51 protein-coding genes and 1 pseudogene (1 of these 52 cut by a window edge) are annotated in these 56,617 nt (G+C 65.6%); 23 read left to right on the plus strand and 29 right to left on the minus strand.

From position 1 onward, the window contains the following. A partial coding sequence (locus tag ACIP90_RS17210) for a GntR family transcriptional regulator (protein ID WP_400580782.1) occupies positions 1-535 on the plus strand: 535 nt, incomplete at its 5' end. 339 nt (positions 536-874) lie between these two features. On the opposite strand, the gene ACIP90_RS17215 is transcribed toward ACIP90_RS17210, so the two are convergent. Next, positions 875-1,099 carry a hypothetical protein gene (locus tag ACIP90_RS17215; protein WP_400580783.1) on the minus strand — a complete coding sequence of 75 codons (225 nt, stop codon included), beginning with the start codon at positions 1,097-1,099 and terminating at the stop codon, positions 875-877. Between the two features lie 666 nt (positions 1,100-1,765). Between ACIP90_RS17215 and ACIP90_RS17220 the strand changes: the two genes are divergently transcribed. From ACIP90_RS17220 to ACIP90_RS17235, 4 genes are all read left to right on the plus strand, one after another. Continuing rightward, positions 1,766-2,422 carry a GntR family transcriptional regulator gene (locus ACIP90_RS17220; protein ID WP_400580784.1) on the plus strand — a complete coding sequence of 219 codons (657 nt, stop codon included), beginning with the start codon at positions 1,766-1,768 and terminating at the stop codon, positions 2,420-2,422. A 53-nt stretch (positions 2,423-2,475) separates the two neighbouring features. Next, positions 2,476-5,442, plus strand: coding sequence for an FAD-binding and (Fe-S)-binding domain-containing protein (locus tag ACIP90_RS17225; RefSeq protein ID WP_400580785.1), 2,967 nt, complete (start codon positions 2,476-2,478; stop codon positions 5,440-5,442). A gap of 217 nt (positions 5,443-5,659) precedes the next feature. Further along, on the plus strand, positions 5,660-7,261 hold the full coding sequence (locus tag ACIP90_RS17230; RefSeq protein ID WP_400580786.1) for a serine hydrolase domain-containing protein: 1,602 nt from the start codon (positions 5,660-5,662) through the stop codon (positions 7,259-7,261). Positions 7,262-7,339: 78 nt separating this feature from the next. Beyond that, positions 7,340-7,666, plus strand: coding sequence for a DUF6457 domain-containing protein (locus ACIP90_RS17235; protein WP_400580787.1), 327 nt, complete (start codon positions 7,340-7,342; stop codon positions 7,664-7,666). 10 nt (positions 7,667-7,676) lie between these two features. Here the strand turns inward: ACIP90_RS17235 and ACIP90_RS17240 are convergent, their stop codons facing one another. After that, positions 7,677-8,813, minus strand: a complete 1,137-nt coding sequence (locus tag ACIP90_RS17240) for a hypothetical protein (RefSeq protein ID WP_400580788.1) — start codon at positions 8,811-8,813, stop codon at positions 7,677-7,679. 179 nt (positions 8,814-8,992) lie between these two features. Continuing rightward, positions 8,993-9,616, minus strand: a complete 624-nt coding sequence (locus ACIP90_RS17245; protein ID WP_400580789.1) for an Ig domain-containing protein — start codon at positions 9,614-9,616, stop codon at positions 8,993-8,995. Between the two features lie 267 nt (positions 9,617-9,883). Between ACIP90_RS17245 and ACIP90_RS17250 the strand changes: the two genes are divergently transcribed. Beyond that, positions 9,884-10,963 (plus strand): glycerophosphodiester phosphodiesterase family protein, encoded by a 1,080-nt coding sequence (locus ACIP90_RS17250; RefSeq protein ID WP_400580882.1) that lies wholly within the window; start codon positions 9,884-9,886, stop codon positions 10,961-10,963. Positions 10,964-11,051: 88 nt separating this feature from the next. On the opposite strand, the gene ACIP90_RS17255 is transcribed toward ACIP90_RS17250, so the two are convergent. The 5 genes and pseudogenes from ACIP90_RS17255 to ACIP90_RS17275 all read right to left on the minus strand — a co-directional run bounded on the left by ACIP90_RS17255 (position 11,052) and on the right by ACIP90_RS17275 (position 14,820). Beyond that, a complete protein-coding gene (locus ACIP90_RS17255) occupies positions 11,052-11,879 on the minus strand; it encodes a DUF2182 domain-containing protein (RefSeq protein ID WP_400580790.1) in 828 nt (275 codons plus the stop codon). Between the two features lie 130 nt (positions 11,880-12,009). Then, positions 12,010-12,174 (minus strand): annotated as a pseudogene (locus tag ACIP90_RS17260) (DUF1326 domain-containing protein); the annotation flags it as partial. 157 nt (positions 12,175-12,331) lie between these two features. After that, positions 12,332-12,676: a DUF6176 family protein gene (locus ACIP90_RS17265; RefSeq protein ID WP_400580791.1), complete on the minus strand. Its 345-nt coding sequence runs from the start codon at positions 12,674-12,676 to the stop codon at positions 12,332-12,334. 399 nt (positions 12,677-13,075) lie between these two features. Beyond that, a complete protein-coding gene (locus ACIP90_RS17270) occupies positions 13,076-13,534 on the minus strand; it encodes a hypothetical protein (RefSeq protein ID WP_400580792.1) in 459 nt (152 codons plus the stop codon). After that, complete coding sequence (locus ACIP90_RS17275) at positions 13,531-14,820, minus strand: serine/threonine-protein kinase (protein ID WP_400580793.1); 1,290 nt, start codon at positions 14,818-14,820, stop codon at positions 13,531-13,533. The genes ACIP90_RS17270 and ACIP90_RS17275 overlap by 4 nt, the downstream gene beginning before the upstream one ends. 135 nt (positions 14,821-14,955) lie before the next feature. Between ACIP90_RS17275 and ACIP90_RS17280 the strand changes: the two genes are divergently transcribed. Next, the gene (locus tag ACIP90_RS17280) at positions 14,956-15,642 is read left to right on the plus strand and encodes a haloacid dehalogenase type II (RefSeq protein WP_400580794.1); all 687 of its coding nucleotides are present in this window, start codon (positions 14,956-14,958) and stop codon (positions 15,640-15,642) included. A 97-nt stretch (positions 15,643-15,739) separates the two neighbouring features. Here ACIP90_RS17280 and ACIP90_RS17285 read toward each other — a convergent pair whose 3' ends face one another. Together ACIP90_RS17285 and ACIP90_RS17290 are read right to left on the minus strand one after the other, a co-directional pair. Next, the gene (locus tag ACIP90_RS17285; protein WP_400580795.1) at positions 15,740-16,837 is read right to left on the minus strand and encodes a TM2 domain-containing protein; all 1,098 of its coding nucleotides are present in this window, start codon (positions 16,835-16,837) and stop codon (positions 15,740-15,742) included. A gap of 390 nt (positions 16,838-17,227) precedes the next feature. After that, the gene (locus ACIP90_RS17290) at positions 17,228-17,563 is read right to left on the minus strand and encodes a cupin domain-containing protein (protein WP_400580796.1); all 336 of its coding nucleotides are present in this window, start codon (positions 17,561-17,563) and stop codon (positions 17,228-17,230) included. 211 nt (positions 17,564-17,774) lie between these two features. Here ACIP90_RS17290 and ACIP90_RS17295 point away from each other — a divergent pair, with 211 nt between their 5' ends. The 4 genes from ACIP90_RS17295 (at position 17,775) to ACIP90_RS17310 (ending at position 21,289) form a co-directional block, all read left to right on the plus strand. Beyond that, entirely contained in the window at positions 17,775-18,065 is a 291-nt protein-coding gene (locus ACIP90_RS17295) for a YegP family protein (RefSeq protein WP_400580797.1), read from the plus strand. 67 nt (positions 18,066-18,132) lie between these two features. Continuing rightward, positions 18,133-19,842 carry a RecQ family ATP-dependent DNA helicase gene (locus tag ACIP90_RS17300; RefSeq protein ID WP_400580798.1) on the plus strand — a complete coding sequence of 570 codons (1,710 nt, stop codon included), beginning with the start codon at positions 18,133-18,135 and terminating at the stop codon, positions 19,840-19,842. Positions 19,843-19,895: 53 nt separating this feature from the next. Next, the gene (locus tag ACIP90_RS17305) at positions 19,896-20,606 is read left to right on the plus strand and encodes a FadR/GntR family transcriptional regulator (RefSeq protein WP_400580799.1); all 711 of its coding nucleotides are present in this window, start codon (positions 19,896-19,898) and stop codon (positions 20,604-20,606) included. A 374-nt stretch (positions 20,607-20,980) separates the two neighbouring features. Beyond that, positions 20,981-21,289 carry an ArsR family transcriptional regulator gene (locus ACIP90_RS17310; RefSeq protein ID WP_400580800.1) on the plus strand — a complete coding sequence of 103 codons (309 nt, stop codon included), beginning with the start codon at positions 20,981-20,983 and terminating at the stop codon, positions 21,287-21,289. On the opposite strand, the gene ACIP90_RS17315 is transcribed toward ACIP90_RS17310, so the two are convergent. After that, positions 21,282-21,869 carry a dihydrofolate reductase family protein gene (locus tag ACIP90_RS17315; RefSeq protein ID WP_400580801.1) on the minus strand — a complete coding sequence of 196 codons (588 nt, stop codon included), beginning with the start codon at positions 21,867-21,869 and terminating at the stop codon, positions 21,282-21,284. The genes ACIP90_RS17310 and ACIP90_RS17315 overlap by 8 nt on opposite strands. 67 nt (positions 21,870-21,936) lie before the next feature. Next, entirely contained in the window at positions 21,937-22,854 is a 918-nt protein-coding gene (locus tag ACIP90_RS17320; RefSeq protein ID WP_400580802.1) for a proline iminopeptidase-family hydrolase, read from the minus strand. A gap of 143 nt (positions 22,855-22,997) precedes the next feature. Here ACIP90_RS17320 and ACIP90_RS17325 point away from each other — a divergent pair, with 143 nt between their 5' ends. Together ACIP90_RS17325 and ACIP90_RS17330 are read left to right on the plus strand one after the other, a co-directional pair. Then, positions 22,998-23,747: an ArsR/SmtB family transcription factor gene (locus ACIP90_RS17325; RefSeq protein WP_400580803.1), complete on the plus strand. Its 750-nt coding sequence runs from the start codon at positions 22,998-23,000 to the stop codon at positions 23,745-23,747. A 158-nt stretch (positions 23,748-23,905) separates the two neighbouring features. After that, positions 23,906-25,102: a TerC family protein gene (locus tag ACIP90_RS17330; RefSeq protein ID WP_400580804.1), complete on the plus strand. Its 1,197-nt coding sequence runs from the start codon at positions 23,906-23,908 to the stop codon at positions 25,100-25,102. 36 nt (positions 25,103-25,138) lie between these two features. Here ACIP90_RS17330 and ACIP90_RS17335 read toward each other — a convergent pair whose 3' ends face one another. The 7 genes from ACIP90_RS17335 to ACIP90_RS17365 form a co-directional block, all read right to left on the minus strand. Further along, positions 25,139-26,014 (minus strand): serine hydrolase domain-containing protein, encoded by an 876-nt coding sequence (locus ACIP90_RS17335; protein ID WP_400580805.1) that lies wholly within the window; start codon positions 26,012-26,014, stop codon positions 25,139-25,141. Positions 26,015-26,436: 422 nt separating this feature from the next. Beyond that, entirely contained in the window at positions 26,437-27,063 is a 627-nt protein-coding gene (gene eda / locus ACIP90_RS17340) for a bifunctional 4-hydroxy-2-oxoglutarate aldolase/2-dehydro-3-deoxy-phosphogluconate aldolase (protein ID WP_400580806.1), read from the minus strand. Next, positions 27,056-28,471 (minus strand): mannitol dehydrogenase family protein, encoded by a 1,416-nt coding sequence (locus ACIP90_RS17345; protein ID WP_400580883.1) that lies wholly within the window; start codon positions 28,469-28,471, stop codon positions 27,056-27,058. The genes eda and ACIP90_RS17345 overlap by 8 nt, the downstream gene beginning before the upstream one ends. Before the next feature lie 41 nt (positions 28,472-28,512). Continuing rightward, a complete protein-coding gene (locus ACIP90_RS17350; RefSeq protein ID WP_400580884.1) occupies positions 28,513-29,448 on the minus strand; it encodes a PfkB family carbohydrate kinase in 936 nt (311 codons plus the stop codon). Between the two features lie 44 nt (positions 29,449-29,492). Then, positions 29,493-30,704: a D-mannonate dehydratase ManD gene (gene manD, locus ACIP90_RS17355; RefSeq protein WP_400580807.1), complete on the minus strand. Its 1,212-nt coding sequence runs from the start codon at positions 30,702-30,704 to the stop codon at positions 29,493-29,495. Between the two features lie 64 nt (positions 30,705-30,768). After that, a complete protein-coding gene (locus ACIP90_RS17360; RefSeq protein WP_400580808.1) occupies positions 30,769-31,794 on the minus strand; it encodes an L-idonate 5-dehydrogenase in 1,026 nt (341 codons plus the stop codon). After that, positions 31,791-33,197: an MFS transporter gene (locus ACIP90_RS17365; protein ID WP_400580809.1), complete on the minus strand. Its 1,407-nt coding sequence runs from the start codon at positions 33,195-33,197 to the stop codon at positions 31,791-31,793. The genes ACIP90_RS17360 and ACIP90_RS17365 overlap by 4 nt, the downstream gene beginning before the upstream one ends. A gap of 178 nt (positions 33,198-33,375) precedes the next feature. Between ACIP90_RS17365 and ACIP90_RS17370 the strand changes: the two genes are divergently transcribed. Next, positions 33,376-34,107: a GntR family transcriptional regulator gene (locus ACIP90_RS17370; RefSeq protein WP_400580810.1), complete on the plus strand. Its 732-nt coding sequence runs from the start codon at positions 33,376-33,378 to the stop codon at positions 34,105-34,107. Between the two features lie 60 nt (positions 34,108-34,167). Here ACIP90_RS17370 and ACIP90_RS17375 read toward each other — a convergent pair whose 3' ends face one another. Beyond that, on the minus strand, positions 34,168-34,764 hold the full coding sequence (locus ACIP90_RS17375; RefSeq protein WP_400580811.1) for a YceI family protein: 597 nt from the start codon (positions 34,762-34,764) through the stop codon (positions 34,168-34,170). Positions 34,765-35,172: 408 nt separating this feature from the next. On the opposite strand from ACIP90_RS17375, the gene ACIP90_RS17380 reads away from it, so the two are divergent. Further along, entirely contained in the window at positions 35,173-36,297 is a 1,125-nt protein-coding gene (locus tag ACIP90_RS17380) for a DUF1524 domain-containing protein (protein ID WP_400580812.1), read from the plus strand. Positions 36,298-36,311: 14 nt separating this feature from the next. Here the strand turns inward: ACIP90_RS17380 and ACIP90_RS17385 are convergent, their stop codons facing one another. Both ACIP90_RS17385 and fdhA read right to left on the minus strand, forming a co-directional pair. Continuing rightward, positions 36,312-36,611, minus strand: a complete 300-nt coding sequence (locus tag ACIP90_RS17385; RefSeq protein WP_400580813.1) for a hypothetical protein — start codon at positions 36,609-36,611, stop codon at positions 36,312-36,314. Between the two features lie 209 nt (positions 36,612-36,820). Next, positions 36,821-38,032, minus strand: a complete 1,212-nt coding sequence (gene fdhA, locus ACIP90_RS17390) for a formaldehyde dehydrogenase, glutathione-independent (RefSeq protein ID WP_400580814.1) — start codon at positions 38,030-38,032, stop codon at positions 36,821-36,823. A 326-nt stretch (positions 38,033-38,358) separates the two neighbouring features. Between fdhA and ACIP90_RS17395 the strand changes: the two genes are divergently transcribed. Together ACIP90_RS17395 and ACIP90_RS17400 are read left to right on the plus strand one after the other, a co-directional pair. Then, positions 38,359-38,643, plus strand: a complete 285-nt coding sequence (locus tag ACIP90_RS17395; RefSeq protein ID WP_400580815.1) for a DUF1540 domain-containing protein — start codon at positions 38,359-38,361, stop codon at positions 38,641-38,643. 193 nt (positions 38,644-38,836) lie between these two features. Continuing rightward, entirely contained in the window at positions 38,837-42,517 is a 3,681-nt protein-coding gene (locus ACIP90_RS17400; RefSeq protein ID WP_400580816.1) for a TM0106 family RecB-like putative nuclease, read from the plus strand. A gap of 52 nt (positions 42,518-42,569) precedes the next feature. Here ACIP90_RS17400 and ACIP90_RS17405 read toward each other — a convergent pair whose 3' ends face one another. The 3 genes from ACIP90_RS17405 to ACIP90_RS17415 all read right to left on the minus strand — a co-directional run bounded on the left by ACIP90_RS17405 (position 42,570) and on the right by ACIP90_RS17415 (position 44,923). Further along, on the minus strand, positions 42,570-42,872 hold the full coding sequence (locus tag ACIP90_RS17405) for an acylphosphatase (RefSeq protein WP_400580817.1): 303 nt from the start codon (positions 42,870-42,872) through the stop codon (positions 42,570-42,572). 208 nt (positions 42,873-43,080) lie between these two features. Beyond that, complete coding sequence (locus ACIP90_RS17410; RefSeq protein ID WP_400580818.1) at positions 43,081-43,842, minus strand: hypothetical protein; 762 nt, start codon at positions 43,840-43,842, stop codon at positions 43,081-43,083. Positions 43,843-44,059: 217 nt separating this feature from the next. Beyond that, the gene (locus tag ACIP90_RS17415) at positions 44,060-44,923 is read right to left on the minus strand and encodes a glycosidase (RefSeq protein WP_400580819.1); all 864 of its coding nucleotides are present in this window, start codon (positions 44,921-44,923) and stop codon (positions 44,060-44,062) included. A gap of 266 nt (positions 44,924-45,189) precedes the next feature. On the opposite strand from ACIP90_RS17415, the gene ACIP90_RS17420 reads away from it, so the two are divergent. Then, positions 45,190-45,495: a hypothetical protein gene (locus tag ACIP90_RS17420; protein WP_400580820.1), complete on the plus strand. Its 306-nt coding sequence runs from the start codon at positions 45,190-45,192 to the stop codon at positions 45,493-45,495. 87 nt (positions 45,496-45,582) lie between these two features. Beyond that, positions 45,583-46,476 (plus strand): glucose 1-dehydrogenase, encoded by an 894-nt coding sequence (locus ACIP90_RS17425; protein WP_400580821.1) that lies wholly within the window; start codon positions 45,583-45,585, stop codon positions 46,474-46,476. 204 nt (positions 46,477-46,680) lie between these two features. On the opposite strand, the gene ACIP90_RS17430 is transcribed toward ACIP90_RS17425, so the two are convergent. Further along, positions 46,681-48,978, minus strand: a complete 2,298-nt coding sequence (locus ACIP90_RS17430; RefSeq protein WP_400580822.1) for an FdhF/YdeP family oxidoreductase — start codon at positions 48,976-48,978, stop codon at positions 46,681-46,683. 102 nt (positions 48,979-49,080) lie between these two features. Here ACIP90_RS17430 and ACIP90_RS17435 point away from each other — a divergent pair, with 102 nt between their 5' ends. Both ACIP90_RS17435 and ACIP90_RS17440 read left to right on the plus strand, forming a co-directional pair. After that, positions 49,081-49,275, plus strand: a complete 195-nt coding sequence (locus ACIP90_RS17435; protein ID WP_400580823.1) for a hypothetical protein — start codon at positions 49,081-49,083, stop codon at positions 49,273-49,275. 150 nt (positions 49,276-49,425) lie between these two features. Beyond that, positions 49,426-50,031 (plus strand): hypothetical protein, encoded by a 606-nt coding sequence (locus tag ACIP90_RS17440; RefSeq protein ID WP_400580824.1) that lies wholly within the window; start codon positions 49,426-49,428, stop codon positions 50,029-50,031. Positions 50,032-50,110: 79 nt separating this feature from the next. On the opposite strand, the gene ACIP90_RS17445 is transcribed toward ACIP90_RS17440, so the two are convergent. Together ACIP90_RS17445 and ACIP90_RS17450 are read right to left on the minus strand one after the other, a co-directional pair. Then, on the minus strand, positions 50,111-50,773 hold the full coding sequence (locus ACIP90_RS17445) for a hypothetical protein (protein ID WP_400580825.1): 663 nt from the start codon (positions 50,771-50,773) through the stop codon (positions 50,111-50,113). A gap of 264 nt (positions 50,774-51,037) precedes the next feature. After that, on the minus strand, positions 51,038-52,000 hold the full coding sequence (locus ACIP90_RS17450) for an adenosine deaminase (protein ID WP_400580885.1): 963 nt from the start codon (positions 51,998-52,000) through the stop codon (positions 51,038-51,040). A gap of 189 nt (positions 52,001-52,189) precedes the next feature. Between ACIP90_RS17450 and ACIP90_RS17455 the strand changes: the two genes are divergently transcribed. Both ACIP90_RS17455 and ACIP90_RS17460 read left to right on the plus strand, forming a co-directional pair. Further along, positions 52,190-54,823 (plus strand): ABC transporter, encoded by a 2,634-nt coding sequence (locus ACIP90_RS17455; protein WP_400580886.1) that lies wholly within the window; start codon positions 52,190-52,192, stop codon positions 54,821-54,823. Between the two features lie 260 nt (positions 54,824-55,083). Continuing rightward, positions 55,084-55,782 carry a transglycosylase family protein gene (locus ACIP90_RS17460; RefSeq protein ID WP_400580826.1) on the plus strand — a complete coding sequence of 233 codons (699 nt, stop codon included), beginning with the start codon at positions 55,084-55,086 and terminating at the stop codon, positions 55,780-55,782. Positions 55,783-56,091: 309 nt separating this feature from the next. On the opposite strand, the gene ACIP90_RS17465 is transcribed toward ACIP90_RS17460, so the two are convergent. Beyond that, positions 56,092-56,617, minus strand: the 3' portion of a protein-coding gene (locus tag ACIP90_RS17465; protein WP_400580887.1) for a hypothetical protein. Its footprint extends 2 nt past the window's final position; 526 of the gene's 528 nt are visible here — the last part of the coding sequence; its start codon straddles the right edge of the window (only 1 of its three bases is visible, at position 56,617); its stop codon occupies positions 56,092-56,094.

The following is a 56,617-nucleotide window of genomic DNA, read 5'->3' on the forward strand; positions in this document are numbered from 1 at the left end:
CCGGGGCCCGCTCCGGGAAGCGCTGCAGCGCCTGTGCCAGGAAGGGCTCCTGGTCAGCCACCGCAACCGTGGCGTCTTCGTCACGGAGCTTTCCATCGCCGACATCAGGGAAATCTATGAGGTCCGGGAATCCGTCGAGACAGCGGCTGCAAATACACTGCTCGACGGCAGCCACGAGCAGCTCCAAGACACCTGCGAAGTGCTGAAGGAAGTCATCAGGGACATGGCAAAGCAGGTTGCCGGGTCCGACTGGCAGGAACTTGCACGGCTGGACATGCAATTCCACACCTCCTTCGTCGCAGGCACGGGAAATACCCGGCTGATCCGGATTTACGAAACGCTGGCCGCCGAATCACGGATGTGCATCCTCAACCTGGAAGTCTCCTATCCGTGGGTAGACGTTCTGGTGGAGGAACACCAGAAGGTCTTGGATCTGCTGGAGGCAGGCGACAGGAAAGGCCTCCTCAAGGCCATCAAACGGCACATGCAAAAAGCCGTTGAGGACCTCACCGCCACCACACAGCAGGACAAATAGCGGCCCGGGGTTCGCGAACCCCGTAACTCTGCAGTGACCATGTCCGGCCCAGGCCGGGTCCCAGCGGCCGTTGCAACGCCCAGAATTCTTGAGGGGTTGCAACGGCCGCTTCCACGTTAAGCGGCGCCACCGGCTGCAAAAGGGAGAATTTACCCTAGCAATTGTCAACAATCGACGATAAAGTGGAGGGGGAACTTCACATCGAGTTCCGGATCACGCCCGGAAGCCTCCTGGGTCAGAGCAGGTCAGGGGCACCGGACGGCAGAAGCTTCTCAGATTTCCTCGTATCGCCTGACACCTGCACCATTGCATTCCGCCCCCAGGCACCCTTCTTCAGCCTCAACTCCTTGAAAGGTAGACAAAGTGCGACAGAGCAGTCACGCAGCCACGTGGAACACACTCGAGCAGGGCGACATCGTCGTCCTTAGCCAGCAGGGCGTCCCCCGCCATAAGGGCTTGATTGATGATCGGACTGAAGATGGCCGGACGATTTGGGTCACCGACGAACTTGGTCATCGACGGCTTTTCCATATTGAGGACGACTATGACCTCACGATTTCCCACAGCCCATTCCCTAACTAGACATGCCATGAATGCACAGCCGCACGTGCTCGTTGGAGATGCTGGACGGACGATCCGATGCTCAGTTTGATCGTTCTCATCACGGCAGGATTCCTGACGAGCGCAACTGCAATCAGCTACGCAAACTCCTCCGGCGCCACACTGGCGCAGGGGAGGAGATCCAGAGCCGGCCTCCTTTCGCAGATCTGTATCGCAGGCTTTGCCCTCGGGGCTATCCTCTTGGCCGTCCATGTTCAGCTGGGAGGGTCACTTTGAGGGAACAAGACGCAGCGATGTACCTGGAAGGGCCATATAGCGGCAGCAAAATGGTGGGTCCAGCCCCGGTGCCAAAAGGAATCGAACTGCTCTTCCACGACCCCTTCTCCGATTCCTTGAGCGCCCAACAAGCTGCACCTAGTCGGATCCGAACTGGAGCCCTCAACAGTGCGCGCGATCTGGAACCAGCACCCAGAACCCCCCCGGCTTCCCGATCGGATCAGATCGATGCAGTGGTGCGCGAACTGAAGCTCCTCGCACGGCGCAACGGGACCGCCCTGGAGTAGCACGGGACGCACTTGCCCTCCCTGCAGCCACCAGCAGGATCGTAAGAGTTACCCCGCATTTCGAAAGGTCTTGGGAGGAAATGTATAGCTGTTATACAGTTTTAGGGTGATAAATGAAGCAGTGACAGTTGCGGACGCTGTACGCACCCGACTGGAACGCAGCCTCCTCGCCGGGGATTACTCAGCGGGGGCAGTGCTCAAGGACAGCCACGTTGCCCAGCAGTTGGGGGTGGCCAGGCCCACTGCCCGAGTCGCGGTGCAGAGCCTCATCGCTGATGGCTTCCTGGAACGTGAAACCGGGCGAAGCGCCAGGGTCCGTCGTTTCTCCGTTCAGGACGTGGCCGACATATTTCTGGTACGCCGACTCATCGAATTCGAGGCGGTCCGCTCGGTCTGTCGCGGTGCCGACATGGGACCAATCCGGGAATCGCTCGCGAGGTTTTCGGAGGTAAGCGATAACCAGGACTGGGAAACTGCGGCACAGGCTGACATGGGCTTTCATTCGGCGGTCGTGGGAGCCGCCGACTCGCCACGGCTCAGCAGGCTCTTTCAGACGATTTCCACAGAGATCCGCCTCCTGATGGCACTCCTTCGCCCCAGGTACTTGCATGTATCCACACTTCACGATGAACACACTGAGCTCCTGAATGCGCTGATAGCCGGCAACGCGCAGAAGGCATTGAAGCTTTGGGCGGCCCATTTGGACGACGCCGAAGCGTTCCTCAGCACGAGAACCCAGGAAGAACTCTCCCGGGAGCACTAGTACGGCAACACAACTCGAAACCGTTCCATGACAATCCAAGTGGAAAGCGCACCATGCATTCAAAGATCACTGCCCCGGAACGTGCACCGATCCTGGCAAAGCTTCAGGCCGCGGGCGTGCCCGTGGAAGCCTCGGGTCACCGGCTGGCCGCATACTCCTATGACGCGTCCAACTACCGGGTCCCGCCTCTCGGCGTTGTATTTCCACGCAGCGTCGACGACGTCCGCGCCGTCATGGCGGCATGCCGGGAAACCGGAACTGCCCTGATCAGCCGGGGCGGGGGGACGTCCATGGCTGGAAACGCGATCGGCCCGGGAGTTGTGCTGGACTTCTCGCGCCATATGAACCGGATCATAGCCGTCGATCAGGCGACAGGAACGGCGGACGTCGAGGCCGGCGTCGTGCTTGCCCAGCTCACCCGCGAAACTGAACGGGCAACCGGCGGGAGCCTCACTTTCGCCCCCGACCCGTCCTCAAAAAACCGTGCCACCATCGGCGGCGCCATCGGCAACGACGCCTGCGGCAACCACTCGGTGCGTTATGGACGGACCTCCGACCACGTCCACGAGATCGACGTCGTCACTTCCGACGGCGCCTTACTCACCGCATCAGACAACGGCGTCCGGGCCACCGATCCGTCCGACGCTTACTCCGTATCCCGCGCGTTCCAGTTGGGCGAAGACCTCAAGAAACTCGCCCAGGACAACCTGTCTGCTTTCCGCCTTGAACTCGGCCGCATCCAGCGCCAGGTTTCCGGCTACCACCTTGCCAATCTCCTGCCGGAAAACGGTCTGAACGTTGCCAGGGCCCTGGTCGGCACCGAAGGAACCTGCGCCGTCGTCGTCCGCGCCCGCATGAAACTCGTCCCCAAGCCATCCAGTGCACTGCTGGTGTGCCTCGGCTATGCCGACGTGGTCGATGCCGCAAAGGACATCGAGACCATCCTTGACTTCTCCCCGGCAGCGGTCGAAGGCATCGACGAGGCCATCGTTGACACCATGCGGCTGCGCCGCGGAGACGACTCCGTCCTGGGGCTGCCCCAGGGCAAGGCGTTCCTGTACGTTGACCTCGACGGCGACGACCCGGATGAAGTGGCCCGCCAGGCCGCCCTGCTGCTCGAACGGCTCGAGGCGAACGGCCGCCTGGTCGATGGGTGTGCCGTTCCGGACTCTGCTGAACGCGCTACATTGTGGCGGGTCAGGGAGGACGGCGCCGGCCTGTCATCGAGGCCAGCCAGTGGCGGGGAATCCCAGGCCGGCTGGGAGGACTCCGCCGTCGCCCCGCAGAACCTTGCAGCCTACCTGGCCGACTTCCGGACGCTCCTGGACGACTATGGACTGACCGGAATCATGTACGGGCACTTCGGGGCCGGATGCATGCACATCCGGATCACCTACGACCTGCGCAGCGAAGAGGGCCGCAACGTCTTCCGCAAGTTCACGCAGGCAGCCGCCGAACTTGTCGTCCGCCATGGAGGCTCCCTGTCCGGCGAACACGGCGACGGCCGTGCCCGCTCTGCGCTGCTTTCGCACATGTATTCCCCCGGCATGCTCGCCGCGTTCGAGGAATACCGCAGGATGTGGGATGGGGCAGGGATCCTGAATCCGGGGTCGATTACCGATCCGGATCCGTTTGACGCCAACCTGGCCCTCGAGGGCATCCCCGAGCGTGAGTGGAGAACGCACTTCGAGCTCCGGCCCGTAGAGGCCGCCGCGGCCGGAGCCGACCCCTGGGTGCATGCCGTCCAGGCTTGCATCGGCGTCGGCAGATGCCGTTCGGACTCCGGCGGAGTGATGTGCCCGAGCTACCGGGCCACAGGGGACGAGAAAGACTCGACGCGCGGACGGTCCAGGGTGCTCCAGGACATGGTCCGGGGCGCCCGGACCGTCGACGAAGGCTGGAAGTCGGAAGATGTCCGCGAGGCGTTGGACCTGTGCCTGGCCTGCAAGGCCTGTTCCAACGACTGTCCCGCTGGCGTGGACATGGCGAGCTACAAGTCGGAGTTCTTCTCGCACTACTACGAGGGCAGGCTCCGGCCGATGTCGCACTTCTCGCTCGGGTGGCTGCCCAGGTGGCTGAAGCTCACGTCCCGCATCAGCCCGCTGGTCAATGCAGTCCTGGCGAGCCCGCTGGGGAAGGTGGTGGCAGCAGCAGGTGGTCTCACCACGAAGAGGGCCATGCCGAAATTCGCCTCCGGAAAGATGCTCAGCGATGCCCTCGCAGATTTCGCAAAGACGCCGGCGGCCGCTGACACAGTGCTCTTCGTCGACTCCTTCACTAAGGGTTTCCGACCGGAGGTGGCCGGAGCAGCTGCACGGGTTATCGAAGGGACCGGAAGGCAGGTCTCCTGCGAGACAGACGCCTGCTGCGGCCTGACCTGGATCTCAACGGGGCAGCTCGACGCTGCCAAGAAGATGTTGGGCAGGACCGTGGCCAAGCTGGATGACGGCAGCGATGCCCCCATCGTCGTCATCGAACCCAGCTGTGCCGCAGCCCTCAAAAAGGACGGCCCCGAGCTTCTCGGCACCGAAGCCGCCGAACGCGTTTCACACCGGATCCAGAGCTTCGCCGAAGCCGTGAAGCAATGGGTGGACGGCGGCTGGACGCCCCCGGCCGTGCCGTCCGCGGTAACCGTGCAGACCCATTGCCACGAGTACTCAACCTTCGGGGCGACCGTACAGCGCAAGGCATTGGCGGCCCTGGGAGTAGCCAATGTCGCGGAGGCAACAGGTTGCTGCGGCGTAGCGGGAAACTTCGGGTTCGAAGCCAACCACTACGACATCTCCATGAAAGTGGCACAGCAGGCACTGGCTCCTGCCCTTGAAAGCACTGCGGCAGAGACACCGGTCCTTGCCGACGGCTTCAGCTGTGCAATGCAGGTCAAGCAGCTGGAACCGGAGCGCAAGAGCCTCCATCTGGCCGAACTCCTTGATCCCCGGAACACCATCCCGAAGAAAACACCGGAGAACACTCAGGGACCTGAAGGACCCGCCTCACGGCGCGGGCGTCGGCAGGGCTGAACAGGGCTGCGTTGCCCATAGACCGCGGACCGTGCCGGCCAACAGGACTCCATGCATGGGCCGGCACGGTCCGCATTTCCCAGGCAGATGAACTGCACATGAACCGGCAGGTATGGCGGGGCCGGTCAAGTGAACCGAACGCGCCCGGGATGATGCATTGTTTTCCCGCCTGCCCGGTCCTACCGTGAAGGGACGGTAGGGCGAAGCAGGTGCGGGCATGCGAGAAATTTCCTGGTCATCGCGCTGGATTCTGTCATGCTTCCTGGTGGCCTGCCTGTTCTGCGGGTTCACCACGCCGGCCCCTGCGGCGGTCGGCACCCAGCCGCCCACCGCCGTCGAAAAGCCTGCTGCAGGGCCTGCCATCCCCGATGAGGCATTTGAGGCGGTGGACGCCTTCCTGCGGGAGCAGATTAACGCAATGGGGCTGCCGGGAGCCGCCGTCGTTATCGTCAAGGACGGCGTCCAGGTGCATTCCGCCGCGTTTGGCCGCGCCGACAACTCGGGGCGCCCCATGACGCCCCAGACTCCGGTGCTGCTGGCGTCAACTACCAAGTCCCTCACGGCCATTGCCGTGATGCAGCAGGTCGAGGCCGGCAGGCTCCGGCTGGATGAGCCTGTGCGGACCTACCTGCCCTGGTTCACTCTGCGGGACAGCCGCTCATCGGAGATTACCGTCCGCCATTTGCTCCACCAGGCCAGCGGCATGGCGGCCAAGGACACGGCCTTCGAAGGCTCGGACGCGCAGGGCCCGGAAGCCATTGAAGAAGGTGTGCGCGCCCTGTCAGGTTCCCCGCTGGCAGGGGTTCCGGGGGAAGCATTCGGGTATGCCAATGCCAACTTCAATATCCTGGGCCTTCTGGTGCAGACGGTCTCCGGCCAGCCGTTCGGGGACTACGTGCAGCAGCACCTGTTCGAGCCCCTGGAGATGTCCCACAGCCATACCACGCGCGCCGCTGCCCGCACAGACAGCGCGGCAGCCGGACATTCCCTGTGGTTCGGCACGTTCTGGCAGCAGACCGAGGTGCCCGCACCCACCACCGGCATGCCGTCCACCACCATGTACGCCTCCGCCGAGGACAAGAGCCACGAACTGATCGCCCTGCTGGACAACGGCCTGTACCGTGACCGGCGCATTCTCCGGCCCGACAGTGTGAAGGCCCTGCTCGAGCCCCGGGTCCGGGTGGACGAGTCCAAGGGCTACGCCATGGGCTGGTTCACCCGGCCGCTCGTGGAATCTGCCGCCCCTGGCGAACCGCCCGGCCCGGATACCCACCCGCTGCTCGTGGAGCATCAAGGGGAATGGGGGAATTCGCACACCTACCAGGCTCTGGTTCCCAGCTCCGGCCTCGGCGTCGCCATGGTCATCAACGCCAATGACACCTCGGCCCCGTCACGGCTCAAAGCCATGGACACCAACATCCTGCGGATCCTCCACGGCCAGCCCCCGGCGCCGGCGGTGGTGCAGGAGGACTGGCTTCAGCGCTACAGCTGGGCCGTCTCGCTGGCACTGCTGCTCGCGGAACTGCTGAGCCTGTGGCTGGCGCTCTCCGTACTCCGGCGAAGCCCCGCCGCGGCCGACAAGCCGTGGACGCCATGGGGGGTGGGCCTGGCAGGGCTCGCCCTCGACGGATTCGCGCTGTGGCTGTGCTTCATCTACGCCCCCGCCAAGTTCGACACCAACCTGGCCGTCATCGTCCGCCAGTTCCCCGACGTCGGCGCCTTGCTGGTGCCGGTGCTCGCGCTGGCCATCATCTGGCCGGTCCCCCGCACTGTGTGGCTGCTCGTCCGGATGCGGGCACGTCCAGACATCCACCGGTGACTTACGCCGGAAAGCCTTGTAGTGTCGTGGCCACCGGGCGGGAGGCACCGCCCCAATGGCCGCTATCAAGGAGAGAACATGGCTGTCGACGACGACGAGGCACAGATCCTGGCGCAATGGAGCAACCGGCTGGCGCAGGCCCTGCAGCTCCTGGACCTCGAATTCGACCAGGAAATGGTTCTGGACCTCGCCAGGAAATCGGCGCGGTCAGTGACCCACGCCGCCGCGCCGATCACTTCGCTCATGGTGGGCTATGCCGCGGGACTCGCAACCGGCAGCGGCAGTGAAGGCTCCAAAGCCTCAGCCGCGGCGATCGCGCAGGCCGCCGGGGTCGCGGCGCAGCTCTGTGAGGACGGGGCCTACGGCGGTCCGGCCAACCAGGGCTGGGCGGACACCGCCCAGTAAGCGACGGCGCTTACGCTGCCTTGCGCTTGGCTCTTTGGCGGAGCCAGAATCCCACACCCACCAGGGCACCAAGAAGGACAGCGGCTCCGCCTCCGATGAAGAAGCTCACTTCGGCTTTGTTGGAGCTGTCCTGAAGGGGCTCAGGTCCCGCCGCCGGTCCCGCCTCAGGCGTGGCCGATCCCGCCTTCGCTGCGGTGGCTTCCGACGAGAGGACCGAAACGGAGTTGCCCGCACGGTTTGCCACATAGACAGTGCCGTCCGGGGTCACAGCGAGACGTCCCGGCTCCTTTCCCACGGGTACGGTCCTTGTGACGTCGGATTCTCCTGGTCCGATCACCGAGACCGTGCGGTCCACACTGTTGGTGACGTAGATGGAGCCGTCCGGGCCGGCGGCGACTTCCTGAGGGGAACGGCCTACAGGAATGCGCCGTGCCACGGCCGCCGTCTTCGGTTCGATGACCACGACTTCGTCTGTGAGGACGTTGGTGACGTACACGGTGCCGTCAGGGGCGGCGGCGATTCCGTGAGGATTCGACTTGCGCCCGACGTCAATCGTGCGGGAGGCCGTACCCGAACCTGCGGGGATGACTGAGACGGTGCCGGAATGCTCGTTGGTGACGAAGGCAGTGCCGTCCTTCGCCACTGCCACGGCACGCGGGCCAGCGCCCACCTTGATGGTCCGAGCAATCGTGGCGGCATCCGGGAGGATGACTGAAACGGTTCCCTCATTGGGGTTGGCAACGAAAAGAGAACCATCCGGTCCGGCGGCAAGCCAATGCTCCCCGTGTGAAACGGGAATGGTCCTGGCCACCTCGTCAGCTGCTCCGGGAAGGACAGCGATCTCCCGCTGGTCCGAGCCCCCACTCTGCACTAAGTACAGGGTTCCGTCCGGGGCTGATGCCACCGAAGTCGGAAAGTTGCCGGTGCGGACCGTACGTGCGGGCACCCTGGCACCCGGCGTTAAGACGAACATGCCGCCTGACCAGTCGTAACGGGTTACAAAGACCGTGCCGTCAGAACTCGCCGCAACACCTACGGGTGGCCCGGGGAGGCCTATCACCGTGCCTTGATCTGCGGATGCGGGCGAAACCCCGAACGACACAACAGAGATGGCAGCGGCTGCGGCGGCCAGCTTCAAAAAACCCACGGAAAGAATCCCCCAAATGTTCACGTGTCGTGACGGCAGCAAGCGTCCCGACGGTTGAAGTCTACCGGCGGGCGAGGGCGCAGGCTGCGGCGCGGCGGCCTCCTCGAAAGAGGCCAGCCGGCCAGTACGGCTGCTGCTTCCGGCCGCGTCGACGGATCGTCGACGCGGCCGGCTGACGCTCAACTGATCGTGATGGAGAGCTCCTTTTCTGAGAAAGCGCCCAGATCGTCTGTCACGCGGACTGTGAAGGTGAACGTGCCGGTTGTGGTGGGGGTTCCGGAGATGGTGTTCTCCCGCTTGGGCAGTTCCAGGCCGGGCGGGAGGGCCCCGGCGACCACCGACCAGGTGTAGGGCTGGACGCCACCGCTGGCGAACAGGTTGCCGCAGCAGTAGAACTCGCCGACAGTTCCGCTGGAGAGCGCCTCGGTGGTGATGGTCGGCGCCTCTGGCGGGAGGATCTCGATCGTGAAGGTCTCCGTGTCGGTTGCACGGGTCTCGTCCTTGACCTGGACCGTGAACGTGAAGGTGCCGGCGGTCGTGGGGATTCCGTTGATCAGCCCGGAGCTGCCAGCGAAGTCAAACAGCTTTGTGCCCGCGGGAAGGCGTCCGTCGACGACCTTGAACGTCGGGATCTTGTTCGACGAGGCGCAATCGGTCACGGTGATGAAGTAAGTGAGCTCGGTCCCGACCTGGCCGGTCACAGGTTCACTCTGGGGGTCGATGGTGCACGTCGCGGCCTGCGCGGGCGGCACTCCGAGCACCAGGAACGGTAGGACAAGAAGCAATATCAGCAATTTTCGCATCAGGGACTCCTTAATGTGGGCGAGGTATCTCCTCGCTACCTATTTGAAATAGGACATCCTGACGCCCGCACCCTATGGAAACCCAACAAACCCTATGAAGCTCAAGCGGCCCACACTGGGACCTTTCGGCGACGCTGACATTGCGGTTGGCCGCACCTGTTCACCTCCCATCCAACTCCCCGCACACCGCCGTCCATCTGGCCTTCCTACGGTGAACGGGTCGGCGGCTCAGCGCCGACCACCGACCACCCGGGAGGAACCATGACCCTGCGCACAGTCCTGACTGCCGCGGCCGCCGCCGCGCTCATCGCCGCAATGGCGAGCCCCGCCGTCGCCGCCCCGACCGCGGACGCCGGCACGCCGTCGTCGAACGCTGCCGGAACCGCACCGTCACCAGACACCAACCTGGTTAAGACCCGCGAACGCAACGGTTCCTTTGACCTGCAGTCCCACCGCGGGGGCCGCGGGGAATGGACCGAGGAATCCCTGGCCGCGTTCGCCAAGTCGCTGGAGCTGGGCGTGACGACGCTGGAGCTGGACACCCACCTGACCGAGGACGGCAGCGTCGTCGTCTGGCACGACGACTCCATCCAGGCGAACAAGTGCCGCGACACCAGCCCCGCCATCCCCGGCGACGCCGAATTCCCGTACGTGGGCGACCGCGTCGCGGACCTGACCCTCGACCAGGTCAAAACCCTGGACTGCGGCTTCGTGCAGCTGCCCGGCTACCCGGAGCAGGAAGTGATCGACGGCAACAAGATCGCCGAGCTCAAGGACGTCTTTGAGCTGGCAGCCAGCTTCAATGCCCGGAAGGTCCGCTTCAACGTCGAAACCAAGGTGGAGGACGGCAAGGCCGGTGGCGAGGGCATGGTGGCGCTCACCAAGGCCGTGGTCACCGAGATCTATAAAGCCGGGATGTCCCACCGCACCACGCTGCAGTCCTTCGACTGGTCCTCGCTGAACTACACCAGGAAGATCGCCCCGCAACTCCCGCTCGTGGCCCTCTCCAGCGGCGACGCCTGGCTCGAAGTCGGCCAGCCCGGCGCCAGCCCGAACCTCGGCGGCATCGACATCGACGACTACAACGGCTCCCTCGCCAAGGCCGCCAAAGCCCAGGGCTACGACGTCATCTCCCCCGACTTCCGCTCCGTCACCCCGCAGATGATCACCGAAGCCCACGAGTTCGGCCTGCCCGTCATCCCCTGGACCGTCAACACCACCGCGGACATGGCCCGCCTGATGGACCTCGGCGTGGACGGCATCATCACCGACTACCCCACCCGCCTGCGTACCCTTATGGACCAGCGCGGCCTGAAGTTGCCGAAGCCGTACACGCTGAACAGCTGATCCTCACCCTTAGAAAAGTACGACGGCGGCCGTCCCCGTTTTGGGGGCGTCCGCCTCGCGCTTGGGTTGCCGCCGAACAAACGCCCTGCTACATCGTCATCCCGTCGGTCGCCGCGGGCGACAGTGCAATGGCCAGTGCAATCACGGCCAGCGCCACCGCAACGGACCGGTTTGCGAGCCGTTTCCAGGGGAGCATCTTTTCGCCGGCGATGAATGCCCCGATCACCGCCATCCAGCCGATGCTCATCACACCGAGCGCGAACAGCGCCGTCATCAGCGCCCAGCAGCATGCCACGCACCACGCACCGTGCTCGACTCCCATCCGCAGCGCGCCGCCGTACCCGTGCCGCATGCGGTGCAGGATAAAATCGATGGGCGTCCGGCATTTCATCAGACTGACGTTCTTGGCCGGGGTCAGCTGGTAAACGGCCGCCACCAAAATCACTCCCGCGGCCAGATAGCGGCCTCCCTGGTCAGGGGCGAAGAGCCCCGGAGACTGCGCCGCGACTAAGCCGTACAGCGAGTAGGCGACCAGGCCGAAGGCCGTCCACGAGATCAGGTAACCGGCCACGAATACCGCGGTGCTCCCCGGCGGGGCGTGGCGTCCCATGCGGCGGCGGTGGTGATGTATCCGGTTGTGGGCAACGACCATCGGCGCGACGGACGGGAACATCATGGCCGCCAGCATCACAACCCAGGTAGAGACGAAGAAGCCCAGCGGGCCAGGGTCGGTCCAGCGGCCCATGTCCATCCCGCTCATCTGCGCTGAATTGAAGACCCAGCTCGCAGCCGCGAACCCGAGCAGGACCGCGATGAGACCGGCCTCGCGTGCATCGAGCCTGGACGAGGATGGACGCGGAAGAGACGCTGCGCCCGAAGAACCGGACGGCAACGCAGCCGAAACGGCGGTGCGCACACCGTGCGCACTGCCTCTCGCGAAGAGCTGAGCAGCATGAGCTGCGGCGCTCAGACCCGGCCCTTGGGGGCGTCCTCGGCCATCTCACTGGCGAAGGTGAAATCCGCGGTTTCCTGCAGAAGGCGAAGTCGACTCCCGACAGATCGGTACTGTCGAGCCGTCCGCTCGCGATATGGAAGACATTCACGCCGCGGCACTGGCCGTCCCGTCCGGTGGGCACGCCGTCGACGGGGCACGGACAAATCAACTGGCAGTTACAGTTGCCAACATAAGTTCCGGACATTTCCCAAGACATGAGCACTCCTCGCAGGCGCCCTCGCCAAGCAGAAGCGGCCCAGTGCTGGCGCCGAAATACTTAGAAACGGGGCGGAGAACCCCGTTAAGGCAGACGGCATTCCCGGGTGATCCGCATGTCAATATGCCGAAATTACGCTTGAAACAGCCCCGTTTCGTTATCGCTCGTCGCTTCGGTAGTCGACGGCGACGACCGCCGGCGGGGGTCCCTGCAACATTTCCAGTGTCAGTCCATGGATCTCTTTGATTTGGTCCCGGAACCACACATCGTAGGGATCGTCTGACTCGGCGGCCATCTGGAAGGCCTTGGCCAAATCCTTTCCCTCTTGAAAGATGCACGCGAAGTCCCCTTCCGGGGTTTGCATCAGTGATACAACTTCCCGAACCACGCCCATGCGCTTTCGGGAGCGGTCATAGTCCTCCCCCTTGGCGTTCTCGGCGAGTGCCTTCCACGCCTCCAGTTTGCCGGGCAGAATCGGGAGAGACCAAACGATGCACTCCATGACGGTTCCCTTCCGTGCCGTAAGCCAGGGCCCGATCCTAGTTCTTTCGGGAGACGCGGTAAATGGGCGCAGAAAAAGAGCAGAGCAATGTACTCGTCTGCTCGCGAACAGCCGGCTAGGACTGCTCTGCCGGCTGTTCTTGCGCCACCCACTTAGCCACGGCCTCAGTTGGGTCGGGTTCTTGACTCGCGTGTCTGAAGGTCAAGTCGTATCTGCCCCCAGGAAGTTCTATCGGGAACTCCGATAATTCTCGAAGCTCTGACTTACTGTCCTTGTCTCCACCTTGGTAGGTTACGTGCAGCCTCATAGCCGCAACCGTAGAACAACTGCTGACTCTTAGAAAGGCCCCTCAAGCACGACGAGGAACTCTACAACAGTGTTCAGAAGGAGCAGCGGTTATCAACCGTCGCCTTTGTCCTGGTCTTTCTTCTTCTTTTCGGCGTCCTTCTTCGCCTCCTCCTGCCGCTTCTCGGCCTCCTTTTGCGCGTCTTCTTCCTGATCCTTGTGGTTCTTGGTGTCTGAAGGATCAGTCGCAGGAGTTGTTGGGAGCGGTTCGGGTGTCGGTGTCATGGCTGCTTCAAGGTCGTCCTTGAGTGTGCTGATGGCGGCCTCGATCCGGGCTTTTCGCTGCTGTGACACCTGGCGCTGTTCTGCAGCCGTTGTCACGTCCTGGCCAAGCTGTTCAAGCTCAGCCAGCGCTGCGGGGAAGTTCTGCTGCGCGGCGAGTTGTTTCGCTGCAGCCACGCGGTCCTGCAGTTTCCCGGCGACTCCGGCGTCCAGCTCGGGCGCAGCCGAGCAGGCAGTTACCAGTGAAAGCCCAAGGCAGGCGGCCAGAACGGAGGTAAGCAGTTGGTTCATGGTGTGACGCTTTCTTCCAGTTCTTTAAAGTGTTCGCCCATTTGCCCAGGGATAACCGGCGACGGTGTTTCCACCGGTGCCGGGGCCGGCCGCTGAATGGACGTCAGCAGTACTCCCACGAGGACCACGGCCAGAGCTGCGACGGCAACCAAGACCCAAAGCCGGCGGCTCCGGATGCTTCTGAGTTTCTTCCAGGGGCGCTGCCGGACCGGTTTTGGCTCCATGGAGGCTGGTTCGCGTGCCGGCATCTCCGGGACGGGATGCCACGACGTGGCGTTGGTTACCTGGCTGGCCGAGAGGGCAGGCAGCCGGGCATCACCCTGCAGCCCCGCCCTGCCTTCGGATTGAGGAACCCTGGGACCGTCCGCGCTCAGCACCCGGGTGGCCGTGGGAAGTGCTTCCGTTGCGGTTTTCGCCACAGGTGGATATTTGGCTGGCACGGTCCATTCACCGGCCATGCCCAGCGTTGTTGCGATACTTACGGCGTCCGGCCGGTCTTGTGGGTCCCGGGCAGTCATCGCAGCGAGCAGGGATTTCCACTGCGGGCCCAGGGCATCCGGGATGTCCGGAACCCGGGAGAGACGGGCCACCGCGGATTCCATCGGAGGTCCGGGGAATGCCACCTTCCCGGTAAGAGCCTCCAGCAGCACCAGGCCCAGCGAATAGATGTCTGCCGGCGGTCCCACGTTCTCTCCGCTGGCCTGCTCCGGGCTCAAATAGGCCGCTGTCCCGGGAATCATGTTGATTGCGGTGAGCCTGGCCCCGTCGAGCATTCGTGCGATTCCAAAGTCCGCGAGCTTAGGCCTTAACGGGGAATCCGCCGCATAACGGGTCAGCAGGATGTTGGCCGGCTTTACATCGCGGTGCACCACGCCGCGATCGTGGATGTAGTGCAGAGCTTCAGCCAGCTCGGCTCCTAGCCGGGCCGTTTCGGCGGAAGTCAGCGGCCCGGATGCGAGGTGGCGGCGAAGATCAGTTCCACTGACAAGTTCCATGACCAGAAAGGGCACTTCCCGTTGGCCGCGGAGCAGAGTACCGGTGTCGAAGAGCGTGACCAAGGCGTGGTGGTTCAGCCTGGCGAGCGTCCGGGCTTCTGTCTGCTGCCTCGCCAGTTCCTCCGGGTCGGTGATGTCGGCACGGAAGATCTTGAGGGCGACGTCCCGGCTGAGGACCAGGTCCGTTCCCCGGTAGACGCTTCCCATGCCTCCATGGCCAAGCACTTCTTCGACCCTGTAACGCTCCCGGAGGACCGTTCCAGCCATCCCGGTTTCCGTGTCTTCGGTCATGGACACCTGCCTTCCACTAGATCCACTCTAGCCATGTCACTGCCGCCCCGCCCGCCCCTGCCTGCCGGGATCTACCGCTCAGGCTCCACGCGCGGAAGACTGGGCTTGACCAGCCGCTGGAGAAGGAGCCATTCCGTGAGAACCGCCCCGTCCGTCATCGTCTTCGACGTCAACGAAACCCTGTCCGACATGTCCCCGCTGGCTGACCGTTTCGCGGAGACCGGTGCGCCGGCGTCGCTCGCCAGACTGTGGTTCACCACGCTGCTCCGCGACGGCTTCGCCCTCACAGCGGCCGGGGACAACAGCGCCTTTGCCGAGATCGGGGCGGAGGCACTGCGCGGGCTGCTCACCGGCCTGGACCTGAGGATGGAAGCGGACGCGGCCGTGGAACACATCATGCAAGGCATGGCCGGGCTGGAACTCCATGCCGACGTGCCGGACGGTGTCTCGTCCCTTAAGGCGGCCGGCTACCGGCTTGCCACGCTGACGAACGGCTCCACCGACGTCGCGGAGAATCTCTTCACCACCGCCGGGATCCGGGACAGCTTCGATCTCCTGCTGTCAGTCGACGACGCCCCGGCCTGGAAGCCCGCCCGCGGAGCCTACGACTTTGCAGCCGCCGCCTGCGGAACCGACCCGGATCAGATGCTCCTGGTGGCGGTCCACCCCTGGGACATCCACGGCGCCGCGCGTGCGGGACTCGGCACAGCATGGATCAACCGTTCCGGGGCTCCCTATCCGGCTTATTTCGCGGAACCCGATTACACGGTGCCATCACTGCCTGAGCTGGCGCGGACGCTTGCGGGCGCCCGACCGGACTGAAGCACTTAAACAGACGGCCCCGCCGGACGCTACGTCCGGCGGGGCCGTCTGTCAGTCAGTGCGGTAGCCACCCCCAGCAACCTCCCGCCGAAGCTTCCTACTTCGCGGTCAGAGTCCAGTCACCGTCGGACTTGATCTGCACGAAACCGGGCGTCAGCTGGACCGTACCGCTGTAGGTGCCCTCCTCGTCGACGGGCAGTTCCGGAATCTCGGACCCGAAGCCCTCCACGAGGAACTGCCCCTCGCCGTTGTTGGTGATGGCAGCCTTGTCGCTCGGAGCATCCCAGTAAATAACGGCGTCGCCATGCCCGCGCGCCTTGCCGGTCGCCGTGGGTACAGCGTCAACGTCCTCCACCTTCAGGGTCCATGCCGCATCGGCACTGATGCTGAACTGGGACGTGACAGAACCGGTGCTGGTGTCCACAAGGTGGGAGCCTGCGTAGCCGCCAACGGTGTTCACCAGCATGATCTCCGCACCGTCGGTCTCCAGCACCGTTTCGCCGGTGCACGCCTTGCAGGTGAAGGTCACCAGCGCAGGCAGGCCCTGCAGGTCCACCGATTTAATCGCGTCGCCGGTTCCTGTGAAGGACCGGGCGGCCAGGCGCGGGCGGTCGTCACCGGCTATCGCTTCCTGAGACGCGGCAGGTGCCGATTCGGACGGTTCCGAAGCAACGGGCTCCTCCGTGATCGGTGCGGCGGAGACAATCGGCGACGTGGCCGCGCTTTGGATGGCCAGGGCAGCCGCGGCCCCGGTGACCGCGCCGACAATCATTCCGCCCACCACGAGCACTGCCGAGACCGCTATCGCGAGCACCTTGTGCTGCGCATACCCCGCCAGCGGTCGGCCGCCCTTGTCCGTCTGCTTTCCCGCCAGGGTGATGATCAGATCCACAAGCGCCCAGACGCCGACGCCGCCGAGGGTAAGCAGCTTGGCGATGCCCGTACCGATCTTGCCGAGGTAGAAGCGGTCCACGCCGAGGCTTCCGAGAAACAGTGAGAAAAGCCAGGTGGCGAGGAAAGACTTTTGTGGAGCAACGCCGAACTGCCAGCCCGAGTCAGACTGCAGGCCTGCACCATAAGGGCTCGCGCCATATTGCAGGCCTGAGCCATACTGCTGCCCGGGAAACCCTGGTGCGCCGTAGGTGGTGTAGTCGGCCGGCGGGGGTGGTGGCGGGGTTTGGCCGGGCTGGCTCATGGCGGTCCTTTCGGGCTGGTGACGGCAGGGGTCACCGAGGAGGGGTGGGATGGCGGGGGTGCGCCGATTGACGCGGGTGGGTGCAGAGCCGTTGGGGCGACCACTGGCTCGGCGGGAAGGGCAGGCTACAGGTAGCGCTGGGAAACTGTCCGGTTTCCGGCCTCGAGGGCTGGCGATTCCGGACGGCACGGTACGTTCACACGAGTGGTCTCACAGAGCGATCCCACATGAGTGATTTCATGGCTGATTTCACACAGCATTTATCGCTTGCTCATGCCTGATATCCCCCAGTTTGACGCTGCGGCGTCGCCGCCTCCTGAAGGGATAGTACACGTGCCCGGACAGTCAAAACAGCACTGTCCATCCCGGTGCGGCGAAGGTCACCGCCGGCTACGATGTGATCTTCGCCACCGTCATCAGAAAGGCAGAATCCTCCTCGGCATCCAGGCTGTGCAGTCCGTCTGGAATGATCAGCAAATCTCCGGATTTGCCCTGCCAGGATTCCCCTCCGGCCCGAAGCCAGAGCGAGCCGCGGAGCACAAAAATGGTTGCCTCCCCCGGGTTTCGGTGCTCGCTGAGACTGGTGCCGGCTTTCAGCGCCATCACTGTTTGGCGCATCACCTTCTCGTGCCCACCAAATACTGTGTCGGCAGCGCGCCCGCTGCCGACCGAACGCGCTGCTTCAAGTTGCTGCGTTGCCAGTGCCTCAATCGAAATCTTCTGCATGTGGTCACCGTACCCATCCGCGGGGGGCAACGAAACGGGGCAGGGAAAACCGCTGTCACCGCATGGCAACGCGTCCACCGGCAGGCTCGTGTCGGGTCCCCACAATGCCGCCTGAATCCGGCGGCCCTCAGGCCCGCGCCATCAGGGCTGAATTGGCGCAAAATAGAATCGGGACATATGAGAAGACGCATCACGAACGGAGGGATTTGTCATGGCTGGACACTTTGAACTCATCGACGCTCCGGAGGGTGGCTTCCGCGTTCGGCTCCTGGACGGGTCGGGACGCCTGGTGGCGACCTCGGTGACCTACCCGTCGAAGCAGGCAGCCGTCGCGGGGATTTCCGTAACCAGGGAGATTGCCGGGACCGGCCTCATCCGCGACATGAGCCGTGGAGGCCACGGGGAAGTCATCATACCCAAGTCCAGGCCCGCCCAGGCCACCATGAGGATTCACACCCCCACGCGGTTCCCGGGCGCAGACCGGGGCCTGCACTCCATCTGACCGGCAGGTAGGGTAGATTCCACGGCTGAAGACACCCGGCCATCGGACCGCCCCACGGAGCTGCTCCATGACCGAGGCCCTCGCCCCATCAGCCGCCGACAACAGCACAGATCCCGACGCCGGCCTCCGCCGGCTCGCAGCCGGAACCTTGGGGCTCTCTCACCTCCGGGACGGCCAGCTTTCCGGCATGCGGGCCCTGGTGCAGGGCCGCGACGTCCTCGCCGTCATGCCCACGGGCTACGGCAAATCGGCTATCTACCAGGTGGCCGCCCTGTACCTGCACCGGCACGCTGACAGCGCAAGGCGCGGTCCCGCCGTCGTCGTTTCCCCGCTGATAGCACTGCAGGAGGACCAGCTCGACGGTCTGCTGGAGGACCTCGGCGGGGAGGCCGCCGTCGCCATCAACTCCGGCCGCAGCGATGGGGACGTGGGCGAGGCGTGGGAAGCGGCCGAACGCGGTGACGCCGTCTTCCTCTTCCTGGCGCCAGAGCAGCTGGCCAAGGCCGAGACCGTGGAGCGGCTCGTTGCCTTGGACGTTGCGCTGTTCGTGGTGGATGAGGCCCACTGCGTCTCCTCATGGGGCCACGACTTCCGCCCTGACTATCTGCGTCTGGGCGAGGTCCGCGGGCAGCTGGGAAACCCGCCGGTCGTCGGCCTCACGGCGACGGCCTCTCCCCCGGTCCGCGACGAAATCCAGCAGCGCCTGCGCATGCGGGACCCGCTGGTCCTGGTTCACGGCTTCGACCGTGCCAACATCCGGCTGGACGTGCTCCGCCACCTCGAGGACAGGGACAAGCGCCGCGCCGTCGTGGAGCAGGTTGCCGGGCTCATAGGTCCGGGCCTGCTTTACGCCGCCACCCGCAAGGACACCGAAACATATGCCGCTGAACTCTCCGAACGCGGCCTGCGGGCCGAGGCGTACCACGCCGGCCGGAAGCAGAGCGACCGGGACAGCGTCCACGACCGGTTCCTCGACGACGAGCTTGACGTCGTCGTTGCCACCACCGCGTTCGGCATGGGCATCGACAAACCCAACGTCCGCTTCGTCATCCACGCCGACATCCCGGAGTCCCTGGACGCCTACTACCAGGAGATCGGCCGGTCCGGGCGCGACGGCCAGCCTGCCGCAGCCGTGCTCCACTACCGGCCCGAGGACCTTGGGCTGCGCAGGTTCTTCGGCACGCACACCCCGGACGAGGAGTCGCTGCTGGCCGTCCTCACAGCCCTGCGGGCGGCCGACGGCCCGCTCACGCAGAAGGCGCTCGCGGGGCAGACCGGCATGTCCCCGCGAAGGTTGACCGGGCTGCTGAACCAGCTGGAGGAAACCCGCGCGGTCAAGGCCGGCAAGCGCGGCATCCGGCTGGACGCCGGCGCCAAACTGCCCGCGGTGGTGGAACGCGCCGTCGAAGTCGCCGAAGCCCGACAGCGCGTGGACCGCTCGCGCATCGAGATGATGCGCGGCTACGCCGAGACGGACGCCTGCCGCCGCCAGTTCCTGCTCGGCTACTTCGGCGAGGACATGCCCGAGCCGTGCGGCAACTGCGACACCTGCACGGACGGTTCGGCCCAGGAGGAGGATTACGACGGCGGCGCCCCGGCCGCCGCGGGTGGGGAACCTTTCCCGCTCCAGGCTGCCGTCGTGCACAAGGAGTGGGGGCCGGGCATCGTGATGCGGCACGAGGAGGACGTGATCACGGTGCTCTTCGAGCAGGAGGGCTACAAGACGCTGTCCCGCCAGGCCGTGACCGAGGGAAAGCTGCTCACGCTGGCGACGTGACCGGCCGGCAGTAATACGTTGACAGCTCGAGTGACCCATGTCATATTTGCTGCATGGACAACCTGTTGGACAGCTGGACAGCTGGACAAGATAAAGTAGTACGGGTCGGCGCCGCCGAAGCCGTATTCGCGTCCCTTCGAAACGCCATTGAAGCCGGCAAGATCCCTGTGGGGGCACGGCTCGATTCGGAGGCATCACTGGCCCAGCAGTACGGCGTCAGCCGGTCGATGGTCCGGGAAGCACTGAAATCGTGCAACGCGCTTGGTCTGACGGCTACCTTCACCGGCAAGGGGACCTTCGTCATCGCGGACCGTGTCGCCCAGGATCTGAAGCTCGGCAAGTATTCGGCCCGTGACTTGGTGGAGGCGCGGCCACACATCGAAGTGCCCGCCGCTGCCCTTGCCGCCGAGCGCCGGACAGTTGAAGACGTAGAGGCGCTTCGCGAAATTCTCGAGGCAATGTCCGATGAAGATGACCTCCAGCAGTGGATCCTTCTTAATGCTGAATTTCACGCCACCATCGCCCGGTGCAGCGGCAATGGGGTGTTTGTGGGGGTCCTGACCGACATCCGCGAGGCCATGGGTGATCAGTCGATCACCCTGAACCTCGTAGCTGACCGGCGGAAGGAATCCGATCGCGAGCATGCCCGCATTTTCGCTGCCATTGAACGGGGCTCCGCTCAAGAAGCGTCCAGAGCCATGACACGCCACCTGCACGGGGTGGAGTGCGCTTTGGGCAGCCTCGTGCCCGGAGGAGGGAACTGACCACGATCCTGCCTCTCTGATACATCCTGGCTGCCCATCCGCATCCCAGCCGTAGCCCTGGTTCAGCCTGCCAGCGAAGGACCGCGGCCCAACTGTTGCTGCCCCCATGCCCGGCCACGCTGCAACGCGAACAACGGTGTTCGCCCCCTTGCACACGGCAGGCATCAGGCCGGCCCCGCCTAACCCACTCCCGTCAACGAAGCCGTGAGGACCCCCCGGCACCACCGCCCTGCCTCGATGTGTTCAGGGCTGCACCGCCATGCCCCCTGGCCGCTCGCTACAGAGCACCCGCTTCACTAGAGGCTGCACCAGAGCAGGACGCGCAGGAGGCCAGCGAACCGCCTCATAGCCGCCCCGATTGAAAGGAAATTATTGTGACTGAAGTAGTTAGCCCAAACAGACAAGTGGCCAGCGCCTCGGGTAATCGCCGGCACAAAGTTCGGCCCAACCAGATCAGATCGCGGATCGTCGAGTTTCTGGCGTCCAACGGGGCAAGCAAGGTGGCCGACATCAGCACCGCTCTTGGCTTTTCCAGAGACGTCGTCCGCTACCACCTCACGTCGCTTGAGGCCGCGTCGATCGTCCGGTCCGACATGTCCCCCGGGATGAGGGCCAGGTTCACCCCATTTTATTCGCTCGTCCCTGCAGACACCCGGCGAATGCAGCTCCTCACGGCTAAGTAGCAGCCCGCCGCGCCCGGAGCCCGTAGACGAGCTCGGTCAGCCCTTGGTCATACGTTGTTGCGCTGAGAAGATTCAGCACGCTCGGGTCCTGCCCCGCGGGAAACACTCCCCGCCCCTCACCCAAGGCGATGGGCATCACGACCAGCCGCACCTGGTCCACCTCGCCCGCGGCCAGGAGCGTCCCGGCCAGGGTGAGGCTGCCCCAGAGCACTATGTCGCCGTCGGCCTCCCGCTTGATCCGCTGGATCGCCTCGATGGCGTCACCGGATTCGATGGCCGCCTCCGGCAGGTCTCCCCAGGGGGCCCTCGTGAGGTGGCGGGAGAAAACGACGCGGCGGAGCCCGTTGAGTGCAGGCGCAATGATTTCATCCTTTGATGCCGGCGTTGGCCAGTACTCGAGGAACATCCGGTAGGTGTTTGCCCCGAGGACCATCGTGTCGATGGTGTCCAGCCACTTCAACTGGCTGCGGTCGAACTCGGCGGTGCCCCCGTCCAGCAGTTCATAGAAGGTGAATTCGTTGTTGGCGTCCGCCGCGAACCCGTCGGCGCTTACGAACTCTTGGACCACCAGTTGCCCCATGGTGTGCTCCTCGCTCCCAGTGATTTCGAAGGACTCGAGGCCCTCCCGCTTACCGAAACTTTCCCACTCAGGACCCTGCAGAACCAGGGCCGCCGGTGGACGCCGTCTCTTCGGCCCGCTGCAGGAAGTCCCGGAGCGCCTGCAGGTAGGGCTCCGGCTCCTCAAGGTGCGGAACATGGCTGCTTTCCTCGAAGATCACCAGCTCCGATCCCGGTGTCATGGAATGGTAAAGCGTGGTTTCCTCGGGCCGCGTTTCACCGTAGCGTCCACAGATGAAGAGCGTGGGAACGCTGATCTCTCCAAGGCGGCCGGTGATGTCGTAGTCCTTGTGGATGCCGGTAATCACGAACTCGTTGGGGCCTTGCATCCGCTCGTAGATGGTCCCGTTCAGCTGGCCGAAGGAGCGCATCAGGGGCTCGGGCCACGGGTCCAGGCGGCAGACGTAACGCCTGTAGAATTCCATCGCCGCGTCCTGGTACTCCCCGGAGTCCAAGGTGCCGGCCTCCTCATGGCGATCCAGCACCTCACGAACCCCTTCGGGAAGTGCGGCGCGCAGGTTGGCGGTGCCAGCGGCGAAGCGTGGCATGCTGAGCAGTGGGTCCGACAGAACGAGGCTGGCCACCCGCCCGGGCGCCCGCAGGGCGAACTCCGCGGCAACCATGGTTCCCCAGGACTGGCCGAGCAGATGGACCCGGTCAAGCCCAGCGGCGTCGAGGACACGTTCCAGTTCGTCGACCAGGCGGTCGTTCGTCCAAAGCCCGATGTCGTCAGGTGCGTCCGACTTCCCGGCACCGAGCTGGTCATAAAAGAGGACCGGCCGGTCGCTGGCCAGCGCTTCCAGCGGCTCCAGATAGTCGTGCGTGGCGCCAGGGCCGCCGTGGACTGTGACCAGCGGCATGGCAGGTCCATTGCCAACGATCCGGTACCAGACCCGCCCGCCAGTTACGTCTGCAAGGCCCTCGTTCACGGCTAAATTCGGCGCCATTGCCATCCTCCGGTCTGTTCGTCGAGGTGAGAGGAGACCTCGATGTTCCGATTAGACTCCGGGGACCGTGAGGGGTCAATGCCGGTTTACGCACCCTCTTCGTGACCTTTACATGTGACCAAATGGTCACCTATCCTGAACGTGTGGACGCCGTATTCAAGGCCCTGGCCGACCCCATCCGGAGGGAACTGCTGGACGAGCTTTTCCGCGAAGACGGCCAGACACTCAGCGCCCTCGAGGCGCACTTCGACATCACCCGTTTCGGTGTCATGAAGCACCTGAAAATCCTGGAAGAGGCAGGCCTCCTGGTCACGCGGCGCCGCGGCCGCGAGAAGCTGCATTTCCTGAATCCGGTGCCAATCAGGCTCGTCCACGACCGCTGGGTGAGCAAATACGCAGAACCATGGGCCGCTGCGCTCAGCGACCTCAAATCCAGATTGGAAAGCCCCATGGAAAAGATCTTCGAAATCTACATCAAGACCACTCCCGAACGGCTCTGGGAAGCCATCACGGACAGCGAGATCCGCAGCAAATACCAGTTCGGCGTGCACATCACCTCGGACTGGACGCCGGGGTCGCGGTTCGAGATGGCCCCCGACGGCGGGGATCCCTTGGGCGAAGGCGAGAACCTGGAAGTCGATCCGCCCCGCCGCCTCGTCCAGACCATGCGGGCGCTCTGGGGCGACGACGTCAAGGCCGAGGGCACGTCCCGGATCACCTGGGAGATTGAACCCGTGGCCGATTCCTGCCGGCTGACCGTCACGCATGACCAGCTCCGCGAAGGCGCCAATGAGCAGCTCTACGGCGGCTGGCCGATGATCCTCTCCGGGCTGAAGACCTGGCTGGAGACTGGTCAGACCCTCACCACGCCCGGTTCCCTGATGTACACCTGAACGGGCCCCGGCCCCGAGGCCGGGGCCTGCATGGTGAGGCGGGCCCGCACACCCTTCGGTAGGGTGATTCCTAGACCGATGCGGCGTTGCGGGTTCGTCAAACCGGCTGAGCCCTCTCACTGCATGCGACTTCGTTCACTTGGAAAGAGGCACGCAGCATGGAAGTCCCCCTCATAGTCTGGATCGCGACCGTAGCCGGAATCCTGGGCCTGCTGGCCTTCGATTTCTTCTTCCACGTCCGGAAGGCCCACACCCCCAAGCTCAAAGAATCCGCCTTCTGGTCCGCCCTCTATGTCGGCATCGCGCTCCTGTTCGGCGTGGCGGTCTGGATGTTCGGCGGCTCAACCATGGGCACGGAGTACTTCGCCGGCTATGTGACCGAAAAGGCGCTGTCGGTGGACAACCTGTTTGTCTTCCTGATCATCATGGCCAGCTTCAGGGTGCCGCGCAAAGACCAGCAAAAAGTGCTGCTGTTCGGCATCGTCTTCTCGCTCATCGCCCGCACCGGCTTCATCTTCCTCGGCGCTGCCCTCATCAACAGCTTCGCCTGGGTGTTCTACATCTTCGGTCTCATCCTGCTGATCACAGCCGGGAACCTGCTCCGGCCCGATTCGCACGACGAGGAGAGAGAGGGACTGGTGGTCCGGCTGGCCAGGAAGTTCCTGCCGGCCACCGAGCACTACGACGGCGACAAGCTCTTCACGACTGTGGACGGCAAGCGGGTCCTCACCCCGATGCTCCTGGTGATGGTGGCCATCGGCGGAACTGACATCCTGTTCGCCCTCGACTCCATTCCGGCCATCTTCGGCCTGACCCAGAACGTATACATCGTCTTCACCGCAACAGTCTTTTCACTCCTGGGTCTGCGGCAGCTGTTCTTCCTCATCGACGAGCTGCTTGACCGCCTCATTTACCTCTCCTTCGGCCTTGCCGCCATTCTGGGGTTCATCGGCGTCAAACTGATCCTCCACGCCCTGCACGAGAACACCCTGCCGTTCATCAACGACGGCGAACACGTGAACGTCGTCGAGATCAGCACCGGAACCTCGCTTACGGTCATCCTCGGCGTCCTGTTCATCACGGTCCTCGGCTCGATCTACAGCCCCAAGGGCAAGGCCAAGAACATGGTTTCCGGTGCCAAGCGCCACGCCACCGAATACGTGGACCTCAACTACGAAACGGACATCGCCGAGCGCGAGGTGATCTTCAACAAGATGCTCCGCGAGGAAGCCGAACTCAGGAAACTGCCGGAAAAGTACAAGCGGCTCATCCGCAACGAAACCGAGTTCATGAACCTCCTCCGGCAGGCCCACGCCGAGCACGACGAGGCTCTCCAGCGGGCCAACGGACACTGATCCCGGAACGCCGCCCTGCGGGCTTCGCTGGTCCCGTTACGTGACCCGTTGGGTCAGCTCCTTCAGCAGTCTGAACCCCTGCCGGTCCACCATTACCGCTGTTGCGGACAGGAGTACGACGCCGGTCCCCGCCTCCCGGTCCAGGCCCGCCCATGCGCGGAAACCACCTGTTGCGCCGTTGTGCCAGGTAATGTCCCGGCCCTTCACGCGGAGGGTCATCCAGGCAGCGCCGATGCGCGCCGCAGGTCCCGCGAAGTTCGCGACGGGGTCGAGGGCAGCCATGCCCGGGGCCGAGCCGTCGAGGAGTGCCTGTACAAGGCGGGCCATGTCTCCGATTGCGGCCCGGATGCCGCCGGCCGGGGCAAGTGCCTCCCCGGTCCACGGCTGGCGGGGCCGTCCGGAGCGGCTCCTGCCGGTAATCGCGTGGGGCCCCAGTTCCGCTGCGGTGGCAGGCATGTAGATGGAATCCAGGCCCAAAGGCAGCGCAAGGCGTTCGCGGACAAGGGCGCGGTAGCTCATCCCTGCCGCGGCCCCGACGGCGTGGCCCAGCAGCTCGAACCCGAAGTTTGAGTACCGCGGTCGCGGCGCGGACAGCCGCACCGTGCGTGCCTGTGCCAGGAGTTCCTCCAGGGTTTCGCCATAGGGGTTGGTCCCGTGCAGCAGGAAGGCCGCAGTCCGCCGCAGCGGCCTGGCTGACGTGGGCAATCCGGGAAGGCCTGAGGCGTGCCTGCTGACAGCGGCCAGGGTGACGCGCGCAGCAGGACAGTCCCCCAAAGGCAGCGCGTCGCCTAGGGTGGTGTCCGGGCCCAGCTCGCCGCGGGTACAGGCGTCCGCATACAGCAGCCCGGTGATCCCTTTCGAGACGGATCCGATCTCATAATCGGCGTCGAGTGGCGCGCCGATGCTGGCCACTGAAAGCTCCCCCGGCAAAACGGTGGCGGCGGCAACCATTGGTTGCCGCCGCCCTAGACCGCTCTGCAGCAGAGATCCCAGCGCTGCGTCGCCGTGAACCTCCGCGTGCAGGTTAGTGCCTCCTGAGCAGGTTGCGGAGCCTGTCACCCAAGTGGGCGCCAGCGCCGTGGCTCATGCCGGTTCCTGCTCCGGTAGCCCTCGGACGGGCAGGGCGCGCAGCGCCGCCGGCGGCACCGGTCCGCCCACTAAGACGTTCTGCGGCATTCCTGATCTTGTGTCCCAAATTCATGGTGAACTCCTCAGTTCAGATTGCGGCTATTCAGTCGGTGACCGTGGATGGTCCGGTCCTTCCCGACTCTACGCGCGTCTGCGGGCCACGGCTACGGGGTTCTGCACGATTGCGGCCAGGCAGCGGGCGCGGGTCAGGCAGCGAGCGCCGCCGCTTCCCGCGCAAGCCCGGTGATCTGCGCCCAGTCCCTGTCCTCCACCGCACTCCGGGGAGTGAGCCAGCTGCCGCCAATGCACGAGACGTTCGGCAGCTTCAGGTAATCCGGGGCTGTTGCCAAACTGATGCCGCCGGTGGGGCAGAAGTGTACGTTCGGGATCGGCGCGCCGATGGCCGCCAGGTAGGCCGGGCCGCCGGCAGGACCTGCCGGGAAGAACTTCATCGCTTCCAGCCCGCTTTCCAGCACCGCCATCACCTCGCCCACCGTGGCCACGCCGGGCAGGACCGGGACGTTGAGCGCCAGCATGTGGCCCAGCAGGGACGGCGTCACGCCGGGGCTGACCAGGAACTGGGCGCCTGCCGTCGCGGCGGCATCAGCTTGGCCGGGAGTGAGGACGGTGCCGGCGCCTACCAGGATGTCCGGCACCTCGTTGGCGATGAGCTTCAGGGAGGTGAGCGCAGTCTCGGTCCGCAGCGTGAGCTCGATGATCCGGATGCCGCCGTCGGCCAGTGCCTGCGCCACCGGGACCGCATCCTGCGGGTCATCGATGGTCACCACGGGGATGACCGGGGAAACGTTCAGGACGCTCGTTGCGTCAGCCATGGTTGATCTCTCTTCTCAGGCCGTTCAGCCCGTGGGTGTCGATGATGCGGTACCAGTGCGTGAGCAGGCCGGCAAAGCGGGTGTCCGCCGCCAGCCCGGCGTCGAAGATGCTGCGGCAGCCCAGCAGCGCCGGAACCACGGTGTCAGCGGTGCGCGCCGCGGGAAGGGCCGCGTGGAGTTCCCCGGCAAGGGGATCGTTCAGCTCTGCGGCGGGCGTGGAGGCGACGTGGCGCATCCAGGCGGCGACCGCCAGGGCGGCCCAGCGCGGCTCGCGGCCGGCGTCCAGGGCGCTGCGGACCGTGCTCAGCAGCCGCAGCCCGATCTTCTGCGATCCGTCGCTTCCCACCTTGGCCGTAGTGTGGCCCAGGGCGGGATTCGCGAACCGGCTGAGTACCTGGGCGCAGTACGCATCCCCATCCAGCCCCTCGGGCAGGCTGATGGCGGGCAGGGCGTCCTCGGCCATCATGCGCCGGCACGCGGTGAGGAACGCGGCCTCCCCCACGGCGTCGCTGATGGTCGCCTTGCCCGCGGCCAGCCCCAGATACGCCAGCATCGAGTGGCTCGCGTTGAGCAGGCGCAGCTTGGCAGCCTCCCACGCGGCGACGTCGGTGCTGAACAGCGCCCCGGCTTCCTCCCAGCGCGGCCGGTCCGCCGCGAAATTGTCCTCGATGACCCACTGCATGAACGGCTCGGCCACCACGGCGGCCTCGTCACGCAGCCCCAGCTCACGTTCGACGGCGTCCAGGTCATCTGGCGCGGTGGCCGGCACCATCCGGTCCACCATCGTGTTGGGGAACGTGACATTCGCAGCGAGCCAGGCCAGCAGCGGCTCGGCCTCCCCGGCCGGCAGCGCGGCGGCAAAGGCCCGCACGAGTTCCCCGGTCAAATCGCCGTTGGCCGGCAGGTTGTCGCACGAGACCACGGTGATGGGCCCGGCGTCGGTCTGTGACCGCTGCTGGAGGCCCCGGGTGATCTGCCCGATCGCCGTCTGCGGCGCCTGCCCGGCCAAGTCGGCCCGCACCTGTTCATCGCCCATGTTGAGCGACCCTGTGTGCGGATCGATCCGGTACCCCTTCTCCGTGACGGTGAGCGTCACCACCTTGGTCGCGTCCGCGGCGATCCGGTCCACCACCGCCCCCGGGTTGTCCCGTGCCGAGATGGCCTCCACGATGCTGGAGACCACACGCAGCGGTGCGGCACCCTCGCCCCGTTCTGCCACCGTGAACAGGCCGTCCTGCGGTGCGAGCTGCCGGGCTACCGTGTCCGAACGCTGCGTGACTCCGACGATCCCCCAATTTGAATCGCCGGAGGCCAGCATCGCGTTTTCCGTGAACACGGCCGTGTGCGCCCGGGCGAAGGCGCCCAGACCCAGGTGGACTATTCCTGGCTGCGGCCTGCCTCGCCGCAGGATGGCCTGGTGGTCTCCGCTGGCAGCCAGCGAAGCTTCGCTTAGGCGTGCGATGACACTGCTCCTTCCGGTTCGGCGTGCGCTCGAGTCTGTTCGAAGGTGGGGATGAAGCCGGTCCCGCCCTTGCCGCCCACCACCAGCGATGCCGCGGCCGCGCCGTACCGGGCCGCCACAGGCAGGCTGTCGCCCAGCACCATCCGGGCGGTCAGCGTGCCGACGAAGGCGTCGCCGGCGCCGGTCTGGTCCACCACCGAGGGTGCCGGAATCGAGTCGATCCAGGCGAGATCCGCAGAAGCGTCCAGCCCTTCTCCGTCGAGCTGGATTCCGTCCGCCCCGCATGTCACGGCGACGTTCACGGCACCAAGGCCGCGGAGCTTCGCGGCAGCCTCCTTGGGCGTCGGGCATCCGAGGAGGGCGGATGTTTCGCCGGGGAAGGACGGGGTGACCAGGAAGGTCTGCGGCGCCAGTTCGGTGAGGGCCGCCGTCGCGTACTCCACCGAGGTGAGCCGGGGCCGGAAGTTGGGGTCGAACACGAAGCGTCCGGCGAGCGCCGCGGCCTTGAGGACGGCCGCCCGGGACGAGTCGGAGACCGCACAGGCGATTCCGCCTGCAACGACGGCACCGGTCGCCGAGAAGACGGCGGGGTCGACGTCGTCCGGTCCGAGCGTGGAGCCCACGCTGCCGCTGCGGGCGTAGGAAAATTCGCGCTGCCCGTCGGGGTCGCAGTGCACCAGGTACACGCCCTGCTGCCCGGTCCGGAACTTCAGCAGGTCCGTGGATATGCCGAGTTCCCGGATCCTGGCGGCGATCGCCTGGCCGAGGTCATCGTCGGTCAGGACGGACAGCAGCCCCACCCTGGCACCGGCCGCCGCGGCAGCCGCCGCGACGTTCAGCGCGTCGCCGGAGATCCCCACCTGGGCAGGTACGCCGTGCCCGAACGCGACGTCGGTGGCCACCTCAACGAGGATCTCCCCCATCACGACGACGTCGAAAGGGGTCTGGTTGTGTTCGGTCGAGTTGCTCACCAGTCATGCACCGATCCGTCGAGCCGCCGGTTGATGGGCAGGTACTTCGGGTCGAACGGGAACGCGGCGGCCGCCTCCTCGTTGAACTCCACACCGAGGCCCGGAGCATCGCCGGGATGCATGTACCCGTCACTGAAGGTGTACGACGTCCTGAAGACCTCGCCGGCCGGTTCACGGTGGCCCATGTACTCCTGGACCCCGAAGTTGGGGATGCTCATGTCCACATGCAGCGCGGCCGCGAAGGACACCGGGGAAAGGTCACCCGCGCCGTGCGAGCCGGACCGGACCCCGTACAGATCCGCCAGCGAGAAGATGCGGCGCAGATGCGTGATGCCGCCCGAGTGCGACACGGAGGTGCGGATGTAGTCGATCAGGCGTTCGGTGATCAGCTGCTGGCAGTCCCAGATCGAGTTGAACACCTCCCCCACCGCAATGGGCGTGGTGGTGTGCTGCCGAATCAGGCGGAACGCGGACTGGTCCTCCGCCGGCGTCGGGTCCTCGATCCAGAACGGCCGGAACGGTTCGAGTGACGCGCCCAGCCGGCCCGCTTCGATCGGGGTCAGCCGGTGGTGGACATCGTGAAGGACGTGAACGCCATAGCCGAACTGTTCGCGCACATGGGCCATCATCTTCGGTGCGAAGTCCAGGTAGGACGTGGTCTCCCACAGGTCCTCCTGCGGGACGTTGCCGCTGGCCGGCTCATACGTCCGGCCGTCCACCGGCCCGATCCCGTAGGTCTTCTCGAGCCCCGGAACGGCTGCCTGGGCCCTGATGGCCTTGTAGCCGAGGTCCAGATGGTGCTGGAAGTCTGCGCTGAGGTCCTCGAGAGTGGAGCCGCTCGCGTGGCCGTAGACCATGACGCCCTCTCGGGCCGCGCCGCCGAGGAGCTCGTACACCGGCATGCCGGCCGCCTTGCCTTTGATGTCCCAGAGCGCGACGTCGACCGCCGCGATCGCTGTCATGGTCACCGGCCCGCGGCGCCAGTACGCGCCCTTGTAGAAGTACTGCCAGGTGTCCTCGATGCGGCGGGCATCGCGGCCGATCAGCAGCGGGCACAGGTGCTCGGACAGGTAGGACGCCACGGCCAGCTCGCGGCCGTTGAGGGTGGCGTCGCCGATGCCGGTGATGCCGTCCTCGGTTTCAATAACGAGCGTCACGTAATTCCGTCCGGGCGACGAAACCACTACCCGTGCGTCGGTGATCTTCACTGGTGGGTCCTTTGGATGTTGAATGTCTTGAAAGGTGAGCGGCTTGGTGGTGGTTGAACCTGCCTCAGCTGAGGCGGAGCATGACCTTGCTGCTGCCGGATTCGGGATCAGCCGCGACGCGCATGGCTTCCGCAGCCTCGTCGATGCCGAACTTGTGGGTGATGACCGGGGAAACGTCGAGGCCTTCGGCCATGGCGCGGAGGGCGTCGGTAATCTCGTCCGCGAACCGGTACGAGCCGATCCACGTAATTTCCCGGGTCACCAGGTCACCCAGCGCTGCCGGAGCCGGAGCGCCGGGCAGGTTCCCCACTTGGACGATGGTTCCGCCGCGGGCGGTGGCGCGCAGGACGCCGCCGAGCACCGCGGGGATGCCGGTGGCTTCAAACACCAGTTCCATGTCCTCCGGGAGGCTGCCGCCGTTGGAGACGTTCACACGCTCGTCGGCGCCCATGGCCCTGGCGATCCGCAGCGACGCGTCGTTGATGTCCGTGGCGATCACGGTCCTGGCCCCGGCGTACTTGGCCGCCGCGACCACCAGCGAGCCGATCGGACCAGCGCCGTTGACCAGCACGTCCCGGCCGGCGAGTGATCCCGCCCGGCTCACGGCGTGCATGGCGACGGCGAGCGGTTCGGCGAGCGCCCCGTGCAGCGTGTCCACTCCTGCGGGCAGCGGCCGGATCTGCGATGCCCTGGCGAGCTTGCGCTCGCTGAAGCCGCCGTCGGTGTGGGGATTGAACGCTGCCGAACCGAAGTACCGGATCTGAGGGTAGAGGTTCGTCCTCCCCTTGAGCCGTTCCGGCATCACGCCGTCCCCCACCAGTTCCGCAGGGTGCACGGTCACCGGCTGGCCGACGTCGAGGTTTTCGACGCCGGCACCCAACTGGGCGATCCGGCCGGCAACCTCGTGGCCGAGGACGAGCGGCGACTTCAGCGCCGCCGTCCCCGAGGCGCCGTGGCGCCAGTACGAAAGGTCGGATCCGCATATGCCGCCCCATTCGACGTCGAGCACTACCTCGCCGGGGCCGGCAACGGGCTCGGGCCGTTCGTCGATGCGCAGGTCGTTGGCGCCGTGGACAACTACGGCTTTCATACTGCGTCCTCCAGGCGGACCATGTCGCGGCCACGGACCTCGGGGCCCACAGCGGCAGAGATGAGGGTGATCAGCGAGTAGCCGATGAGCATCGCGGCCAGCGGCCACCAGTGGCCGGTGACTGCCGTGAGCGTCGCGGCGAGCAGCGGGCCGATTGCGGTGGCGAGGATGCCGCCGATTTCCTTGGCCAGGGCCAGCTGGGTGAAGCGGGTACGGGCTCCGAAGAACTCGGCCATGGTGACGCTTTCCATCGAGAAGAGGCTCAGCACGCCCAGGTTCAGGCCGGCGACGACGGCGATGGTGACGAGCGTCGGGTTCCCGCTGGTGACCATCATCATCATGGGGATCGCGAACAGGGCCGTGAGGGTGCTCAGCGTGAGGTAAAGGGGCTTGCGGCCGAAGCGGTCACCCAGGAGGCCGATGAGCGGAATGGTGGCGAAGCCCAGGATGGAGCCGTACATGATGGCCGTGGTGCCAATGGTCTTGTCCATGAGCAGTACCGTGGCCAGGTAACCGACGAGGAAGGTCTGGATGAGTCCGGAGTTCCCGGCCTGCCCGAAGCGCAGGCCGAGGGCGATCAGGAAGGCCTTGCCCTTGCGCTGGTGCAGCGCGGCTTCGATGGTGCTGGTGCCGGCGGCAGCGGCCTCAGCGGCCTCACGGGCGGCATCCTTCTTGGCAATCTCCTCCTTGGAGAGCGCGACGCCGTCAACAACGTCCGCGCGCTGTTCGAAGACAGGGCTTTCCTTGAGTGAGCGGCGGATCCACACGGCGAAGATCATCAGCAGGAAGCTGGCCAGGAACGGAAGGCGCCATCCCCAGCTGAGCAGCTGCTCCTCGGACAGCACGGCCACGAGAATGGCCCACAGCGCCGACGCGGCAAGGGTGCCCGAGTTTGTGCCGAGGCAGACAAGCGAGGAGATCAGGCCGCGGCGGCGGGCCGGGGCGTATTCCGCGAGCATGACGGTGGCTCCGGCGATTTCAGCGCCGGCGCCGAACCCCTGGATAAGACGCAGGGCAACGAGCAGGATCGGAGCCCAGATGCCGATCATGGCGTACGTGGGAAGGATGCCGATGAGGGTGGTTGAGGCACCCATCAGGGCGATCGTGATGAAGAGGACCTTCTTGCGGCCGATCCTGTCACCCATGCGGCCAAAGTAGACGGCGCCCACGAGGCGGGCGACGTACCCGACGCCGTAAGTGGCCATGGCGGCGATGAGGCCGATCACCGGGCTGACATCGGGGAAAAAGATCTTGTTGAAGACGATGGCCGCGGCCAGCGAGTAGAGCTGGAAGTCCATGAATTCCATGGCGGTTCCGAGCCAGCCGGACACGGCAACCTTGGCCAGGTCTCGGGTGGTCCGGGACTCCGCCTTGGTGGTGGGCGGCGCGATGCTCTCGGTCATCAGTTGCTCCTTTGCAGGCGATGAAAAAGGGAGGGTGCGGAAAGGGTGCGGTGGGAAAGTAACCGGTCTTCGGATTTAGCAGGCCCTGAAGCCGCTAACCATGGGGCTTTCCGGCTGCGTTCTGACTACCATACAAGCACTACCATTCTAGTTTGTCAACGATGACTACACTGGATGCATGGCAACCGGCAAACCCGTCAAAGTACAGTCACCACGGCTCTCCGTGCGTGACCAGACACTGGAAACCCTCCGGCGCAGGATCATCTCCCTGCAGCTCCCGCCCGGAGAGCCGCTGTCCGAAAACGAGCTCGCCCAGGAACTGGGAGTCAGCCGAACACCCGTGCGAGAAAGCCTGATCCTGCTCCGCGAGGAGGGCCTGGTTCAGGTATTCCCCCAGATCGGCTCCTTCGTGTCCTTGGTGGACCTGGGCCGGGTGGCTGAGGCCCAGTTCGTCCGGGAAGCCATCGAATGCGCGTCCCTCAACGACCTCGCCGTTGATGCTGCGGGAATCGCCGGCCTTCGGGACATTCTGGCGAGCCAGCAGGATGCGGAAGCCAAGGGGGACGTGGAGGAGTTCTTCCGGCTGGACGAGGATTTCCACCGTGAACTCCTCCGGCTGGCGGGCCACGAATCGGCGTGGACGGCCGTCAACTCAGCCAAGGCGCACCTGGACAGGGCGCGGCGGCTGAGCCTCATCGACACCCGGCCCGTGTCCACGCTGATTGAGCAGCACACGGCCGTGGTGGACGCCCTGGAAGCCAACAATCTCGCCGAGGCCGACAACTCCCTGCGCGTCCATCTCCGGGGCGTTTTCGAAGACGTCAAGCGGATCCAGGCGTCGTCGCCGGACCTGTTTTCGGACGGCACGGCTTCGCGCCCCGTCAGGCGAAGCATCGCGCGGCTGTCCTGAATCCGCGGTTGCCCTAATTCGCTGGCTGTCCTAAATCTGCTGCCCGGGGCGGTGCTCTAACTAGGGCGCGGCGGTTTCGGTTGCGCCCTGCTGCCCCGGTTCCTGGTGCCCCTGATCCACCTTGACGAGTGCGGCCTCGAGGTTGATTTTCACCTTGTCGCTGACCAGGAACCCGCCGGTCTCCAAGGCAGCGTTCCAGGTGAGCCCGAATTCCTTGCGGCTTATTTCCGTCTCCGCCGAGAATCCGGCGCGGGTGGCACCGAACGGATCCACGGCCACGCCCGTGAACTCGACTTCCAGCTCCACCGGCTTGGTGATGCCCCGGATGGTGAGGTCGCCCGTGAGGGTGTAGTCGTCGCCGTCGCCCTCGACGCCGGTGGCGCGGAAGGTCATCTCGGGATACTCCGCTACATCGAAGAAGTCGGCCCCTTTCACGTGGGCGTCGCGGTTGGCGTCCCCCGAGTCGAAGCTGGCAGTTTGCACGGTCGCGTGGAGCGAGGACTCGGCGAGGGAGTCACGGACCCGGGCTTCGGCGGACGCCTCCCGGAACCGGCCCCGGACCTTGCTGATGCCGGCATGCCGGACAGTAAAACCGATCTCGCTGTGGGACATATCCAGGGTCCAGATGCCCGGGGTCAGGCCTGCGGGAAGCGTCATCGCACATCTCCTAAGGGGAAAATCCAGCTGAAACGGTGCGTTTTCCACACTGGTTCAGCCTGCGGGTGAAGTCAAGAACCCCCGGAAACGTCCTGCCCCTTGCACCGTTTTACCAGTCGTTCCGAACTTCTTCTGAGGCTCCTCGAAAAAAGATTTTAAGGTGTGGCTAAAACTCCTAGCTATTCTTCAGGAAGCACCCTTATCGTTGTTGTTAGGCCCGCCGCATCCCCCAGTTGCGGTGGTCCTGCCGCTAGGAGGAGCCCCGCACACCGCAAGGTGGGCGGGGCCCTCTGCGTCCTGGGCCGTGACGCAGCCTTCGCCGAGTATTGGCTCAAGTTCCGCGGTGCGGTCCCCCTTCACCGGTAGGCTCGTTGAACGCACAACCAACGCCACGGGGGCATAAAGAAGTTGAAGAGAGTACGTCTGCTGCCGGGCCGGCAGAACGCAGGGCCGGCCGGCATTGTCGACTGGATGGGCCGGGTGGCGGGTGCCGGCTTGATCAGAGGCGGCATCGTCGCCACCATCGTTCTGGCAACCACCGCCTGCGGCGGCACCATCAGCGCCACGCAAGAACCGCCGTCGGACGTCCACCCCAGCATCTCAGGGGACGTGCGGGAATCCGCATCGCCAACCGCCGCCCCAATTCCCGCCGCCCGGCCTGGGGGATCGGCCACTGCGCAACCTCCCGTCGCCGCCAAAGCCCTGGACCTGCTCGGCACCCTGGCTATCAAGGGGCGCGCCCCGAAGACCGGCTATGACCGGGCCGAGTTCGGCCAGGCCTGGGCGGACACGGACCACAACGGCTGCGACACCCGCAACGACATCCTTTTCAGGGATCTGACGGCAAAATCGCTGAAACCGGGAACCCAGGGCTGCGTGGTCCTCTCCGGAACGCTGGCCGACCCCTACACCGCCAGCTCTATCGCATTCAAGCGCGGAGCCAGCACCAGCAGCGCCGTCCAGATCGACCACGTCGTGGCCCTGAGCGACGCCTGGCAGAAGGGCGCCCAAAAGCTGACCGAGGCGCAGCGCGCGGCTTTCGCCAATGACCCCCTGAACCTCCTCGCCGTTTCCGGCCCGGCCAACCAGCAAAAGAGCGACGGCGACGCCGCCACCTGGCTGCCCGGCAACAAGGCCTATCGCTGCGCTTACGTCGCCCGGCAGATTTCGGTCAAAGCCAAGTACAAGCTCTGGGTCACGCGCGCGGAACATGACGCGATGGCCACTGTCCTTGGCACGTGCGTCGGCACGCCGGCCCCGACGACACAGAGCGCCCCGGCGGAACAGGCAGCTCCGGCGACGGCTGCGGCGGCAGCACCTGCGGCTTCCCCGTCTGTCCCACCGGTTCCGGCAGCTCCTGCCGCACCGGAGCCTGCCCCCGCGGCAGGCCCCGCTCCGGCGCAAGCACCGGCAGTGGCCCCCTACGCCAACTGCGCGGAGGTCCGGGCCGCAGGCGCCGCGCCTATCTTCGCGGGCCAGCCCGGCTACAGCGGGAGACTGGACCGCGACGGCGACGGCGTGGGCTGCGAGTAGCCAGTCCCGCCGCCCTATTCGGGCACCTCACCCGCGAACGGGTAGTCCTCCTCATCGATTCCGGGGGTTCCCGCCGCCTGCTCAATGGCATCCGCTTCGGCAGCTTCCTCGGCCGAGAGGTCAGGGGCCGCCAGGTCGGCCGGGTCCCCGGACACCAGAGGGGTCCGTTGCTCCAGCACGTCCGCTTCGGGGGCGTCCTCGGGCAGCGGATCCTCCTCGTGCATCTCCGATCCCGGCACGGCCGGCAGCCGCTGCTCAAAGGCGTCGGCTTCCGGGACTTCCATCGGAGTTTCTTCAGGCTGATTGTTCATCATCTACCTCGCCTCCAGGTCAGAGTTCGTCGGTGCAACAATTCTCCCACGTGCCACGGTCGCTCAACAGGAAGGCGGGACTAGGAACGCGGGGCCAGGAACGGGGTCTGAACGGCCCCGGCCCGCCGGCCTCAGCCGACGGGCCTCAGTGCGCGTTCTGACCCGCGTTGCTGTTCAGATAATGCGTTCCAGGCATGCGGCTAAGGCAGCCCTCAGCTCAGGTAGCCGTTCGGGTTGAGCACGTACTTGGTGGCCGCGCCGGCGTCGAACTCCGCGTAGCCCGTCGGCGCATCATCCAGCAGAATAGGCTTCGCATTGACGTTCTTGGCGATGTTCACCTTGTCATGCAGGATAGCCATCATCAGTTGCCGGTTGTACTTCATCACCGGGCACTGCCCCGTGGTGAAGGCCAGAGACTTCGCCCATCCGGTACCCAGGCTCAGGCTCAGCGACCCCTTCTTGGCCGCTTCGTCGATCCCACCCGGGTCGCCCGTCACGTACAGCCCGGGAATGCCGAGCGCCCCACCCGCAGCGGTGATGTCCATGAGCGAGTTCAGCACGGTGGCCGGTGCTTCCTGGGCGCCCGCGCCGTGGCCCTTCGCCTCAAAGCCCACGGCGTCCACGCCGCAGTCCACCTCCGGGACGCCCAGTAGCTGTTCAATTTGTTCGGCGGGTCCGCCCTTGGTTAGGTCCACAGTTTCGCACCCGAAGCTGCGAGCCTGCGCCAGCCGCCCCTCGTTAAGGTCACCGACAATCACGACGGCGGCCCCCAGCAGCTGCGCGCTGGTCGCCGCTGCGAGGCCAACAGGACCGGCGCCGGCGATGTACACAGTCGATCCGACGCCCACCCCTGCACTCACGGCACCGTGGTATCCCGTGGGGAAGATGTCCGACAACATGGCCAGGTCAAGGATCTTCTCCATGGCCCGGTCCTTGTCCGGGAACTTCAGCAGGTTCCAGTCGGCGTACGGCACCAGGACGTAGTTGGCCTGGCCGCCCACCCAGCCGCCCATGTCCACGTAGCCGTAGGCGCTGCCCGGGCGGTCAGGGTTGACGTTAAGGCAAATGCCGGTCTTGCGCTCCTTGCAGTTCCGGCAGCGGCCGCAGGCGATGTTGAACGGCACCGAGCAGACGTCGCCCACCTTGATGAATTCAACGTCCTGGCCCACTTCCACCACCTCGCCGGTGATCTCGTGGCCCAGGACGAGGTCCGGCGGCGCCGTGGTCCGTCCCCGCACCATATGCTGGTCCGACCCGCAGATGTTTGTGGCGACCGTTTTGAGTATTGCGCCGTGGGGAACCTTGCGTCCCACGTTGGCCGGATTGACGCCCGGCCCGTCCTTGAGTTCGAAACTGGGGTAGTCGATGTCAATGACTTCCACCTTGCCGGGCCCCTTGTAGGCAACGGCCTTGTTCCCTTCCATCTCTTCCTCCTGGCGTCACCGGCCCTCCCCAAGAAGGGTCGGATTGTGATTCATGAAGCAATCTGATGTCCCCTCCAAGGGCAGGTACGGGCAGGCCGGACGGCGTGGTCCGTGCGTGTGTGGTGGAGGGTGCCGCCAGTCTAAATCCCGCGGGACGGTGAGGTCTATAACGTTCCGTTAGCTATGCAGGACGGCTGCGAGAAGCTGGGACCGGGTGCCAGGTAAATACGCAACAGTATTGGGTCTTTTTGATTCGGCCGGACGGGCCTAGGTTTGGAACAAGCGGGCGTCCAGCCGGGACGGCCACGACCATGGAGGAACCTCATATGAGCACGCAAGTCGCAGACTGCAGCGTCACCAATTGCTCCTTCAACGATCACACCCACTGCAACGCCGCGGCCATCACGGTTGGCGGGAGCACGGACCATGCCTCCTGCGCCACGTTCATCGAGACTGGCATCCACGGCGGGCTGCCGAAGGTCCTGGCCAACATTGGTGCCTGCCAGCGCTCCGAGTGCGTCCATAATGACCACCTGATGTGCAACGCCCCGGAAGTCCACGTAGGCCCGGGCGCGGACAACGCCGATTGCCTCACCTACTCCCACACGTAGGAACAGCGGCTTCGCACACACAGCACGACGGCCGGGCGGCCTTGCCGCCCGGCCGTCGTGCTGTCGGCTCCGGGTTCTGACGCTGCATCCGGCTCCCCGCGCTGCGCCGCCCTTCTTTGTCATAGCCTCTTGCTAGATTCGAATCAGCGCACCGGGAGCCCTCCCGGCGCGAGGCTGCCGATGGGGAGGCCCCATGTTCCTGCTCGATCCACTGACGCCGGAAGCGCCCGCCGACCTGGTGTTCTCGGCCAGCGACCTTGTGGCAGCGAGCGAGTGTGAATACCGCACGCTCCGTGCCCTGGACGAGAAGCTCGGCCGATCGCCCAAGGCCGACTTTCCGCCTGACGAGATGCAGGCGCGCGCCGGGAAACTCGGCGACGTCCATGAGCACAAGGTCCTCGATAAGCTCATCGCCGAGTTCGGTACCTGGGATGCGTCCCGCGGCACAGGCGTCTACTGCGTGGAGCGCGGAACCACGGACCGTGCGGACCTGACAAGCAAGCATCTCGAAACCACGCTGGCCCTCCAGTCCGGTGCGGACGTCGTCTTCCAGGCAACTTTTTTTGACGGCGAATTCCTCGGCTATGCGGACTTCCTGGTTAAGGAGGGCGCGTCCGGTGAAGCCCCCGGCCGCTACGCGGTGTGGGACACGAAGCTGGCCCGGCACGCCAAGGTCGGCGCTTTGCTGCAGCTCGCTGCGTACGGGGAGCAGCTGATCAAACTCGGACTTGATCCTGCGCCCCGCGTCACCCTGGTGCTGGGCAACCTCGAACGCAGCATCCACTCCCTCGCGGATCTGCTGCCCGTGTACCGCGAGCGCCGCGACCGTTTCCGCGAACTGACAGCAGCCCACCGGGCCGCCGGTTCGCCTGTCCGGTGGCAGCAGCCCGGCATTGGACACTGCGGGCGGTGCGACTACTGCGCCGAGCAGGTGACCATGCACCGCGATCTGCTGATGGTGGGAGGCATGACCTCCGTCCAGCGGAAAAAGCTGATTGCCGAAGGCATCACCACCATCGACGCCCTGGCGGAACTGCCACCGGAAAAGGCAACAGGGTCACGGCGCCGCCTGCGCGAACAGGCCAGGATGCAGACCGGGCGCGAGCGTCCGGACGGATCACGTACCTTCGTCAAGGACGGCGAGGACCACACCGTCACCTACAAGGTGCTGACGGAGAATGCACTCGCCAGCATCCCGGCTCCCTCTGACGGCGATATCTTTTTCGACTTCGAGGGCGATCCCCTGTGGCAGGATCCCGCCACAGGCACGTGGGGGCTGGAATACCTCTTCGGAGTCATCGAGGCGCCGCTGCCTGGGGATCCGCCCGGCGCCACACCGGTGTTCCGGCCCTTCTGGGCTCACTCCCGCGCGGGAGAGCGGCAGGCATTCCTGGACTTCCTCTCCTATGTCGAGGAACGCCGCAGCCGGTATCCGGACATGCATGTCTACCACTACGCACCGTACGAAAAAACTGCCCTCCGGAACCTCTCCCTGACGCACGTCGCGGGCGAGGATACCGTTGACTCCTGGCTCCGCGAGGGCGTCCTCGTGGATCTCTACGCCACGGTGCGGCATTCACTCCGGATCTCCGAGCCGTCCTACTCCATCAAGAAACTCGAGCCCCTGTACATGGGCGATAACCTGCGGTCCGGAGACGTCAAGGACGCCGGGGCCTCCGTCGTGGCCTACGCTGCCTACTGCACGGCGCGCGACGGCGGGCCCGAGACCCAGGCTGAGGCTGCTGCCATCCTCGCCTCCATCTCCGACTACAACCAATACGACTGCCTCTCCACCCTGCGCCTCCGTGACTGGCTGCTGCAGTTGGGCAACGGTCCCGCGGCTCCAGGGCTGCGCCAGCCGGCCTCCCCGGATGCCCTGGCACCCGAAGACACGACGGCGGGGGCAGAACCGACCGCTGAGGAGGAAACCCTTCGCGGGTTCCTGGATTCCATTCCCGACACCCGGGGGTTCACGCCCGACGAACAGGCCGTGGCCATGGTCGCCGCGGCCACGGGCTACCACCGCCGGGAAGCCAAGCAGTTCTGGTGGGAACATTTCGACCGCCTTGAATCCGAAGTGGACAGCTGGTCTGACCAGCGCAACGTCTTCGTGGTCGACGACGCCTCCGTTGTGTCCGATTGGGCACCACCCACCCGCCGCGCCCGCACCGAATCGCGGACCCTGCGCCTGACCGGAACCATGAGCGAAGGTTCGGAGTTCCGTGCCGGCTCCACGTGGTTCCGGATGTTCGAGGACCCCCTCCCGGACGGTCTCGGAGAGGTCGATGGCGGACGCACTCCGCGGCCGCCGCAGACAGGCCCCGCCGCGCACGCGGCCGCAACAGAGTCTGTGTCCCGGGACGGCATCTTCGGCACGCTGGTTGAAGCCGTTGAAGACCACCCCGACCAGCCCGGCAAGACCATCATCACCATCACCGAGAAGTCCACCGGCAAGGTTCCCCCGTACTTTCAGCTGCCGATGGCGCTCACGTCAGACCGTCCCATTCCCACGGCAAGCATCGAGGCATCCTTGGCCGAGCTGGCCCGGCTAGTGGCGTCCGCCCTGCCAGATCTGCCGAAGCACCCCGGTCTCGACGTACTGCGCCGTGTGCCTCCACGGCTGGCCACGCTGGAGTCACTTCCTGCGGTCACCCACGACGATTCGGGCGCCGCGGACTACGTTTCGGCCATCACGGAAGCCATCGAGGACCTGGAGCGGTCGTACATCGCCGTCCAGGGACCCCCGGGCACGGGAAAGACGCACGTCGGCTCCCATGTCATCGCCCGCCTGGTGCAGCGCGGCTGGAAAGTTGGCGTCGTTGCCCAGTCGCATGCCGTCGTGGAGAACATGCTCTGCACGGCCATCTCGAAGGCAGGAGTGGACCCCCGGGTCGTGGCCAAGGATGTAAAAGCTCCCCGCACCGGCTCCGATGTCCCGTGGGCTCTGACCACGGACAATGACGTGGCGCGGGTCCTTGACGCCGAAGGCGGCTGCCTGGTCGGAGGGACTGCCTGGACCATGACCGGAAAGTGTGTGCCGCCCGGCTCACTCGACCTGCTGGTCATCGACGAGGCAGGGCAGTACTCGCTGGCCAACACCTTGGCCGTCGCCCGCTCCGCAAAGCGTCTGCTGCTGCTCGGCGACCCCCAGCAACTGCCCCAGGTCACCCAGGGGTCCCATCCCCAGCCCGTCGATGAATCAGCCCTCGGCTGGCTGTCCGCCGGACACGCCACCATGCCTCCCGAGCTCGGCTACTTCCTTGCGGATTCCTGGCGCATGCACCCGCAGCTCTGCCAGGCCGTGTCCGTGCTGAGCTATGACGGCAAGCTCGAGGCCGCCCCCGCTACCACGTACCGCCACCTCGACGGCGTTCCCGCCGGAGTAGAGACGGTAGCTGTGGAACACAGCGGCAACACCACGAGCTCCACAGAGGAAGCGGCAAGGATCGTCCAACTGGCCAACGATCACGTCGGGCTGAAATGGACGCCCGGCCGGGATGAGCCCCTTCGGAGGCTGGAGGCCAACGACATCCTGGTAGTGGCCGCATACAACGCCCAGGTTCAAACCATCCGGCGGGCTCTCGACCAGGCGGGGCTGTCCGGCGTGCGGGTGGGAACGGTCGACAAGTTCCAGGGCCAGGAAGCCCCCGTGGTGCTCGTATCCATGGCATGCTCGGCCATCTCCGAAGCACCCCGCGGGGCCGAGTTCCTCCTGAACCGCAACCGCCTCAACGTCGCTGTTTCCCGCGGGCAGTGGCGCGCAGTGATCGTCCGGTCCCCTGAGCTGACCAACTACATGCCCCACAAACCGTCGGCTCTTGAAGAACTGGGTGCGTTCATCGGACTCAGTCCCCGCGCGCTCCGCGAGGGATAGCGCGAAGGACAAACGGCGGAGGATGAGAACGGCGGAGGATGAACGTCCGCCGTCAGACCACGACGTCGAAGCTGCTGAACTCGCCCTCGGCCGGCGAGAGCCTCTCGTCAACGTGGGACACCCTACCCGGCGCTTCACCGGACCCCAGCCACCGCCGGAACTCCACAATCACCGGCTGTGGGCCCTCCGCCACAACGGTGACCGACCCGTCGTCGTCGTTCCTTACCGAGCCGGTGATCCCCAACTCGTCGGCCTTCCGCGCCGTCCAGTAGCGGAAACCGACTCCTTGGACGGCACCGGTCACGCGGGCTGTGAGGCGTACGCTGTCGGCTTCGGCGGCATTCACGTCAGTCATGAGTCCAATGTAGCGCCGGGTCCGAGTGCCCCGACAGACTCGGAAAAGAGCGGACACGCAGGCCCGGTGCACACCGTCGGGCCGCCATCACCAGAGCGGACCGCCGTCGCCCGAGGGGGCAGCGGCGGTCCGTATGGTCGGGGCTCGGGGTCGGAGTCCGTTGGGTCAGGGGTCCTTTGGTCGGGGATCCGGGAAGTCAGCGAACCCGTCAGCCTGCCGGGCGGAGGGAGGTGATCATCCTGCGGATGTTCTTGTACTCCGCCGTCTCCTTGTAGGCCTCGGGCGTGTCCACGTGCGGCTCGTTTCCCGGCGACGTGTCGAAGGGGTTGTAGACGCCTCCGAACATCGCCCCACTGGGCGGCCAGGTGAAGAAGTGGGCGATGGGGCACGCCTCCGGCCCGGTGGGTTCGGGCGAGGATGTAATGCCGTAGGCCAGGACAGTCGCCTTCATCGGGTCTGTTGCTTCGGGGTCTGTCCGGGACTCGAAGGTGAACCGGGGCGTCGTTCCGGCCTGGGCAAGGGCGGGCAGGGGCTGGGAGTCCAGCATTCCATAAGGCTGCTTCTTGGTGCATTCAGCGCCGGTGACCACGTTGGTGCGCAGGGTGGCCATGGACTTACCGTCGGCCTTGGCCACTTCCACGAAGACGCCGCCTCCCGCGGGCACCTGCCCGGCCGGATCCTTGATGGTCCAGTCGGCCGGATAGTCGAAGGCAAGCGACCCGTCCTTCGCAGTGAAGGTCTTCCAGCCTTCAGCCGGAGTGGCGGGGGCCGGCGATCCCGTTGCCGTGCCGCTGGCCGGAGCTGTCGGGGCGTCGGCCGGGGAACTCGTGGTTGGCGAACTGGTGACCGGGGAACTGGTTGCCGGCGAACTGGTTGCCGGGGCCGAGCCTGGCGACCCGCAGGACGCGAGCATCAGTGCCATAACCATTCCCGAGATTGCCGTAACTGCTGGTGATGCTGATCGGCGCATCAAGCCCTCCCTCTGCAGGTTAAGAAAAGACGATGGACTAATAGTGCATCGTCGGACCTTGGGAATTCCTTGGGAGGGCTCGAATTGCATCCAAATCGTTGCAGCCCCAGCCGCCCTAACAGCTCCCAGCGACACAGGAGACAGCGAAGCCCCGCTGCCGCGGTGGCGGCAGCGGGGCTTCGTAGCTGGATGACCGGCTTATGGCAGCCGGTACCGCTTAGTTGACGGTGATGTCCCTGGTGCGGTGGTCATAGCGGATGGTGAGCTGGCCGCCGTCGTGGTGCAGTTCGTGGTTGGGGCCGTCGAACGCACCGAAAGCGCCGTAGTTCTCGTCCCACGAGCGGTTCAGCGCGATCTTGAAGGTGTAGTAGCCGGCCGGGATGTCGGCGGTCAGCTTCCACAGCTGGTCGATGGCGTCGAGCTCCATCTGGGCTTCGTCGTACTGCGGGGCCCAGTTCTCCGGGGCGCCCAGCAGCGTGTTGAAATCACCCGCGACGGCCACCGCTTCCGGCTGCGGTACGGATTCGACGGCGGGAGCTTCAGCATCCGCTTTTTTGCTACGAACCGCGTCGACCACCGGGGCTACGGCATCCTCGATCAGCTTTGCGGCCTTGTCCACAACCTTCGCGGCCTTGGACGGAGCCTTTTCCGCCTTGGATCCTGCTTTCTCAGCCTTGGCAGCAGGCGCCTTCTTGGCGACCGGCTTGGCAGGGGCCGCGACCGGAAGGGGCGTCTCGGCAGGAACGGGAGTTCCGGCGTCGAGCGCTGCCGCGAAGCCCGCGGGATCCGGGAAAGCGACCGTGGCCTTCAGGCCGTCCTCGGTGATGGTCCAGCCGGAGCGGCCCTTGACCAGCCAGCCCGCCTTGACGAGCTTCGCCGTGGCAGTGGTGAGCGACTTGTGGCCGCGCGGAATGCCTCCGCTGAGGAGTTCTGCTTCGTAGGCGTTCAGCGGAACCCGCACGAGAGCCTCAGCCAGCACCTCGCCGGCGTTCTGAGACTCACCAGTCAACACCCCCTCTGCCAGCACGTCCAGCACGGCCTTAAGCCGGAAGTTGGTGTTTTCTGCGGCAGTCTTGCGCATGGTTCCCCTTTTAGAGCGATTGTTCCCTCAGTAGTTTGCCGTGTGGAGGTTAAATCTGGCCACTTGAAACGGTTAATACTGCGTGTCGTGGCTGACTATGACGACGATTACACCGGAAGTGAGCCTGGAGTCCCAGATGCAAGCAGCGGAGTTGACTTGAGAACCAGCATTTCCCGCCGTCCATACTAGAAAGTAGGCTTACCATATGCGCCCGGGAATCACGCCGAGAACCAAGGGCGCCCGCACGTACTGGAAAGGATGAACCGATGAGTGAACAGAACCCGAGTGAGCAGAATGTCCAGGACGAGGGCTTCATAGTTCCGGACCCTTCAAAGCTCCGTGACGACACTCCCGGCGACGCCGGTGACGACGCCAACGCCATCCGCTTCAGCGAAGAACAGGCACTCATCGAGGAGCAGTCCCACGGCATCCGGCCCGAGCGCTACGACGTCCCGTCCGGCGGGCCAACCATGGCCGAAGCCCGCGGAAATATGGACCTCTCCGATGACACCGGCGAGGCAGCCTCGGGCGACAGCAGCGACGACGGACTCCACGGCGGCGCCGAGCAGTAGCCCGGCATCCGCAAACCGAGGACTAACAACCGAACAGCAGCACTGTGACCCTGTCCGTGTTCAACCCCGATTATCAGGAGGAGCACCATGACCGATCAGTACACCTTCAAGAATCCCGTCACGGCCTACGAGCACATCGAGCCGCCAAAGCAGCACCAGCCCGAACCGGGCCTCGACGCGAAGCTGACCCCCAAGGCTGACCTGGGCGAGGACAGCTACCGCGGGACCGGCCGGCTCGACGGGCGCAAAGCCATCGTCACCGGAGCAGACTCGGGGATCGGCGCCGCCACGGCGATCGCGTTCGCACGTGAGGGAGCCGACGTCGTCATGTCCTACCTTCCCGAAGAGGAAGAGGACGCAGCCAGGATCGCCAATCTCATCGAGAAAGCCGGCCGCAAGGCCGTGAAGGTTCCGGGCGACCTCAAGGACTCGGACACCTGCCGCGAGCTTGTGGACACAGCCCTCCGCGAGCTGGGTGGCCTGGACATCCTGGTGAACAACGCGGGCAAGCAGGTAGCCCAGGAGGACATCGGGGAAATCAGCGACGAACAGTTCGACCACACCCTGAAGACCAACGTCTACGCCATGTTTTGGCTGACCAAGGCCGCGGTGCCGCATCTGCCGGCTGGTTCCACCATCATCAATACGACGTCGGTCCAGGCGTACAACCCGTCTCCCACCCTGCTGGATTACGCCACGACAAAGGCCAGCATCAACAACTTCACGAAGGGGCTCGCCCAGCAACTGGCGCCCAAGGGAATCCGGGTCAATGCCGTGGCGCCCGGGCCGATTTGGACGCCACTGCAGGTCAGCAGCGGCCAGCCCAAGGAAGCCCTCCCCGAGTTCGGCAAGAGCACACCGCTGGGCCGGGCCGGGCAGCCCGCGGAACTGGCACCGGCGTACGTGTTCCTGGCTTCAGCCGAGTCGAGCTTCGTCGTGGGGGAAACGCTGAACGTCAACGGCGGCAGCCCGACACCATAGCAATACACGAACCGGTACCGTTTGTGCAGCCCGTTTCTGCACCACTCCGCATTTCTGCACCACTTTGAGCCGCGGCGCAGCCGCCGGACCGCCCGCAGACGCCGCCAACATGCCGAAGCAGCAGTTCCGGCGGCGGCCCGGCCATGCCAAAGTGGAGCAAAAATGCGCGCCTCCCGAGCGCCCGGAGCGCCCGGAGCGCCCGTTTCACGCCGTGCTGGGCTCCAGCCTCACAATCACAGCTTTCGACGCCGGCGTGTTGCTGCCCTCCGCCACGCTGCCGAGCGGAACCAGCACGTTGGCTTCGGGATAGTACGTGGCGGCGCAGCCCGGGGCCGTGGGGTAGGAGACCACGCGCAGTTTACGCATCACCCGCTCCACGTTGTCCTCATAGACGCCGTGAAGGTCGACGAACTGGCCGTCGCTGAGGCCCAGTTCCGCGATGTCCTCGGGGCTGACGAAGACCACGTCCCGGCCCTTCTTGATGCCGCGGTACCGGTCGTTGTAGCCGTAAATGGTCGTGTTGAACTGGTCGTGGGAGCGCACGGACTGCAGGATCAGGGTTCCCTCCGGCCGCTCCACGTGTTCCAGCCGGTTGACCGTCAGCATGGCCTTGCCCGTTGGCGTGGGGAAGGTGCGCGAGTCCCGCGGGCCGTTCGGGAGGACGAAGCCGCCCTTCTGCCGGATCTTGTCGTTATAGTTTTCGCATCCGGCCACCACATGGGAGATGTGGTCGCGGATGAGGTCGTAGTTCTTTTCGAAGCCTTCCCAGTCAGCACTCGTCTTTCCGGCCACCGTTTCCCGTGCGAGGCGGCACACGATGGCCACTTCGGACAGCAGGTCCGGCGCCACCGGCTTCACCTTGCCCTCGGAGGCGTGCACGGCGCAGACAGTGTCTTCCACGGACACGAATTGCGGCCCCGAGGCCTGCATGTCGATCTCCGTCCGCCCCATGGTGGGCAGGATGAGTGCCTCCTTGCCTGTCACGGTGTGTGAGCGGTTGAGCTTGGTGGAGATCTGCACGGTAAGGTCCGTATTTTCCATAGCTGCCGCGGCGGCGTGGGTGTCTGAGATGGCGCCTACAAGGTTTCCTCCCAGTGCCACGAAAACCCTGATCCCGCCGTCGCGCATTTTTTCAATGGTCTGCACGGCGTCCGCGCCGGGCTCGCGTGGCGGATCGAAGTCGAACTCCCTGCCGAGGGCGTCAAGGAAGGCCGGGGGCATCTGCTCCCAAATGCCCATGGTGCGGTCCCCCTGGACGTTGCTGTGGCCGCGGATGGGCGAGGCGCCGGCGCCCGGTTTGCCGATATTGCCCCGCAGCAACAGCAGGTTGATGATCTCCTTGATGGTGGCGACAGCTTTTTTGTGCTGGGTGATGCCCATGGCCCAGGTGATGATGACCCTGTCCGCCTTCAAATAGCGGGCAGCCAGTTCGTCGATCTCATCACTGCGCAGACCCGTTGCTTCGAGGACGGTTTCCTCGTCTAGCTCCGCCAAATGCGCCTTCAATTCCTCCAGCCCCTGGCAGTGTGCCTCCAGGAACTCGTGGTCCAGCACTGTTCCGGGGTTCTTGGCCTCGGCTTCGAAGACCCGCTTGGAGATGGCTTGCAGCAGGGCCATGTCCCCGCCGACGCGAATCTGCAGGTACTGGTCCGCCAAGTCCGTGCCGTGCCCGATGATTCCCTTGACCTTCTGCGGATTCTTGTACCGCATGAGTCCGGCCTCCGGAAGCGGATTAACCGCCGCGATCGTGCACCCGGCTTCCTTGGCTTCCTCCAGCGCGGTGAGCATCCGCGGATGGTTGGTGCCCGGATTCTGGCCCATGATGATGATCAGCTGCGCCTTGGCGAAATCGTCGTAGGAGATCGTGGCCTTGCCGATGCCGATGGTCTGCCCCATGGCCCACCCCGACGATTCGTGGCACATATTCGAGCAGTCCGGCAGGTTGTTGGTGCCGAACGCCCGCACGAACAGCTGGTAGATGAAGGCGGCTTCATTGGACGTCCGGCCGCTCGTGTAAAAGGCCGCCTCATCCGGGCTCGCCAACCCCTTCAGCCTGTCGCCGAGAATCCTGAACGCCTCGTCCCAGCTGACCGGCCGGTAGTGGTCCTCCCCCGCCGGCTTGTAGACCGGTTCCGTGAGGCGGCCCTGCATCCCCAGCCAGTACTCGGGCTTTTGCCGCAGTTCGCTAACCGGGTGCTCCGCCCAGAATTCCGAGGCCACCACCACCGGCGTGGCTTCCCAGGTGACCGCCTTGGCTCCGTTCTCACAAAACTCGAACGTCTTCCGGTGCCCGGGGTCCGGCCAGGCACAGCTCATGCAATCAAAGCCGTCCTTCTGGTTCAGTGCCAGAAGCGTTTTCTCGGTCCGGCCCACACCCATGTGCTTCAGTGCAGGCTGGATGGAGTGTAGGACGCCGGGAATGCCCGCTGCCCAGTCCTTCGGCTTGCCCACCTCAAGGTCTTTTTCGTCAGCCTCTTCCACCCGCGGGTTCTTGCGCGGCATGCTGCACTCTCCTCGACTCGCTCATTAGTCTGGGTCCTGCTGCTTAGGGCCCGGCACTACACCTTCGTGGTGCCCCTGTCACAGGACTAGCAGGTATGGGAGGTGGCTGCAAGCATTCTGCCGCCAGCCCGCCACACCGCTGGCGCCGCGGCCCAGCACGGGCAGAGAATGGAGCACCACGCACTGTTCGTTTGGAGCCGCCATGCGTCGTTCCAACACCTGTTCCACAACAGCCAGGGCTCCTTCACCGTCGGTTCCTTCGGCTTCACCGGTGCGGCCGCGGCCGCGCGGAACTGATCTATTTCCCGGTGGTGCTGGCAGCGGTACTGGCTACCGTCTTCTTCGATCGCACAGCTTGGCGCAACGCACCGCGCTCTGCCACCGCCGACGGGCGCTTTTCCCGCAAGATGCGCGCCATGTGAGGGTGCCCAACGCCAAGGAGGAAAGATGTCCTCACCACTCTCTTCAGCCGCCGGCCCGATCGCCCTGGTGGCCGGGCTCGCTTTCGCTGCCGTGGACGTAGCACGTCTTCTCACCGCCGACCGCAGCCTGGACCGGATCGAGATGATGCGCCAGACTCCGTTCGTGGTGGCCAACGTGCTGTACTGGGTGGTCTTCGTCGGGCTCGTCCTCGCCCTCGTATCCGTCTACCTCCGCTATGCCGCGCGCACCGGCGGCCTCGGCGCCGTCGGCTTCTGCTTCGCGCTCGTCGGCACCCTGGACATGGCCGGCAACATGTGGTTCGACGGGTTCGCTGGCCCCTGGATTGCGGACGTCGCGCCCGGCGCGATTCTCGCGGGCGGGTCCGGGATGCTGGCGCTCGGCGGCCTGTCCAGCTACGTGCTGTTCGCCCTTGGCTGGATAGTTTTCGGCATCGCAGGCTGGCGGGCGCGCATGTTCCCGGCGTGGGCAGGCATTGCGTTCATCGTGGCAGGCGTCCTGGGCTTCAACGCGGGCCTGCCGCCCTACGGAATCCCGATCGGGCTCGCCATGGCCGCCCTTGGCTGGTGGATCTGGCGCGGAACGCCGCACCGGCTGCCCTCAGCCCGATAGTTCCGGGAGCAGCTCCGCCTTGCGCTGCTCCAAGGCGAATGAGGAACCGATCGAGTTGGCCGTCATGGATATTCGGCGCTCAAGAAATGCGGAACAGGCCTGCCAGAACGGAGCTGGGAACCGTAGGCGTTACCTCCCGCAGATCGGGAACCGTAGGCGTTACCTCCCGCAGATCGGGAACCGTAGGCGTTACCTCCCGCAGATCGGGAACCGTAGGCGTTACCTCCCCCAGCTTGGGAACCGTAGGGGTTACACCCGGCAGCTTCGGAACTTTGGGGGTTACCAGCGGAGGCTTCGGAACCGTCACGGGCGCCTTGCCGGCTCCCGGCTTCCCGGCCGCAGCCTCCCCAGCTGCCTTCTTGGCTGCGGCTTTCTGCTTAGCTGCGGCTTTCTGCTTGGCTGCGGCGGCTTTGGCCTTCTCCGCCGCCGCTTGCTTCTTGACTGCGGCAGCCTTGGCCTTCTCCGCCGGGGCGCCCTTTCCGGCCGCGTCAACCTTAGCCTTCTTCGCCGCAGCTTCCTTAGCCTTGGCGGCGATCTTGGCCTTCTCTGCTGCCGCCCTCTGGGAAACGCCTACGCCCGACGATATGTCCGTGTACGTGGAACCGGAATTGGCCTGCGCGCGGGTGCTGGCCTGGCCCGATGATCGTGAGGATAGGTCTTGGGCTTCGGCCCCGGCACTGCATGCCGGCGTGGCGAGTAGGACCGAGAGCATGCTGATGGCCAGCAGATTTTTCCTAGGCATGGTGATAAAAGCCTCGGTGGGGAGTGCGGAAACGGCAGTCCGATGGGGGGACAAAGTCCTGCCGATGTCAGTTACGGTCTCCGGTCGCGCCTCGCAATGCCGCCTGGAGACTTACCACACAAGACGGCATTCAGGACGCTCTGAAGGGCGTGCCGCCAACCGGTGACCTAAACGTAACATTGCCCGACGCGGGGAGGCCAATTCACTGCGGGTCGCTTCCATTGAGGGCGTCATGTGCGGGTCATGTCCGCTCCTCCAGAGACCTCAGCCCGAGAGTTCCGCCAGCAGCTCCGCTTTGCGCTCCTCCGAGGCGAATGAGGAACCGATCGAGTTGGCAGCCAGCCGGACGCGGTCGAATTCAGAGAGCCCCAGCACCGACTCCAGCTGGGCAAAGTTGTCATCGACATAACCGCCGAAATATGCCGGATCATCCGAGTTCACGGACACGTTCAGCCCGGCAGCAAGCATCGCCGGCAGGGGGTGGTGGGCCAGCACGTCCACAGCCCGGAGCCGGACGTTGGACAGCGGGCAGACCGTCAGCGGCACGCGGTCCTCCACCAGCCGCTCCACCAGCTCGGGGTCCTCCATGCACCGGATGCCGTGGTCGACGCGTTCCACGCCCAGGACGTCGAGCGCTTCAATGATGTACGACGGCGGCCCCTCCTCGCCTGCGTGGGCGATCTTGCGCAGGCCTGCTTCGCCGGCCCGCGCAAACAGCCGCTCGAACTTGGCCGGCGGATGGCCCACCTCCGCGGAATCCAGTCCGATGCCGGCAATCGGCGCGTTCATCGCCAACAGGGCTTCGAGAACCTCCAGCGCCGATTCCTCGGGCAGGTCCCGCAGGAAGGCCGCGATCAGCAGGGTGGAAATCCCGAAGTCCTCGTGCGATGAGGAGAGGACGGAAGCCACCCCGTTGACGCAGGTCTCCAGCGAAACCCCGCGGGACAGGTGGGCCTGGGGATCCAGCATGATTTCCGCGTGCCGCACCCCGGCCGCGGCCGCCCGGCGCAGGTAGGCACGGGTCATGTCCGCGAAGTCCTCCTCCGTCCGCAGCACCGCCATATTGGCGTAGTACAGGTCCAGGAACGACTGCAGATCCGTAAATTCGTACCGCGCCCGCAGCTCGTCCAGATCTGCGTAGGGAAGCTCAATGCCGTTGCGCTCGGCGAGCGCGAAGATCAGTTCAGGTTCCAGGGTCCCTTCAATGTGCAGGTGCAACTCAGCCACGGGGAGGAGCGGCGGTGCTGCGTGGACGTCCGGTTCGCTGGAAAGTGGGGCTTGATCGGCCGGTTCGGCGGCGCCGTCGTAAGTGTTCACACCGCCAGAATAGTCCCCGGGCCAGCCATCACCGCTAGAGTCGATTGGATGCGAAGTGACCAGCACGCTGCTCCACTGCCGGATCTGGCGGCAGAGCTCATGCCCGACCACCCGACTGACGGCTTTGTCCGGGTGCGCGGCGCCCGCGAAAACAACCTGCGCAATGTGGATGTGGACGTGCCCCGCGATGCCATTGTCGCCTTCACGGGGGTTTCCGGCTCCGGCAAGTCCTCACTGGCGTTCGGGACCATTTATGCCGAAGCCCAGCGCCGCTACTTCGAATCAGTGGCGCCGTACGCCCGCCGCCTCATCCAGCAGGGGCACAACCCCAAGGTGGAGATGATCACCGGGCTGCCGCCCGCCGTCGCCCTGCAGCAGCGCCGCGGCACTCCCAGCAGCCGTTCGACAGTGGGCACCGTCACGACCCTTTCGAACTCCCTGCGCATGCTGTTCTCCCGGGCCGGGACGTATCCGGCAGGGGCGGCCCAGCTGGACTCGGATGCCTTCTCCCCCAACACGGCTGCCGGCGCCTGCCCCGAATGCCACGGCCTGGGAATCGCCCACACCGTCAGCGAAGCCTCCCTCGTTCCGGACACCTCGCTCAGCATCCGTGACGGGGCCGTCGCTGCGTGGCCCGGAGCGTGGCAGGGCAAGAACCTGCGCGACATCCTCACGCACCTCGGCTATGACGTTGACACGCCCTGGCGGAAGCTCCCCAAGAAACACCGCGACTGGATCCTGTTCACCGAGGAACAGCCCGTCGTGGAAGTGACGCCGCAGCGCGACCGCGTGGCCAAGCCGTACAAGGGACGGTTCTGGAGCGCAAGGAGCTACGTCCTGCACACTCTGGCCGATTCCAAGAGCAACACCATGCGCGAACGGGTCCTCGCCTACATGGAAACCGGGCCGTGTCCCCGCTGCGGCGGCACCGGCCTGACCCCGGACGCGCAGGCCGTGACCTTTGCCGGGCACACGATTGCCGACCTGAATGCCGTGCCCATGGCCGAACTCGCCGAAATCATCAGGCCCACCGCTGAACTGACAGAGTCAGCCACCGCATCGCGCACGCAGACGTCCGGCGAAAACAATGAGGTGGCGGTCGCGATCACGCGTGACTTGCTCCAGCGGATCACGGTGCTGCTGGACCTCGGCCTCGGCTACTTGGCGCTCGGACGCTCTACGCCAACCCTCTCCCCCGGCGAAATGCAGCGGCTCCGCATCGCGACTCAACTGCGCTCCGGACTGTTCGGCGTGATCTACGTTCTGGATGAACCTTCTGCCGGACTGCATCCTGCCGACGCCGAACCGTTGCTTGCCGTCCTCGATCAGCTCAAGTCCTCCGGCAACTCGGTGTTCGTCGTGGAGCACAACATGGACGTTGTGCGCCGTGCCGACTGGCTGGTGGATGTGGGCCCGCGTGCCGGCGAGGGCGGCGGCGAAGTGCTTTACAGCGGCCCCGTGGCCGGCCTGGCCCACGTCGAGGAATCCGTCACCCGGCCCTTCCTGTTCGGCACCGGTTTCGAGGGGGCCGGATCAGGGCTGGGGATGGGGGTCGACGGCGGCCCTGACGACGGCGGCCCCCATGGCGCGGGCACTGCTGACGGCGGGGCTGGCCGGGAGCCGGAAGGCTGGCTGGAACTGCGCGGCATCAGCCGCCACAACCTGCGCGGACTCGATGCCGACTTCCCGCTGGGCGTCCTGACCGCCGTTACTGGGGTCTCCGGCTCGGGCAAGTCGACCCTTGTCAGCCAGGTGCTCGCCGAGGTGGTCGGAGCCCGGCTGCACCCGGACACCGCGGCCGCAGCCGGCGCGGGCTCCGGCGCTGCAGCCGTCACCGGTACCGGCTCCGGCCCGGACTCCGGCGCGGGGCGGCCGGACCCGCTGAGTGAAGATGCGCCCGAGCTCACAGGACCGCTGACGGTGGGGCCGGTCTCCGGCCTGGACCAGGTGGACCGGCTGGTGAAGGTGGACCAGAAACCGATCGGCCGCACACCACGCTCCAACCTCGCCACGTACACCGGACTCTTCGACGCGGTCCGCAGGGAGTTCGCCGCGACGGACGAGGCCAAGTCCCGCGGTTTCGGCGCCGGACGATTCTCCTTCAACGTTGCCGGCGGACGCTGCGAAACCTGCCAGGGCGAGGGGTTCGTGGCCGTGGAACTGCTGTTCCTGCCCGGCAGCTACGGCCCCTGCCCGGAATGCCACGGTTCCCGCTACAACCCCGAAACCCTGGAGGTGACGTACCGCGGCAAGAACGTCGCGGAGGTCTTGGGCATGACGGTGAATGCAGCCTCCGACTTCCTGAACGACGTTCCGGCCGCCGCTCGCAGCCTGCAGACCTTGCGGGAGGTCGGCTTGGGCTACCTCCGGCTCGGCCAGCCGGCCACCGAGCTCTCGGGTGGCGAGGCGCAGCGCATCAAGCTCGCCACCGAACTGCAGCGGGCCAGCCGGGGACACACGCTCTATGTTCTGGACGAACCCACCACCGGACTGCACCCTGCGGATGTCCAGCTACTCATGGCGCAGCTCCACCGTCTGGTCGATGCCGGGAACACCGTCGTCGTCGTGGAACACGAAATGGACGTCGTGGCAGCCGCCGACTGGGTAATCGATCTGGGCCCGGGCGGAGGCGACGCCGGTGGTGAGATCGTCGCGGCCGGAACGGCAGCCGCCGTCGCGAGCGCACAAGGCAGCCGCACGGCGCCATATCTGGCTTCAGCCCTGAAATCCTGAGCGAGGCCGGGCGCATTTTCCCGGCCTCACTTCTGGCGGCCGCACGGTCAAGAATTATCTCGATTTGATAACGGAGCCCGCCTGCCTTACCGTTGAACACGTGCCCGCGCCAAGCGGGCCCATGAATGCCCGGTGCCGCCTCCACCAATTACTGCCCGGCCGGCGGACACCGAAATGACCTCTAGTTTGTCAGGGGCGGGTGGTAGCGCGACAACGTCCGGGGACGGACCGAGCGCGGGTGGCCTCAGGAGCATCCCACAATGAAGAAATCCACTTTCACTACTGCCGCGCGCCGCGGCGCAACTCTTGTGGCCGTTTCCGCTGCTGGCCTGGCTCTTTCCGCCACCGCTGCCAACGCCGCAACCCCCACCGCCACCAGCGGCTCCACCTGGGACGCACTTGCCCAGTGTGAGAGCGGCGGCAACTGGGCCATCAACACCGGCAACGGCTTCTCCGGCGGCCTGCAGTTCACCCCGCAGACCTGGGCCGGCTTCGGCGGCACGGGTGCACCTGAAAACGCTTCCCGCGCCCAGCAGATCGCTGTAGCCGAGAAGGTCCAGGCCACGCAGGGCTGGGGCGCCTGGCCCGCCTGCGCCGCCAAGTTGGGCCTGACCGGCGGCGGCGGCGCCCCTGCTCCGCAGATCCAGCCGCAGAGCGCGCCGGTTCAGGCCGCTCCCGTTCAGGCTGCTGCGCCCGTTGCCCAGGCCCCGGTAGCCACCCAGGTCCCGGTCCAGACCCCTGTGCAGGCACCGGCTCCCGTGGAGACCCAGGCCAAGCACGTGGCTCCCGTCGCCCTGAGCGGCGAGACCTACACGATTCAGGCCGGCGACACCTTGAGCAAGATCGCCGAAAAGCTTGGCGTGAAGGGCGGCTGGCAGAGCCTTGCCGATGCCAACGCCGACTCGATCTCCGATCCCGACCTGGTGTTTGTTGGCCAGGTTCTGCAGCTTCCCGCCTAGTCAGCAGGCCAGCTGACAGCATCTGGCTGTCTGTAGCGCAACGCCGGCGCCCCGTTTACGGGGCGCCGGCGTCGTTCTTTAACTTGTCCTCACAGCAGTACGACGGCAGGGTTACCTGATCGAGGTGGGTTCCCGGCGTCGTCCGTTAACCAGTACCGGTCCACCTGTTGCCGGCTCGACCAGTTGCCGTGTAATCAGTGCCGTCGCGCCTACCACGCGGCGCTTAAGCAGTACGACGCCGGGACGCCCCCTTCGCGGAGGACGTCCCGGCGTCGCTGTCTTTAAGTGGGTGTACTTTTGAGCCGGCGCTCAGGCGGCCGTCGGCAGTTCGCGGACGATGCGGACCTTCCATGCGGCGTCGTCGCTCGTGTCGAGCAGCGCAACGGTGCCTGAGGCCAGGTGAAGGGCGACGCGCTTGGCGTGGAGCAGCTCGAGGTAGAGGTGCTCGTTCATGCGGGACGGCGTGTCAATGACGAACTTCACCGCGTCGCGGACTTTGCGGTAATTGGTGCTGCGCTCACGGTGCCGGTGGAGTTCCAGTTCGTGGCGCTGCTTCACGCGCGGCTCGTGGCGGTTCAGCCAGTTCACGGCCAAGTGCACTCCGATCACCACGGACAGCGATACAGCGTAGATCCACCAGCCCGTCGACATCAGGAACAGCGGCAGATTGGCGATGGCCACGATGGCGATCACGAGACGGAGAGCGACCAGCCGGCGAAGGGTCAACGAGACGGATGCAAGTGCGGCACGGAAGCGGTGCTGCTCCTTGCGAGCGGCGGCCGGATCCAGCGTGAACTCGTCCAGAACCAGGATGCCGTTCGCCTCGGGGCCAAGC

This window comes from Arthrobacter sp. NPDC093139, from assembly GCF_044754165.1.
GTDB lineage: Bacteria > Actinomycetota > Actinomycetes > Actinomycetales > Micrococcaceae > Arthrobacter.

Coding starts and splice junctions, on each gene's coding strand:
- ACIP90_RS17225 (WP_400580785.1), top strand. CDS start 2,476: ATGCATTCAAAGATCACTGCCCCGGAACGTGCACCGATCCTGGCAAAG.
- ACIP90_RS17230 (WP_400580786.1), top strand. CDS start 5,660: ATGCGAGAAATTTCCTGGTCATCGCGCTGGATTCTGTCATGCTTCCTG.
- ACIP90_RS17235 (WP_400580787.1), top strand. CDS start 7,340: ATGGCTGTCGACGACGACGAGGCACAGATCCTGGCGCAATGGAGCAAC.
- ACIP90_RS17245 (WP_400580789.1), bottom strand. CDS start 9,616: ATGCGAAAATTGCTGATATTGCTTCTTGTCCTACCGTTCCTGGTGCTC.
- ACIP90_RS17265 (WP_400580791.1), bottom strand. CDS start 12,676: ATGGAGTGCATCGTTTGGTCTCTCCCGATTCTGCCCGGCAAACTGGAG.
- ACIP90_RS17270 (WP_400580792.1), bottom strand. CDS start 13,534: ATGAACCAACTGCTTACCTCCGTTCTGGCCGCCTGCCTTGGGCTTTCA.
- ACIP90_RS17275 (WP_400580793.1), bottom strand. CDS start 14,820: ATGACCGAAGACACGGAAACCGGGATGGCTGGAACGGTCCTCCGGGAG.
- ACIP90_RS17285 (WP_400580795.1), bottom strand. CDS start 16,837: ATGAGCCAGCCCGGCCAAACCCCGCCACCACCCCCGCCGGCCGACTAC.
- ACIP90_RS17290 (WP_400580796.1), bottom strand. CDS start 17,563: ATGCAGAAGATTTCGATTGAGGCACTGGCAACGCAGCAACTTGAAGCA.
- ACIP90_RS17295 (WP_400580797.1), top strand. CDS start 17,775: ATGGCTGGACACTTTGAACTCATCGACGCTCCGGAGGGTGGCTTCCGC.
- ACIP90_RS17300 (WP_400580798.1), top strand. CDS start 18,133: ATGACCGAGGCCCTCGCCCCATCAGCCGCCGACAACAGCACAGATCCC.
- ACIP90_RS17305 (WP_400580799.1), top strand. CDS start 19,896: ATGGACAACCTGTTGGACAGCTGGACAGCTGGACAAGATAAAGTAGTA.
- ACIP90_RS17315 (WP_400580801.1), bottom strand. CDS start 21,869: ATGGGGCAACTGGTGGTCCAAGAGTTCGTAAGCGCCGACGGGTTCGCG.
- ACIP90_RS17320 (WP_400580802.1), bottom strand. CDS start 22,854: ATGGCGCCGAATTTAGCCGTGAACGAGGGCCTTGCAGACGTAACTGGC.
- ACIP90_RS17330 (WP_400580804.1), top strand. CDS start 23,906: ATGGAAGTCCCCCTCATAGTCTGGATCGCGACCGTAGCCGGAATCCTG.
- eda (WP_400580806.1), bottom strand. CDS start 27,063: ATGGCTGACGCAACGAGCGTCCTGAACGTTTCCCCGGTCATCCCCGTG.
- ACIP90_RS17350 (WP_400580884.1), bottom strand. CDS start 29,448: ATGGGGGAGATCCTCGTTGAGGTGGCCACCGACGTCGCGTTCGGGCAC.
- ACIP90_RS17360 (WP_400580808.1), bottom strand. CDS start 31,794: ATGAAAGCCGTAGTTGTCCACGGCGCCAACGACCTGCGCATCGACGAA.
- ACIP90_RS17365 (WP_400580809.1), bottom strand. CDS start 33,197: ATGACCGAGAGCATCGCGCCGCCCACCACCAAGGCGGAGTCCCGGACC.
- ACIP90_RS17370 (WP_400580810.1), top strand. CDS start 33,376: ATGGCAACCGGCAAACCCGTCAAAGTACAGTCACCACGGCTCTCCGTG.
- ACIP90_RS17375 (WP_400580811.1), bottom strand. CDS start 34,764: ATGACGCTTCCCGCAGGCCTGACCCCGGGCATCTGGACCCTGGATATG.
- ACIP90_RS17385 (WP_400580813.1), bottom strand. CDS start 36,611: ATGATGAACAATCAGCCTGAAGAAACTCCGATGGAAGTCCCGGAAGCC.
- fdhA (WP_400580814.1), bottom strand. CDS start 38,032: ATGGAAGGGAACAAGGCCGTTGCCTACAAGGGGCCCGGCAAGGTGGAA.
- ACIP90_RS17395 (WP_400580815.1), top strand. CDS start 38,359: ATGAGCACGCAAGTCGCAGACTGCAGCGTCACCAATTGCTCCTTCAAC.
- ACIP90_RS17400 (WP_400580816.1), top strand. CDS start 38,837: ATGTTCCTGCTCGATCCACTGACGCCGGAAGCGCCCGCCGACCTGGTG.
- ACIP90_RS17405 (WP_400580817.1), bottom strand. CDS start 42,872: ATGACTGACGTGAATGCCGCCGAAGCCGACAGCGTACGCCTCACAGCC.
- ACIP90_RS17410 (WP_400580818.1), bottom strand. CDS start 43,842: ATGCGCCGATCAGCATCACCAGCAGTTACGGCAATCTCGGGAATGGTT.
- ACIP90_RS17415 (WP_400580819.1), bottom strand. CDS start 44,923: ATGCGCAAGACTGCCGCAGAAAACACCAACTTCCGGCTTAAGGCCGTG.
- ACIP90_RS17420 (WP_400580820.1), top strand. CDS start 45,190: ATGAGTGAACAGAACCCGAGTGAGCAGAATGTCCAGGACGAGGGCTTC.
- ACIP90_RS17425 (WP_400580821.1), top strand. CDS start 45,583: ATGACCGATCAGTACACCTTCAAGAATCCCGTCACGGCCTACGAGCAC.
- ACIP90_RS17430 (WP_400580822.1), bottom strand. CDS start 48,978: ATGCCGCGCAAGAACCCGCGGGTGGAAGAGGCTGACGAAAAAGACCTT.
- ACIP90_RS17440 (WP_400580824.1), top strand. CDS start 49,426: ATGTCCTCACCACTCTCTTCAGCCGCCGGCCCGATCGCCCTGGTGGCC.
- ACIP90_RS17445 (WP_400580825.1), bottom strand. CDS start 50,773: ATGCCTAGGAAAAATCTGCTGGCCATCAGCATGCTCTCGGTCCTACTC.
- ACIP90_RS17455 (WP_400580886.1), top strand. CDS start 52,190: ATGCCCGACCACCCGACTGACGGCTTTGTCCGGGTGCGCGGCGCCCGC.
- ACIP90_RS17460 (WP_400580826.1), top strand. CDS start 55,084: ATGAAGAAATCCACTTTCACTACTGCCGCGCGCCGCGGCGCAACTCTT.